Source organism: Roseateles sp., assembly GCF_047654805.1.
Taxonomy (GTDB): Bacteria; Pseudomonadota; Gammaproteobacteria; order Burkholderiales; family Burkholderiaceae_C; genus Pelomonas.
In genome coordinates this window covers 3,748,426-3,803,963 of record NZ_JASGIV010000001.1, presented here as the reverse complement: position 1 = coordinate 3,803,963, position 55,538 = coordinate 3,748,426, and the positions used below count along the sequence as shown (strand labels likewise).

General features: G+C 66.9%; 56 protein-coding genes (2 of these 56 only partly in view). 19 read left to right on the top strand and 37 right to left on the bottom strand.

Annotation, left to right across the window (positions count from 1 at the left end; translation table 11 throughout):
- On the top strand, positions 1–259 hold the final stretch of the coding sequence (locus tag QM732_RS17320; protein WP_415657345.1) for an ABC transporter permease. Its footprint begins 1,058 nt before the window's first position; only the last 259 of its 1,317 coding nucleotides appear in the window; its start codon lies off the left edge, out of view; the stop codon is at positions 257–259.
- Between the two features lie 68 nt (positions 260–327).
- Here QM732_RS17320 and QM732_RS17315 read toward each other — a convergent pair whose 3' ends face one another.
- The 14 genes from QM732_RS17315 to fliF form a co-directional block, all read right to left on the bottom strand.
- A complete protein-coding gene (locus QM732_RS17315) occupies positions 328–2,631 on the bottom strand; it encodes a TonB-dependent receptor plug domain-containing protein (protein WP_415657344.1) in 2,304 nt (767 codons plus the stop codon).
- Positions 2,632–3,050: 419 nt separating this feature from the next.
- Positions 3,051–3,815, bottom strand: coding sequence for a flagellar biosynthetic protein FliR (fliR, locus tag QM732_RS17310; RefSeq protein ID WP_415657343.1), 765 nt, complete (start codon positions 3,813–3,815; stop codon positions 3,051–3,053).
- 11 nt (positions 3,816–3,826) lie between these two features.
- On the bottom strand, positions 3,827–4,096 hold the full coding sequence (gene fliQ, locus QM732_RS17305) for a flagellar biosynthesis protein FliQ (protein ID WP_415657342.1): 270 nt from the start codon (positions 4,094–4,096) through the stop codon (positions 3,827–3,829).
- Positions 4,097–4,159: 63 nt separating this feature from the next.
- Entirely contained in the window at positions 4,160–4,909 is a 750-nt protein-coding gene (fliP, locus tag QM732_RS17300) for a flagellar type III secretion system pore protein FliP (RefSeq protein WP_415657341.1), read from the bottom strand.
- Positions 4,899–5,234, bottom strand: coding sequence for a FliO/MopB family protein (locus tag QM732_RS17295; RefSeq protein WP_415657340.1), 336 nt, complete (start codon positions 5,232–5,234; stop codon positions 4,899–4,901). Before QM732_RS17295 ends, fliP begins: the two co-directional genes overlap by 11 nt.
- Positions 5,235–5,351: 117 nt before the next feature.
- Positions 5,352–5,801 carry a flagellar motor switch protein FliN gene (gene fliN, locus QM732_RS17290; protein ID WP_415657339.1) on the bottom strand — a complete coding sequence of 150 codons (450 nt, stop codon included), beginning with the start codon at positions 5,799–5,801 and terminating at the stop codon, positions 5,352–5,354.
- Complete coding sequence (gene fliM, locus QM732_RS17285; protein ID WP_415657338.1) at positions 5,791–6,795, bottom strand: flagellar motor switch protein FliM; 1,005 nt, start codon at positions 6,793–6,795, stop codon at positions 5,791–5,793. The genes fliN and fliM overlap by 11 nt, the downstream gene beginning before the upstream one ends.
- A gap of 13 nt (positions 6,796–6,808) precedes the next feature.
- Positions 6,809–7,399: a flagellar basal body-associated protein FliL gene (gene fliL / locus QM732_RS17280; RefSeq protein WP_415657337.1), complete on the bottom strand. Its 591-nt coding sequence runs from the start codon at positions 7,397–7,399 to the stop codon at positions 6,809–6,811.
- A gap of 136 nt (positions 7,400–7,535) precedes the next feature.
- Positions 7,536–8,834, bottom strand: a complete 1,299-nt coding sequence (locus QM732_RS17275) for a flagellar hook-length control protein FliK (RefSeq protein ID WP_415657336.1) — start codon at positions 8,832–8,834, stop codon at positions 7,536–7,538.
- 10 nt (positions 8,835–8,844) lie between these two features.
- Positions 8,845–9,300 (bottom strand): flagellar export protein FliJ, encoded by a 456-nt coding sequence (gene fliJ, locus QM732_RS17270; protein ID WP_415657335.1) that lies wholly within the window; start codon positions 9,298–9,300, stop codon positions 8,845–8,847.
- Positions 9,301–9,371: 71 nt separating this feature from the next.
- Complete coding sequence (gene fliI, locus QM732_RS17265) at positions 9,372–10,799, bottom strand: flagellar protein export ATPase FliI (RefSeq protein WP_415657334.1); 1,428 nt, start codon at positions 10,797–10,799, stop codon at positions 9,372–9,374.
- Positions 10,796–11,362, bottom strand: coding sequence for a FliH/SctL family protein (locus tag QM732_RS17260; protein ID WP_415657333.1), 567 nt, complete (start codon positions 11,360–11,362; stop codon positions 10,796–10,798). The genes fliI and QM732_RS17260 overlap by 4 nt, the downstream gene beginning before the upstream one ends.
- Before the next feature lie 381 nt (positions 11,363–11,743).
- Positions 11,744–12,739: a flagellar motor switch protein FliG gene (gene fliG, locus QM732_RS17255; RefSeq protein ID WP_415657332.1), complete on the bottom strand. Its 996-nt coding sequence runs from the start codon at positions 12,737–12,739 to the stop codon at positions 11,744–11,746.
- 12 nt (positions 12,740–12,751) lie between these two features.
- Entirely contained in the window at positions 12,752–14,449 is a 1,698-nt protein-coding gene (gene fliF, locus QM732_RS17250; protein ID WP_415657331.1) for a flagellar basal-body MS-ring/collar protein FliF, read from the bottom strand.
- Between the two features lie 147 nt (positions 14,450–14,596).
- Here fliF and fliE point away from each other — a divergent pair, with 147 nt between their 5' ends.
- On the top strand, positions 14,597–14,923 hold the full coding sequence (fliE, locus tag QM732_RS17245; RefSeq protein ID WP_415657330.1) for a flagellar hook-basal body complex protein FliE: 327 nt from the start codon (positions 14,597–14,599) through the stop codon (positions 14,921–14,923).
- 114 nt (positions 14,924–15,037) lie between these two features.
- Here fliE and QM732_RS17240 read toward each other — a convergent pair whose 3' ends face one another.
- The 8 genes from QM732_RS17240 to QM732_RS17205 all read right to left on the bottom strand — a co-directional run bounded on the left by QM732_RS17240 (position 15,038) and on the right by QM732_RS17205 (position 21,737).
- Positions 15,038–15,532, bottom strand: a complete 495-nt coding sequence (locus QM732_RS17240; RefSeq protein WP_415657329.1) for a Tfp pilus assembly protein FimT/FimU — start codon at positions 15,530–15,532, stop codon at positions 15,038–15,040.
- Positions 15,529–16,260 (bottom strand): flagellar brake protein, encoded by a 732-nt coding sequence (locus QM732_RS17235; RefSeq protein ID WP_415657328.1) that lies wholly within the window; start codon positions 16,258–16,260, stop codon positions 15,529–15,531. Before QM732_RS17235 ends, QM732_RS17240 begins: the two co-directional genes overlap by 4 nt.
- 51 nt (positions 16,261–16,311) lie before the next feature.
- On the bottom strand, positions 16,312–16,611 hold the full coding sequence (locus QM732_RS17230; RefSeq protein ID WP_415657327.1) for a flagellar protein FliT: 300 nt from the start codon (positions 16,609–16,611) through the stop codon (positions 16,312–16,314).
- 30 nt (positions 16,612–16,641) lie between these two features.
- The gene (gene fliS, locus QM732_RS17225; RefSeq protein WP_415657326.1) at positions 16,642–17,082 is read right to left on the bottom strand and encodes a flagellar export chaperone FliS; all 441 of its coding nucleotides are present in this window, start codon (positions 17,080–17,082) and stop codon (positions 16,642–16,644) included.
- Between the two features lie 179 nt (positions 17,083–17,261).
- The gene (fliD, locus tag QM732_RS17220; protein ID WP_415657325.1) at positions 17,262–18,704 is read right to left on the bottom strand and encodes a flagellar filament capping protein FliD; all 1,443 of its coding nucleotides are present in this window, start codon (positions 18,702–18,704) and stop codon (positions 17,262–17,264) included.
- 119 nt (positions 18,705–18,823) lie between these two features.
- On the bottom strand, positions 18,824–19,690 hold the full coding sequence (locus tag QM732_RS17215) for a flagellin (RefSeq protein ID WP_415657324.1): 867 nt from the start codon (positions 19,688–19,690) through the stop codon (positions 18,824–18,826).
- A gap of 185 nt (positions 19,691–19,875) precedes the next feature.
- Positions 19,876–20,721, bottom strand: a complete 846-nt coding sequence (locus QM732_RS17210; RefSeq protein WP_415657323.1) for a flagellin domain-containing protein — start codon at positions 20,719–20,721, stop codon at positions 19,876–19,878.
- 173 nt (positions 20,722–20,894) lie between these two features.
- Positions 20,895–21,737: a flagellin gene (locus tag QM732_RS17205; protein ID WP_415657322.1), complete on the bottom strand. Its 843-nt coding sequence runs from the start codon at positions 21,735–21,737 to the stop codon at positions 20,895–20,897.
- A gap of 296 nt (positions 21,738–22,033) precedes the next feature.
- On the opposite strand from QM732_RS17205, the gene QM732_RS17200 reads away from it, so the two are divergent.
- On the top strand, positions 22,034–23,950 hold the full coding sequence (locus QM732_RS17200) for a tetratricopeptide repeat protein (RefSeq protein ID WP_415657321.1): 1,917 nt from the start codon (positions 22,034–22,036) through the stop codon (positions 23,948–23,950).
- A gap of 40 nt (positions 23,951–23,990) precedes the next feature.
- The gene (locus QM732_RS17195; RefSeq protein ID WP_415657320.1) at positions 23,991–26,600 is read left to right on the top strand and encodes a hypothetical protein; all 2,610 of its coding nucleotides are present in this window, start codon (positions 23,991–23,993) and stop codon (positions 26,598–26,600) included.
- A gap of 31 nt (positions 26,601–26,631) precedes the next feature.
- On the opposite strand, the gene QM732_RS17190 is transcribed toward QM732_RS17195, so the two are convergent.
- From QM732_RS17190 to QM732_RS17160, 7 genes are read right to left on the bottom strand one after another with little or no spacing between them, the layout of a single operon-like run.
- Positions 26,632–27,279 (bottom strand): NeuD/PglB/VioB family sugar acetyltransferase, encoded by a 648-nt coding sequence (locus QM732_RS17190; RefSeq protein WP_415657319.1) that lies wholly within the window; start codon positions 27,277–27,279, stop codon positions 26,632–26,634.
- A 5-nt stretch (positions 27,280–27,284) separates the two neighbouring features.
- Positions 27,285–28,034 (bottom strand): SDR family NAD(P)-dependent oxidoreductase, encoded by a 750-nt coding sequence (locus QM732_RS17185; RefSeq protein ID WP_415657318.1) that lies wholly within the window; start codon positions 28,032–28,034, stop codon positions 27,285–27,287.
- Between the two features lie 20 nt (positions 28,035–28,054).
- A complete protein-coding gene (locus QM732_RS17180) occupies positions 28,055–28,816 on the bottom strand; it encodes an SDR family NAD(P)-dependent oxidoreductase (protein ID WP_415657317.1) in 762 nt (253 codons plus the stop codon).
- Positions 28,817–28,818: 2 nt separating this feature from the next.
- Positions 28,819–29,040 carry a phosphopantetheine-binding protein gene (locus QM732_RS17175; protein ID WP_415657316.1) on the bottom strand — a complete coding sequence of 74 codons (222 nt, stop codon included), beginning with the start codon at positions 29,038–29,040 and terminating at the stop codon, positions 28,819–28,821.
- Between the two features lie 36 nt (positions 29,041–29,076).
- Complete coding sequence (locus QM732_RS17170) at positions 29,077–30,141, bottom strand: 3-oxoacyl-ACP synthase III family protein (protein WP_415657315.1); 1,065 nt, start codon at positions 30,139–30,141, stop codon at positions 29,077–29,079.
- Positions 30,138–30,368: a hypothetical protein gene (locus QM732_RS17165; protein WP_415657314.1), complete on the bottom strand. Its 231-nt coding sequence runs from the start codon at positions 30,366–30,368 to the stop codon at positions 30,138–30,140. The genes QM732_RS17170 and QM732_RS17165 overlap by 4 nt, the downstream gene beginning before the upstream one ends.
- A gap of 29 nt (positions 30,369–30,397) precedes the next feature.
- Positions 30,398–31,954, bottom strand: coding sequence for an amino acid adenylation domain-containing protein (locus tag QM732_RS17160; RefSeq protein WP_415657313.1), 1,557 nt, complete (start codon positions 31,952–31,954; stop codon positions 30,398–30,400).
- 72 nt (positions 31,955–32,026) lie between these two features.
- Between QM732_RS17160 and QM732_RS17155 the strand changes: the two genes are divergently transcribed.
- The gene (locus tag QM732_RS17155; protein WP_415657312.1) at positions 32,027–32,722 is read left to right on the top strand and encodes a formyltransferase family protein; all 696 of its coding nucleotides are present in this window, start codon (positions 32,027–32,029) and stop codon (positions 32,720–32,722) included.
- A gap of 94 nt (positions 32,723–32,816) precedes the next feature.
- Here QM732_RS17155 and QM732_RS17150 read toward each other — a convergent pair whose 3' ends face one another.
- The 7 genes from QM732_RS17150 to QM732_RS17120 form a co-directional block, all read right to left on the bottom strand.
- Complete coding sequence (locus tag QM732_RS17150) at positions 32,817–33,929, bottom strand: DegT/DnrJ/EryC1/StrS family aminotransferase (protein WP_415657311.1); 1,113 nt, start codon at positions 33,927–33,929, stop codon at positions 32,817–32,819.
- A gap of 23 nt (positions 33,930–33,952) precedes the next feature.
- Positions 33,953–34,780 carry a phytanoyl-CoA dioxygenase family protein gene (locus tag QM732_RS17145; RefSeq protein WP_415657310.1) on the bottom strand — a complete coding sequence of 276 codons (828 nt, stop codon included), beginning with the start codon at positions 34,778–34,780 and terminating at the stop codon, positions 33,953–33,955.
- Complete coding sequence (locus QM732_RS17140; RefSeq protein ID WP_415657309.1) at positions 34,777–35,574, bottom strand: class I SAM-dependent methyltransferase; 798 nt, start codon at positions 35,572–35,574, stop codon at positions 34,777–34,779. Before QM732_RS17140 ends, QM732_RS17145 begins: the two co-directional genes overlap by 4 nt.
- 10 nt (positions 35,575–35,584) lie before the next feature.
- A complete protein-coding gene (locus QM732_RS17135) occupies positions 35,585–36,409 on the bottom strand; it encodes a hypothetical protein (RefSeq protein WP_415657308.1) in 825 nt (274 codons plus the stop codon).
- Positions 36,410–36,420: 11 nt separating this feature from the next.
- The gene (locus QM732_RS17130; protein WP_415657307.1) at positions 36,421–37,950 is read right to left on the bottom strand and encodes a glycosyltransferase; all 1,530 of its coding nucleotides are present in this window, start codon (positions 37,948–37,950) and stop codon (positions 36,421–36,423) included.
- Between the two features lie 75 nt (positions 37,951–38,025).
- Positions 38,026–38,424, bottom strand: a complete 399-nt coding sequence (locus QM732_RS17125) for an adenylyltransferase/cytidyltransferase family protein (RefSeq protein WP_415657306.1) — start codon at positions 38,422–38,424, stop codon at positions 38,026–38,028.
- On the bottom strand, positions 38,421–39,875 hold the full coding sequence (locus tag QM732_RS17120; protein WP_415657305.1) for a CDP-glycerol glycerophosphotransferase family protein: 1,455 nt from the start codon (positions 39,873–39,875) through the stop codon (positions 38,421–38,423). Before QM732_RS17120 ends, QM732_RS17125 begins: the two co-directional genes overlap by 4 nt.
- A 313-nt stretch (positions 39,876–40,188) precedes the next feature.
- Between QM732_RS17120 and flhD the strand changes: the two genes are divergently transcribed.
- The 14 genes from flhD (at position 40,189) to QM732_RS17050 (ending at position 54,135) form a co-directional block, all read left to right on the top strand.
- Positions 40,189–40,509: a flagellar transcriptional regulator FlhD gene (gene flhD, locus QM732_RS17115; protein ID WP_293501748.1), complete on the top strand. Its 321-nt coding sequence runs from the start codon at positions 40,189–40,191 to the stop codon at positions 40,507–40,509.
- 48 nt (positions 40,510–40,557) lie between these two features.
- Entirely contained in the window at positions 40,558–41,094 is a 537-nt protein-coding gene (gene flhC / locus QM732_RS17110; RefSeq protein ID WP_331176404.1) for a flagellar transcriptional regulator FlhC, read from the top strand.
- 4 nt (positions 41,095–41,098) lie between these two features.
- Positions 41,099–42,154: a glycosyltransferase family 2 protein gene (locus QM732_RS17105; RefSeq protein WP_415657304.1), complete on the top strand. Its 1,056-nt coding sequence runs from the start codon at positions 41,099–41,101 to the stop codon at positions 42,152–42,154.
- Complete coding sequence (locus tag QM732_RS17100) at positions 42,151–42,912, top strand: class I SAM-dependent methyltransferase (RefSeq protein ID WP_415657303.1); 762 nt, start codon at positions 42,151–42,153, stop codon at positions 42,910–42,912. The genes QM732_RS17105 and QM732_RS17100 overlap by 4 nt, the downstream gene beginning before the upstream one ends.
- Before the next feature lie 89 nt (positions 42,913–43,001).
- Positions 43,002–43,859 carry a flagellar motor stator protein MotA gene (motA, locus tag QM732_RS17095; RefSeq protein ID WP_415657302.1) on the top strand — a complete coding sequence of 286 codons (858 nt, stop codon included), beginning with the start codon at positions 43,002–43,004 and terminating at the stop codon, positions 43,857–43,859.
- A 15-nt stretch (positions 43,860–43,874) separates the two neighbouring features.
- A complete protein-coding gene (gene motB / locus QM732_RS17090; RefSeq protein ID WP_415657301.1) occupies positions 43,875–44,873 on the top strand; it encodes a flagellar motor protein MotB in 999 nt (332 codons plus the stop codon).
- 56 nt (positions 44,874–44,929) lie between these two features.
- Positions 44,930–45,322, top strand: coding sequence for a chemotaxis response regulator CheY (cheY, locus tag QM732_RS17085; RefSeq protein ID WP_233371843.1), 393 nt, complete (start codon positions 44,930–44,932; stop codon positions 45,320–45,322).
- Between the two features lie 16 nt (positions 45,323–45,338).
- Positions 45,339–45,974: a protein phosphatase CheZ gene (locus QM732_RS17080; RefSeq protein WP_415657300.1), complete on the top strand. Its 636-nt coding sequence runs from the start codon at positions 45,339–45,341 to the stop codon at positions 45,972–45,974.
- A gap of 205 nt (positions 45,975–46,179) precedes the next feature.
- Positions 46,180–47,352, top strand: a complete 1,173-nt coding sequence (gene flhB / locus QM732_RS17075) for a flagellar biosynthesis protein FlhB (RefSeq protein WP_415657299.1) — start codon at positions 46,180–46,182, stop codon at positions 47,350–47,352.
- Positions 47,349–49,439: a flagellar biosynthesis protein FlhA gene (flhA, locus tag QM732_RS17070; RefSeq protein ID WP_415657298.1), complete on the top strand. Its 2,091-nt coding sequence runs from the start codon at positions 47,349–47,351 to the stop codon at positions 49,437–49,439. The genes flhB and flhA overlap by 4 nt, the downstream gene beginning before the upstream one ends.
- Positions 49,436–51,079: a flagellar biosynthesis protein FlhF gene (gene flhF / locus QM732_RS17065; protein WP_415657297.1), complete on the top strand. Its 1,644-nt coding sequence runs from the start codon at positions 49,436–49,438 to the stop codon at positions 51,077–51,079. Before flhA ends, flhF begins: the two co-directional genes overlap by 4 nt.
- A 148-nt stretch (positions 51,080–51,227) precedes the next feature.
- Positions 51,228–52,007 (top strand): MinD/ParA family ATP-binding protein, encoded by a 780-nt coding sequence (locus QM732_RS17060; RefSeq protein WP_415657296.1) that lies wholly within the window; start codon positions 51,228–51,230, stop codon positions 52,005–52,007.
- A 17-nt stretch (positions 52,008–52,024) separates the two neighbouring features.
- On the top strand, positions 52,025–52,738 hold the full coding sequence (locus QM732_RS17055) for an RNA polymerase sigma factor FliA (protein ID WP_415657295.1): 714 nt from the start codon (positions 52,025–52,027) through the stop codon (positions 52,736–52,738).
- A 50-nt stretch (positions 52,739–52,788) separates the two neighbouring features.
- Positions 52,789–54,135: a methyl-accepting chemotaxis protein gene (locus QM732_RS17050; protein WP_415657294.1), complete on the top strand. Its 1,347-nt coding sequence runs from the start codon at positions 52,789–52,791 to the stop codon at positions 54,133–54,135.
- A 19-nt stretch (positions 54,136–54,154) separates the two neighbouring features.
- On the opposite strand, the gene QM732_RS17045 is transcribed toward QM732_RS17050, so the two are convergent.
- Positions 54,155–55,538: the 3' portion of a diguanylate cyclase domain-containing protein gene (locus QM732_RS17045; protein WP_415657293.1), read on the bottom strand. It continues 497 nt past the right edge of the window; only the last 1,384 of its 1,881 coding nucleotides appear in the window; its start codon lies beyond the right edge, outside the window; its stop codon occupies positions 54,155–54,157.

Here is a 55,538-nt window from a genome sequence, read left to right as displayed (position 1 = left end):
GGTGATGCTGGAGACAACGCTGCTGGCCCTGATCGGGGGGGTCATCGGCGGCTCCGTGGCCTGGCTGCTCTTCAACGGGTTCGAGGCATCGACGATGGCGGCCGGCTCGGTCGGCAAGCTGAGCTTCAACCTGGCCGTGTCGCCAGGGCTGCTGTGGGAGGGCATCAAGTGGGCGCTGGCCATCGGGTTCGTCGGCGGGCTGTTCCCCGCGGTGCGGGCGGCGTCGCTACCGGTGACTACGGCGCTGCGGGAAGCCTGATGAAGGGCAGGGGCGAGGCCCGGGTGGTAAGCACTTTGCCGTTGCCAGAAGGTTCGACGGCGAAGTGCTCAGAGCTTCATTTCCAGTCTCAGCGACCACACCGTGTATGTCCGACCCCAGTTCTGCGAGGCTACGGTCTTCTCAGGCGCCATGGTGAAGGTGTCGTTGCTGTAGCTCTGCGACGCAAGATTGGTGGCTGATAGGCGCAGCACCGTGTTGGTGTCGAAATTCCAGCTTGCGTAGCCATCCAGAACCTGCTTCCTTGACGAGCGCGTGGCCGCCTCGCGCGTCGTCTGCAGTGTGTTCACCGGTGTGTAGTTCAGGCTGGCGCCGAGGCTCAGCGGCAGGCTCTTGAGGCGGTAGTCGCCACCCAGATTGGCGGTGAAGCGGGGTTGCTGGGCCAGCCGGTTGTGCGGGCCAGGAATGCCGTCGACCGATGACTTGTAGAGGCTAAGGTTGCTGCGCACATTGATCGGCAGTGCGCCGTCTACGAATTGGTCCAGACGGAACTTGGCTTCCAGCTCCAGGCCGCTGCTGAGCGCCGAACCAATGTTGCGCGGCCGCGAGACCCAGCGCGGTGCGTCTGACCATTCCAGCCCCGTTTCCTTCTCGGTCAGCCGCCGAACGAGATTGCTGATGCGGCGTACGAAGATGTTGGCGCTGAGCACGCCGCCTTTGCTGAGGTACTGCTCGTATGCAAGATCCAGCCCGGTCGCGAGCTCCGGTTGGAGTTGCGGATTGCCGGCGTAGTCCGAGTAGATGAACTCGTTCGTCTCCTGGCAGCGCTGGCTAGTGGGGCAGGGGTAGAGCGAGTTCACATAGGTTCGGGAGATCATGTCGTTGAGCTCGGGCGAGCGATAGCTGCGCGTCAGGCTCAGCCGGATCTGGTCGCGGCTCTTCTTTGGGTCGTCACTGAACTTGTAGAGCGCGTGGAACAATGGCGTCAGCACGCGCGAGGTGTTGCTCACGGCGTAGCTCTTGGCTGTGCTCTCTGTTGTGATCGCTTCCCAGCGCAACCCGGCATAGAAAGACCACTGCTTGCCGACGCTCCAGTCGTCTTGGGCGTAGAGGGCGAGCCGGCGGCTGCCGGCGTCGAGCTGGTCGCCGAAGTCGAGCAGGTAGTCGCAAGACGCACCGTCTTCCACGCAGTGCCGCTGTTGCCGCATGCGCCGGCCCTCTGTCTCCACTCCGGCAACGATGCTGTGCTCCTCCATTACGGGTTGAGAGAGCTTGCTGCGCAGGCTCCAGTTCCCATTGCGCGAATCGCCACCGTCCAGGCGGGATTGGACCAACTGCGTGTTCTTGAACTCCTGGGTCTCGGCGCTGAAGTTGCTGCTGAATCGGCCCAGCATTGCGCTGGATTCGAGCTTCCCCTCCTTGCCGACGCCCGTGTTCCACTGGCCGCTGAGGCCACCTCCGCTGTACCGGTTCTTGGAACGATTGCTCGATCGATCGAAGCGCGCCAGGGGGTCATTGGGTAGTGGCTCGGGCGTCTGCGTGCGCTCGAAATCTCCTTGTCCATCCCCATTGCCAATGCTCAGAAAGGGCGCAAACGCCAACAGCTCGCGGTTGGAAGGCTTCCATTGCAGGCGCCCGTTAAGGTTTAGCGAGCGGTTCCGGTTCTCGTTGCTGTTCCGGCTGTCGATCACGCTGTCTTGGCCGCTTTGCAGGTCATGGACCTTGCTGCGGCCGCGCCCTTCGTTGTTGAAGTTGGATTGCTGCGCGTTGACCGTGATGTTGTATGTTGTCGCTCCCTTGTCGTCGAGCTTGTCGTTGCGACTCCAGTTGAAGCTCGGCCGCACGTGGCCGTTCTCGGTGGACAACCCCAGGCGAAGTTCGTTGACCAGCCTGGGTGGCGCTTGGCGCAGCACGATGTTGATCGTGCCGGCGATGGCGCGCGCACCGAACTCCGCAGTCGGCGCGCGCAGAACCTCGATGCGCTCGACCTGCTCGGGTGGCAGAGTCTCCAGCGACATGCCAGGAGGCATGCGATCGCCGTTGACGAGGATCTGCGTATAGCCGCCGGCCAAGCCGCGCATGCGGATGTCGCCCCCTCGGCCGGCCACGCCACCTGTGGTTACCCCGGGCAGGCGCTTCATCAGCTCACTGATCGAGCTGTCCCCGTAACGCAGCAATTCCTCGCGCCCGATCACCATCTTGGCTGCGGTGGAGGCGCGTCGCGCCTCATCGTCGCTGGCGCCACCCGAAACGTCCACGCGATCAAGCTTCTGGGTCTTGGCGTCGACCTTCTCATCCGTCTTGGCTTCGGCGTTCTCGTTGGCCTTCTTGGTGAGGGGCTGCTCCTGGGCAAAAGTGGGCGGTACGAATGCGAGAGCAGCACAAAGAGCCGTCAGGGCGGGGAACGTGGTCATTGGCGAGCAAGGGGACGATCCGGAGCGGGGCGGATGGTAGCCGTCCGTGTGCAAGTAGAAGGCCAGCAAATGAGAAGTTAGGGAAGACCCGCTCGAATAGTGCAAGCCGGCAGCGAGGCTTTGAGCCCGCTGTTCAATCGGATTGCGCAGGCTTCGGGCTGAACTGAATCATTCGCGACCTGCGCACCGAGCTGCCGCTTCCGTCATCACTTGACATTCGACCAGCAGCGGGGGGCGCATGAGCGTCAGCAAAAGCGTCTGGGCAGGACCCCCGCGCGTACGTTTGATGAAACAGGGGAGATGGGCAGCCGGCCACGCCGGACGCCGACGGCTTCGCACCTAGAGCGGGAACCCAATTGCCGGCTGTGGATGACGGCAACCGCGCGAAGAAGATTCCCCGCGCGCCGTCAGGCTGGGAATCAGCTGAATGCTGCCAGCAGCCGCTCCAGCGCCACCATGAATGGTGTCTGCATCAGCGGAAGCGTGGCCACCATGCCGATCAAGCCCACGCTCACCGTCAGTGGAAAGCCGACGGAGAAGACGCTGATCTGTGGCGCGACGCGCGAGATGACACCAAGCACGAGGTTGACGAACAGCAGCATCGTGATCAGTGGCAGCGCGATCCACAGCCCGATGCTGAAGATCTCGGCGCCCCACTGCTGCGGCGAGGCCAGGCGCAGGAAGGCGAAGGGCTCACCGCCCACAGGGAAGGCGTGAAAACTCTGTATCAGAGCATTGATCAGCAGCAGGTGACCGTTGATCGCGATGAACAGGAACGCCACCATGCTGCCGAAGAAGCGGCCACTGGCCGTGCCTTGGGAGCCGGTGCTCGGGTCGAAGAAGCCGGCGAAGTTCAGCCCCATCTGCAGTCCGATGACCTCGCCCGCGAACTCCAGCGCGGCGAAGACGATGCGCACAGCGAAGCCCATGGACAGGCCGATCAGCAACTGCTGGGCAATCAGCAGCGTTAGCAGCGGCAGCGAGTCCAGTGGTGTCGGCGGGATATCCGGCAGCGATGGTTGGGCCGCGAGCGAGATGAACAGCGCCAGGCCCACGCGCAGGCGAAGCGGCACGTTGCGCTGGCTGAAGATGGGCATGCCGGCAAACAGCGCCAGCGTGCGGATGAAAGGCCAGAGCAGCGGGTTCAACCACGCCAGCAACTGGGCCTCGGTGATGCTGAACATGGGTGGCTGCGTCAGCCTACGACGGAAGGGATCGACTGCAGCGTGCGCTGGATGTACTCGACCAGCTCCGTCATCATCCACGGCCCGGCGACGAGCAGCGTCAGGATGGCTGCGATGACCTTTGGCACGAAGGACAGCGTCGCCTCGTTGATCTGCGTTGCCGCCTGGATGATGCTGATTGTGACGCCGACCAACAGGACGACGATGAGCACCGGCGCGGCCACCAGCATCAGGATGTACAGGCCTTGCTGGCCGAAGGTGAAGACTTGTTGGGCGTCCATGATTCTCAGTCGATGGGGTGCAGGGCTACTGGCGCGGCTTGGGCGGGGTATCCGGCGAGTTCGTCAGGTGACGAACGAGGCGGCGAGTGAGCCGAGCAGCAGGTTCCAGCCGTCCGCCAGCACGAACAGCATCAGCTTGAAGGGCAGGGCGACGAGGACGGGCGACAGCATCATCATGCCCAGGCTCATCAGCACGCTGCCGACGATCATGTCGATGACCAGGAAGGGGATGAACACCAGGAAGGCGATCTGGAATGCACTCTTGAGCTCGCTCGTCACGAAGGCTGGTACCAGCACCTTGAAGGGCACGTCTTCGGGCTTGACGCTGGCATCCAGCTTGGCCAGGCGAGAGAACAGGGCCACGTCGGCTTGGCGGGTCTGCTTGAGCATGAAGCCGCGCATCGGCACCTCGGCGCGCTTGAGCGCCTCGTCGAACTGGATCTGCCCTGCGCTGTAGGGTTGCCACGCGTCGGCGTAGACCTTGTCCAGCGTCGGGCTCATGACGAAGAAGGTCAGGAACAGCGACAGGCCCACGATGACCTGATTCGGCGGCGCAGCCTGCGTGCCCAGGGCCTGGCGCATCAGGCTCAGCACGATGACGATGCGCGTGAATGCCGTCATCATCAGGATGACCGCGGGCAGGAAACCCAGCGCCGTGAAGAACAGCAGCGTCTGGATGGGCACCGAGAAGCTCCCGCCAGCGCCTTGGCCGACCAGCAGCGGCAAGGTGGCTGGCGGCGTCTGGCCCTGGGCCAGCACGCTGCCAGCTGTCAGCAGGCCCAGGGCCCCGGCCAGCAGTAACTTAGGTCGCATCGCCACGCTCCTTGCCCAGCAGCTTGGCGAAGCTTGCTGGCGCGGGCGGCTCGGCCTGCGGCGGCATGACGTGCAGCGTGGTGATGTTGTGCGGCGTTGCGCCCAGCACCAGCCAGCGGCGGTCCTCGCCCTGGCCGACCTCCACGACCAGCAGGCGCTGGTTGGGCGCGGTGGGCAACTGGGTCACGACGCGCAGTACGCTGCCCGTGGCGGAACCACCCAGTGCGCGCCCGTAGGGCGTGCGCTTTAGCAGCCACAGCGCGACCGGGATCAGCGCGATGATGACGAGGAACCAGAGAAAGGGGAGCAGACCAGTGGCATTCATGCCTCGGCATTCTCCGGACGGAATGCTGGCGTCGAACTCCCTAAATGCCGAGACAAACCCGCAGTTGTCCAGGGACCGCCGATACGGCAGGCGCCGCGGGCCCGGCCGGTGGGGTCTTCATGCGGCCTTGCTGAGTCGGCGCATACGCTCAGAAGGCGTCACGATGTCGGTCAGCCGGATGCCGAACTTGTCGTTCACGACCACCACCTCGCCCTGGGCGATCAGATAGCCGTTGACCAGCACGTCCATGGGCTCGCCGGCCAGCGCATCGAGCTCCACGACCGAGCCCTGGGCAAGTTGCAGGATGTTCTTGATGGGGATGCGGGTGCGGCCCAGTTCCACAGTCAGCTGGACGGGGATGTCCAGGATCATGTTGATGTCGCCTGCCGGCCCTCCTGCCGTCGTCGGCGTGAAGTTGGCGAAGCTGGGCGTGGACACCTGCTCGGGCGCGACCTCGGCAACCACCTCAGTGGCCGCGGCGGGTGCGGACGAGGCCTCGGCCAGGGCTGCAGCCCATTCGGCCGCCATTGCGTCCTGTTCTTCTTGACTGGGGGAATCAGGGCTCATGTTTGGCTCCCAACCAGCTCTCCTGCGAGCCGGTCAGCATCTTGTCGATCTTGAGGGCGTAGCGACCGTTGGATGTGCCGTAATGGCACTGGAACACGGGCACGCCGTCCACCTTGGTCTGGATCATGGGGTCGAGATCCAGCTCGATGAAGTCGCCCGGCTTGAAGGCCAGCAACTGCTCGACGGTGGCCGGCGCCGTGCCCAGCTCGGCGACAAGCTCCACCTCGGCGGCCTGGATCTGCGTCTTCAGCAGGTTGATCCAGCGCCGGTCGGGCTCCGAGGAGTCACCCACCGTAGTCGAGTACAGCACGTCGCGGATGGGTTCCAGCGTCGAGTAGGGGATGCAGAAATAGATGGTGCCGCTTGTCTCGCCGATCTCCAGCGTGAACGAGGTCGACACGACGATCTCGCTGGGCGTGGCGATGTTGGCGAACTGGGGCTGCATCTCCGACCGCTGGTACTCCAGCTCCAGTGGGTAGACGCCTTTCCAGGCCTTGGCGTACTCGGTCGTGACGACCTCGACGATGCGGGTGATGACGCGCTGTTCGGTGGGGGAGAAGTCCCGGCCCTCGATACGGGCGTGGAACTTGCCGATGCCTCCGAACAGGGAATCGATGACGGCGAACACCAGCGTCGGGTCGCAGACGATCAGTCCGCTGCCGCGCAAAGGCTTCACCGAGACGATGTTGAAGTTGGTCGGGACGACGATCTCGCGAAGGAAGGCGCTGTACTTTTGCACCTTGATGCCGCCGATGGCGACCTCGGGACTCTTGCGGATGAAATTGAACAGGCCCACACGGATGTTGCGCGCGAACCGCTCGTTGATGATCTCCATCGTGGGCATGCGCCCACGGACGATGCGCTCCTGGCTCGCGAGGTTGTACTCGCGGATGCCGCCAACCTGCTCCTCCTCCTGCTCGAGCTTCTGGCTCTCGCCGGTGATGCCCTGGAGCAGTGCATCGACTTCGTCTTGGGAAAGGATCTGCTGATTCATGGCGGAACCAGGCCTACTGGACGATGAAGTTGGAGAACAGGACCTGTGTCACGGGGCTTTCCACCGCGGCCTTGCGCTTCTTCTTTTTCTTCTTAGGGGTGTCGTCGGCGGCCTCGTCCTCGTCGTCGAGCTCGATGCCCATGGGGCGCACCGATTCGCGCATGATTTCCTTGGCGAGCTGTTCCTTGCCCTCACGGGTCAGCAGCTCGCCGGCGGTCTTGTGCGACAGCACCATCAGCACGTTGCTGCGGATAGCGGGCATGTAGGCCTTGACCTGATCGGCGAACTTTGGATCCTCGACCTCCAGCGTCACGCCGACCTGGGCGAAGCGGTCCACGTCCTTGTCGGCCAGGTTGACCGTGAACGGGTCCAGCGGCACGAAGGTCGGTGGATGGTCGGGCTTGGCCTTGGCTTTGGCCTTGACGGGCGCCTCGACGGCCTCGCCGTCCTCGCCGTCCTCCGCCGAGGCCTTCTTCTTCAGCAGCATCAGGGCCGCGCCGCCGCCCAGCAGCACCAGCACGAGCACGGCAGCCAGGATGATGATCAGCTTCTTGCTGCCGCCCCCGGAGGGTGCGGCGGTTTCGGCAGCCGGCGCAGTCGCCATGAGAACTCCTTGAGACGTCCTTCGCCCAAGCCGGCCATCGCCGCCCATGAGCACCATTGCGCCCGATTATTGACGCTGACCCTGCCGGGCAAGCGTCGATTAGCTCGGGCCAGGCGTGGCTATTTCCGCTTCAGCCTCAGGCAAATGTGTCGAGCAGGCCCACGGCGCGGCGGGCAGGCTGCGCTGCCGCGCCACCGCCATCCACGCCGCCGGCACTCGCGCCGGCGCTATGGGAGCCGCGCCCGTCGTCGCTGCCGGCCTGGGATCCTCCCTCCCGCGTGTCCTGGGAGGACTGCTGGAAGACGCCACCGCCCGCCAGCGTCAGGCCCTGGCCCTGGAGCGCGGCGGCCAAGTCGGGCAGGCTTTGTTGCAGCGCCTGACGCGTCTCGGCCTGGGCGGCGTGGAAGGAGACCTGGGCCTGCGCGCCGTCGACGACGATCTGGACGGCCACCGGCCCCATGTCCGCCGGATTTAGCTGCAGTTCTGCCTGCTGCACGCCATTCACTGCCAGCAGACTGACACGAGCCCCAAGTTCCGGCGCGAAGGCACCGCTTTGCAGTGCGGCATGCACCCGGGCGCTGGCGGCGGCAGAAGGGGCGCCAGGCGCCGCGGCAGCCAGCGGCTGGACCTGCTGGTTCTGGGCCAGCACGGCAGCAAAGCTGTTGGGCTGGGCGTCGGGCGATGCCGCGGCTCGCGGGGCAGCGGCCGCAGGCGTGGCGGTGGGACCTGCGGCTTGCAGCGCGTCGCTGCGGGTGCTGCGCGCGGCTGCAGCCTTGTCGGCGGCGAGCTCGACGCCCTTGGCGCGGGATGCGTCGGCAGCGCGTGCGGCGGCTTCAGCGGGGCGGCGTTCGGATGGTGTCGCGGCAGCTGCGTCGCGGGAGGTTTCGTCGGCGACGGGTTCATCGACCGCGCGGCCCGTGCGTGCTCCCTTGACGGTATGCCTGCGATCGGCGTCGGCATCGGCATCGGCTGCAGCGGGCGAGGCCGTCGCGGCCGCCTGCGCCTGCACGGCCGGCTGTGCGGGCGCGGTCAGGCCGATGAGCTGGGTGAACTCGTTCAGCCCCGACGTCTGGTCGTCCTGGTCGGCGTCGTCCGCCGTGCCGGAGGGCTCGCTAGCGTCGTCGCTGACTTTGGTGTCTTTGGCTGGAGTTGCGGCCGTGTCGGGCGCGCGGCCCTGGGCTGGCGCGGCGGGCTTGGCGGACGACGCGTTGCCCTCCTTGCGGCGAACCTGCGCCGCGTTGGCGGCGGCGGACTCCCTGGCCGCGTCGGGAGCGCTGGGCACCGGGTCGGCGTGGGCAGGTTGCGGGTCGGGTTGGTCGTTCAGGAAATGGGCGAAGCTGGGGCCTCCGGCCGAACCCGAGCCCGGCTGGGCGGGCTGGGCGGCGGGGGGCATGGCGGCTGGCTTGGGCGTGACGTACTGGGCGCTGCCGAGCATTGAAACCTCCTCAGGCGTGGGCCGAGCGGCGCAGGTGGGCGCGGGCGGCGAACTCGTCGCTGGCGCGCTGCTCGCGACGCTGGGCGACCTTGTCTGCCTCGGCCTGGCGGCGGGCGATCAGCTGGCGCAGTGCCGCGACGCGCAGCTCCGCCTGGCGCAGGGCTTCGCGGGCGCGTTCCTGGCGCTGGTCGGCGTGCTGGGCAACATGGCCCTGGGTATCTACCGCCTGGTCCAAGCGTTGGCCGAAGCTGCGGTAGCAGCCGACGATGCTCATCGTCGTGCCCTGGGCGAAGCTTTGGGTCCAGCGTTGCTGGTAATCCTGCCGGTAGCCGGACAGCTCGCCGTGCTGAGCGCGAGCGGCCTGGGCCTGGGCGCTGGCGGCATGCAGGGCCTGGGCGGCGGCGTCGCGCTCGCCTTCCGCGCGTTCCAGCAGCAGGCCCAGGGTGTCATTGGCGGATGCACTCATTCAAAACTCCAGCGCGGCGACGGATCAGTGGTCCGGCACCAAGACAATATCGGCGGGCGCCGCCCCAAGGTTTAGGCGCCCTGGACCACGGCCTGCAATTGGCTGACGCTGGCGTGAAGAAGTGCCGGGCTGTGCATGTCCTGCTGCAGCAGCCGCGTCATGTCGGCATGCAGGCGAACGGCCAAGTCCAGCTCGGGGTCGCTGCCCGGGGCATAGGCGCCAAGCTGGATCAGGTCGCGGGCCTTGTTGTATTTCGCCAGAAGTTGGCGGAATCGACGGGCGGAATCGACCTGGTTTTGCGGTGCAACACTGGTCATCACCCGGGAAATCGAGCGTTCGATGTCGATGGCGGGGTAATGGCCGGCCTCGGCCAGTTCGCGGCTGAGCACGATGTGGCCGTCCAGGATGCCACGCGCAGCGTCGGCGATGGGGTCCTGCGGGTCGTCGCCCTCGGTCAGCACCGTGTAGAAGGCCGTGATGGAGCCCTCGCCTGGCAGACCGTTGCCGCTGCGCTCCACCAACTGGGGCAGCTTGGCGAAGCAACTGGGCGGGTAGCCCTTGGTGGCGGGCGGCTCGCCGATGGCGAGCGCGATTTCTCGCTGCGCCATCGCGTAGCGGGTCAGCGAGTCCATCAGCAACAGCACGTGGCGCCCCTGGTCGCGGAAGTATTCAGCGATGGCCGTGGCGTAGTGGGCGCCCTGCATGCGCATCAGCGGCGGTGCGTCGGCGGGGGCGGCGACGACGACGCTGCGGCGCAGGCCCTGCTCGCCGAGGATGTCCTCGATGAACTCCTTGACCTCACGCCCGCGCTCGCCGATCAGGCCGACGACGATGACGTCGGCCTGGGTGTAGCGGGCCATCATGCCCAGCAGCACCGACTTGCCGACGCCGGTGCCGGCGAATAGCCCCAGGCGCTGGCCGCGGCCCACGGTCAGCATCGCGTTGATCGCACGCACGCCGGTGTCCAGCGGCGTGCGCACCGGGTCGCGGTCCATCGCGTTGATGGGGCGCCGCACCATGGGTTCGTTGTGGATGTTGCTGAGCTCGCCACCACGATCCAGAGGATGTCCGTGGGGGTCGACGACGCGGCCGAGCAGGCCGTCACCCATAGGCAGGTGCAGGCCACGGTCCTCGCCACGGCGCCAGGGATGCAGCGGTTGGCCCAGCTGTGGAGCCAGTGGCGGCAGGTGGCGGGGCACGACGGTGGCGCCGCTGGACAGGCCTTGCACTTCGTCGGTGGGCATCAGGTAGGCGCGGTCGCCAGAGAAGCCGACGACCTCGGCGTTCACCGGAGCGGCGCCGCGGCGGGGGCTGTTGCCGCTGCTGGGCATCTGGATGCGGCATACCGAGCCCAGCGGCACCTTGATGCCGGTTGCCTCCAGCACGAGGCCGGCCACGCGCACCAGCTTGCCCTGGGATTCCAGCGGCGCGGCGTTGCCGGCCAGGGTCTCCAGGTCGGCCAGGTAGCGCTGCCAGCGGTCTACGCGCGGCGTGCTCATTCGGCGTCCTGCCGCCGGTCTTCCCAGATCGACTGCTGGCCGATGGCCGAGACGGCCTGCAGCCAGCGAGCCTCGATCGTCGCGTCCACGCTGGCGATGTCGGCGTCGACCTTGACGCCCCCGCGCGCAACCTCGGTGTCCGGGATGAGCTGGGCCTCCCGGGCCTGCAGCTCTTGGCCGGCGCCGCCCTGCACCAGGGGAAAGTCGTCCGGGTGGACGCGCACGCGCACGTGGCGTGCCGAAAGCTGCAGGGCCTCCACTGCGTCGTGGGCGACGCGGGCGATCAGCTCGGGGCGCTGCGCCAGCTCGCTGCGCACGACCTGGCGGGCTAGTTCGACGGCGATGCGGGAGATGGCCTCGGCCATCTCGTCCTCCAGTGAGCGCATTTCGCCGTCGAAGCCCTGCACCAGCACGCCGATCTGCCGGCTCATCTGCTGTGCAAAGCTCTGCTTGAAGGCATCCAGCGCGGCCATGCCGTCGCGATAGCCGTCCTGGTAGCCGCCCTGGCGTGCGGCGTGCAGTTGCTCCTGTACGCTGGGCTCGGGCGGCGGAGGCGGCTCCACGGGAGCCGCCGAGGCGGGGGCGGGCGGTTGGGCGCCCGGGCGCATGGGCGCGAAGGGCGAGGGCGCGGTGTCGCCCAGATTGTCCAGGTTCCAGGCCTTGGCCCCCTGGACTTCCTCGCCAGGAATGAAGCGGGCATAGCTGCCTCGGCGCTCGCCTTCGCGGCGTTCGGGGGGGGGGCACTTGCCGGGGCGGTTGTCTGGTGACCATATGGCTCAAGATTCTGCGCGCGCGTTAGCGCCGCGCATCGCCGCTCCCTCGGGGAGCAAGGCCGCACACATGGCAGCCAGCGTGCCGTATGTGCCGGCCCAAGGACTGCGGCGGGAGGCGCAGCGCGATCTGCAAGGCAGACCAGCGAGCCGGTCGGATGAGGGGCTTCATGCCTAGACGAACTGGTCGTCGCCGCCACCGGCCAGCACGATCTGGCCCTCGTCGACGAGGCGGCGCACGATCTTGAGCATTTCCTTCTGCTCGGCCTCGACCTCGGAAAGCCGCACCGGGCCGCGGCTTTCCAGGTCCTCACGCAGCGCCTCGGCGGCGCGAGTGGACATGTTGCGGAAGATCTTCTCGCGCAGGTCGGCGCTGGCGCCCTTGAGGGCGACGATGAGGCTCTCGCTCTGCACTTCCTTGAGCATGGCCTGGATGCCCCGGTCGTCGATCTTGTTCACGTCGTCGAACGTGAACATGTTGTCCATGATCTTCTGCGCCAGGTCAGAGTCGGCCTCGCGGATGTAGTCCAGCACAGAGGCTTCGACGCTGGAGCCCATCATGTTGATGATCTCGGCAGCCGTCTTGGCACCCCCCAGCGAGCTCTTCTTCATGCGCTCGCCACCGGCCAGGATCTGGCTCATGACCTCGTTGAGGTCCTTCAGCGCGGTGGGCTGGATGCCGTCCAGCGTCGCAATGCGGATCAGCACCTCGTTGCGGCCGCGTTCGGGGAAGAGCTTGAGCACCGAGCTGGTCTGGTCGAAGTCCAGGTGGGCCAGGATGGCCGCGATGATCTGCGGGTGCTCGTTGCGCAGCAGCTCGGCAACTGAGCTGGCGTCCATCCACTTCAGGCTTTCGATGGAGGACACGTCGCCGCCCTGCAGGATGCGCTCCAGCAGCAGGTTGGCCTTGTCCTCGCCCAGCGCCTTGCGCAGCACGGCGCGCACGTATTCATCGGTGTCGGTGACGAGGGTGCTGTGGGCGTCGGCCACCTGGTCGAACTTGTCCAGCACTTCCTCGACCTGGGCGCGCTTGATGACCTTGAGCTTGGCAATGGTCTCGCCCAGCGCCTGCACTTCCTTGGGTGTCAGGTGCTTGAAGACCTCGCTGGCTTCCTCTTCGCCCAGCGACATCAGCAGGATTGCAGCGCTTTCGGTGCCCTTATCGTCCATGGTGCGTCATTGTCACGCCGCTTGGCCGTCCATCCAATCGCGCACGATGCTGGCAACCGCGATCGGATTCTCGCGAGCCATGGCACGGGCACGGTCGAGCTTTTCATTGTGCAGCGGAGCTTCCAGCCTCGGCATGCCGTCGGCGCCAGGCAGCACTTCTGCGTCATCGACAACTTCGTCCACCGTCTCTGGCTTCTCCTCGGCCGGCGGCGGAGCGGCGGCGGCCTTGATGGCGGGGCGGATCATGCCGAAGACGGCGATCAGCGCGATGATCACGAAGGCCAGCGGCACGATGGCGCTGCGGGCGATGTCCAGCACCCACGGTTGCTTCCAGAACGGTGTATCGACGGGCTCGGTCTTGTCGACGATGAAGGGGGCGCTGATGACCTTGACGGAGTCGCCCCGCTCGGCGTTGAAGCCCATGGCCTCCTTGACCAGGTCGGTCAGGCGCGTGACCTCCTCGGCCGGCACCGGCTGCTGGGTGGTCTTGCCCTTGGCATCGGTCACCGCGCGGTGGTTGACGACGATTGCCGCGTTCAGGCGCTTGACGTTGCCGACGGCCCCACGCGTGACGCGCACGGTCTTGTCCAGCTCGTAGTTGGTGACCTGTTCGCGTCGGCTGCTGTTGTTGCCGGCACCACCCTGAGCGGCCTGCAATGGCGCGCTGGCGCCGTTGATAGGCGCCGTGGCGGGCACGGGCGGCTGGTTGGTGGCCGCGCCGGGCACGCCGGTGGGCATGGCGGCGTTGGCATTGTTGGATTCGCTGGTGCTGCTGCCACGCACCGCGGACTGGGTGTTGGGACCCTGGTTGGGGCGGTATTCCTCGGCGGTGGCTTCCGTTTGCGAGAAGTCCACGTCGGCGGTGACGGTGGAGCGCAGGTTGTCGCGGCCCACAACCGGTTCCAGCAGATCGAAGATGCGCTTGTTGTAGCTGGCCTCGATCTGCTGCTTGTACTGCAGTTGCTGGCCGTCCAGGCCTGTGGCGGGGTCGGCGCCGGTCTGGGAGAGAAGCGCACCGGTCTGGTCCAGCACACTGACGGCCTTGGGGTTGAGCTCGGGCACGCTGCTGGAGACGAGGTGGACGATGCCGGCGATCTGTGCGCGGTCCAGCGTGCGGCCGCCCCTCAGGGTCAGCATCACGGACGCGCTGGGTTTTTGCTGTTCGCGGAAGAAGCCGTTTTGCTGCGGCATGGCCAGGTGCACGCGGGCGTCGGCCACGTCGGACATGGCGGTGATGGTGCGTGTTAGCTCGCCCTCCAGTGCCCGCTGGAAGTTCAGGCGCTCGTTGAACTGGGTCTGACCGATGGAGGACTTGTCGAGCAGCTCGAAGCCCACCGCATTGCCGGTGCCGCCCTTGGGCAGGCCTTGGGCGGCAAGCTTCATGCGCAGCTCGTAGACCTGGCCAGCGGGGACCAGGATGGTGCCGCCGGCCTCGTGCTTGTAGGGCACCTGCATCGCGGACAGCTGGCCGATGACGGCGCCGCCGTCCTTGTCGGCAAGGCCGGTGAAAAGGGGGCGGTAGTCGCCCTGAGCCGACCACAGGGTGATGGCCAGCACGGCACCCGCCAGCGCCAGCAGGCCGGCACCCATGGTCAGCTTGCTGCGCAACGGCAAGCCGTTCAGGCGCTGCACGAAGTTGGGCGGCGTGTCGTCGGCCGGGGCGATCATCACCGGGGCGGCTGCTGCGGGGGCGCTCAGGGCGTTGTCCATCGGAAGGCGAGACGGCAGGGAAGGCCGGGAATCGGCCGATGGCGCAAATTATTCGTGGCCGCCCCCTCAAGAAAGCGCCGAAGTGGCCGACGCGGGCAGCGCATCTCCGCGCTTCGCACCCGTGACTTGCTGCCACAGTGCTGCCCCATGGAGATGAAGCTGCGCCCCTTCGACTTTGCCCAGGCCGCCGCCCGCGCGGGTCTGGCGGTCAACGGCACGCCCCTGGCGTCCAAGCCGGCTGCCACTGGCGGCGCCAGCTTTGGCGATGCGATGACGCAGGCGCTCAAGAGCGTCAGCGCCCAGCAGCAGGAGGCGGCCCGGTTGCAGCGCGAGGTGCAGCTGGACAACCCGACTGTCAGCCTTGAAGAGACCATGGTCGCAATGCAAAAGGCCCAGATCGGCTTCCAGGCGACGCTGCAGGTGCGCAACCGGCTGGTGGCCGCCTACTCCGACATCATGAACATGCAGGTCTGAGTCCGCTCCGCGTCCAGGTCCTGGGGATCCGGGGCAGGCGCGACCAGTGCTTGTGGCTGGTTGTACCCAGGCGCAGCCCGGGCAGCGGCGGAGGCCGGGGCCTGCGGGAGCAGCTCAGCAGGCTTCGTTCCGGCGCGCGTCGTTGCCGCAGATCTGCGGCCGGCCCAGAGGGTTCAGGTCGATGCGCAATTGCTGGTTGCGGTCGTTGGAGATGCCGATGCGCGTCCAACCCAGCGCCCGGCCCATGCCGGCCTGGAAAGTGACGCCCTGGCCCGCCTGCAACAGCATGCCCTTGTGCTCGCGGTAGGTGATGCTGCCCAGCTCGCAGCGTGGCAGGCCGGTTGCGCAGTCGCAGGGCGCGGTGCGGCTGGCGCCCCAACACCATTGGGGGCCGCTGCCGAAGCTGACGTGGATATCGCGCCCTTCGTCGACGCTCAGCGTGCGGGCGCGCCGCAAGTCAAGCTCCAGCAGTTCAGCCACGTGGCGCAGGCGCTGGCGGGCCAGATAGCTGGTGTAGCTGGGCACCGCGGCCGACAAGATGATGGCTAGCACGGCCAGAACGAAGACCACTTCGATTAACGTGAAGCCTCGGCCGTCGCGGCATCTCATGGGTCGAGCTTGAGCAGGCGGCGACGCTTCTGCGTCTGGTCCACGTAGACCTGCAGCGAGCGCCCGGCATTGGCATCCAGCTCGACGAAGGAGCAGCCCAGCTGCAGCGTGCCGCTGGCGTCGCCGCTGATGGGGCTGGCGTGGTGGGGCAGCAGCGTGATGCGCAGCGCACTGATGCGATCCAGCTCCAGGACCAGGCCCTCGGCGATCCGACCAGGCTCCAGGACGGGAAAGTCGGGCGGCAGGGCCAGGGCCAGGCCACCGATGCTGATGTCGAGCACCCGCAGCGCGCGGCCGTGCTCGGCGCCGCCCGGCACGATGACACGCGGATAGGCGCTGCCTGCGGGCTGCACTCGGAAGGACTGGCGGCGCTGGAAGCGGTAGAGCCGTGTCGGCAGCGTGCCGCGCAGCACGGTGCCCTGCTCGCCGCTGACCAGGACGGGGGCCTCGACCTCGAACTGCAGCTTGATGGTGCCGAGATAGGCGACGGCGGTGATCTCGCCTTGCGCCACCAGCGACTCGCTGATGCCCTCGGGATCGGTGCCTATCTCCAGGCCTATGAGGTCGGCGTCGGCATCGAGGGCGACGATGCGGCTGGGCAGGCTCTGGCCCGGCGGACCGGCGAGCAGCAGGCCGGCGCCCTCGCGCTGCAGCTGTTGCAGATAGGCCGTGATCTCGGCCGTGGAGGTGACGCGCAGTTCCTCCGGGGTGGCTTCAGGGGCGGTCATGCCCGCGATGGTAGTCGCCCCGGCGCGGGTGCCGTGCCGGGGCGGGGCTGGTCAGTGGACCAGTCGGCTCTTGCCCTGCATTGCCTGGCCAAGGTCTTCGAGCCAGGGCTCGGCGAGGTGGCGGATCTCGGCGTCATTGAGCAGGATGCGCTGCATGATGCGCGTCTTCAGCTGGGACTCGCCGCTGGCAAGCTGGCTGTGGTTGGCGGCGGCCTTGAGCTGGGAGATCAGCAGCACGCAGGCGCCTTCGAGCTTGACGACTTCGTCCCAGTTGCCGGTGCGGGCAGCCGTCAGCATGTCGGCGCTGGCCTTCTCGATGGCTTCGTAGTAATTCAAAAGGTCGGCATTCATGGCGAGCGGGAGAATGGGAGACCGGCGGGCTCAGGCCGCGTGCGGGGAGGCGACCGGCGCCGCAGCCGGCGAGGCGGCAATGCCCTGCCAGGCTTCTCGCACGGGGGCGAGCAGTTGCCGGCATTCCTCGATGGCGGCGACGTCGCTGCGCAGGTTGGCCTGAGTCAGCCGGACGCAGATGTAGGCGTAGAGGTCGCGCAGGTCGGTGGCCACCTGGCCGCCCTTCGGGTCCAGCGCGGCGCGCAGACCTTCGTCGAAGATGCGTACGGCACGCTGCAGGCTGCGGGTCTTGAGCTCGACGTCGCGGTTGCGGATGGCCTGGATGGCCAGGCCCATGGCGTCGTTGGCGCCGTCGAACAGGAGGGCGACCAGGCGGTGCGGGTTGGCGCCCAGCACGTCGGTCTCCAGACCAACCTTGGAGTAGGTGTTGGCGCCGCGGGCGGCGAACGGGGAGGAGGTTTGGCCGTACATGGGGAGCGGATGGCGTCGTGTTGACTATCTTTTCGGCGTCCGCGACGCGGACTTGAGCCCTGTGAAGCCTCGAATTGGTCCGTTTTGCCCCGTCGCGTGTGCTGGATTACCGGCCAAAAGACAAAGCGGCGGTTCCCGGGAGGGAAACCGCCGCTGCAGCAGCCGGGCCGGCGGCCTTGTCAGCTGCTCTTGTTCATCTGCGCCAACTGCTGGGTCAGATAGGTGCTCAGGCCGCTGTACTTGCTCATCGTCGTGTCCAGCGCGGAGTACTGGGCGCGAATCCGCTTCTCCATGGCGTCGTTACGGTCGTTGAGCTCGTCGATGCGCTTGCTGTTGCGGTCGATCTGGCTCTGGATGCCGGTGCTGCGGTTGGAGATGCTGCCATCGGTGCCCAGCACTCCGTCGATGAAGCCACGCAGCTTGGTGGCGAAACCGTTGTTGGCGTCGCTGTTCTTGTCGACGCCCATGAAGAAGGCCTTGAGCTCAGCCATCTTGCTGTTGAGCGCGGTGTCCAGCTTGGTGCCGCCGGCGGCCAGGTTGCCGTCCTTGCCTGGATCCAGCCCCAGGTCGGCCATGCGCGTCAGGCTGCCGCCCAGCGTGGTGTTCCCGCCGACGATGCTGCGCAACTGCGAGGCCAGCGAGTTGGCGGTGGAGTCGCCCTGCAGCGTCCCGGCCGTCTTGGTGGCAGAGTCGTACTTCGTCTGCGTGCGCAGCATCGTGTTGATGGCGTTGTAGGCAGCCGTGAAGTCGGTGATGGCCTTGCGGATGGCGTCGGTGTCGGAGGCGATGCTCAGGTTCACCGGCGGGGTGACCTTGAGCAGCAGGATGTTGAGCCCGTCGATGGTGCTGTTCAGCGCGTTGGTCTCGGAGCTGACGGGCAGTCCGTTGACCAGGGCGCGGGCGTTGACGGCGCGCAGCGCCAGCGTCATGCCGTTGGGCAGGTTCACGGGGTCATAGGCCAGCTTGGCCAGGCCGCCCGTGTCCTCGGGGCCGGGCTCGGCCTGGATGCGAAAACCGTTGGTCTCGCCGCTGTTCTTGGATGTGATCGTCAGGCGCGCGCCGGTGGCGTCCTGGATGATGGAAGCCGTCACGCCGCCGTTGGCGGCGTTGATCTTGTCGCGGATGTCGGTGAGCTTGTCGCCGCTGTTGACGGTGATGTTCACCGCCGAGCTGCCGGACTTTGCGGTGAAACCCGTGGGGTTGTTGTTGGCGTCGGTGGCCCAGGTGCCCAGCTGGATGGTCAGTTTGCCCTGGCCGATGGTGGCGCTGGTGCTGGCCACGCTGCTGGCCATGGCGATGGACTGCGCCGAGGCCAGTTGTGTCACTTCCACGCTCAGGCTGCCGGTGGCCGGCGTGCCGGAGGCGGCGACGGTCACGGCGGAGGTGTCGGAGGACGTGGTCTTCACGCTGCTCCAAGTGCTCGGATTCGTCAGCTTGGCGGAGGCGTCGCGCAGTGTCGACAGCGCGCTCTTCACCTGCCCGTAGACTGAGAGCTGGGTCTGCAGGCCGGTGCTCTTCTTCGTGATGTCATTGATCGGCTGCTGCTGCAACGACATCAGCTTGCTGATCAGTGAATCGACGTCGATTCCGCTACCAAGTCCGGTTGATGAGATGGTTGCCATGGCTGCCAAGTGTAAAAAGGCCGATAGTCCAGAGGGACATCGGCCGGATTTTCGGGAACTTTAGGGTTCCGTGTGTGAATTTATTGGCGGTGGCGCAGCCGGAGCTGCCCGGTCCGGCCTTAACCCTTCAGCAGGGAGAGCACCTGCTGTGGCAACTGGTTGGCCTGGGCGACCATGGCGGTGCCCGCCTGCTGCAGGATCTGGGCGCGGCTGAGATTGGCCGTTTCCGCTGCGAAGTCGGCGTCCATGATGCGGCTGCGCGCGGCGCTTTGGTTTTCCACGGCCACCTGCAGGTTCGAGATGACGGCGTCGAAGCGGTTCTGGGCCGCGCCCAGCACGGCGCGCTGGCTGGTGATGGTGGTGAGCGCCGCGTCGATGTTGTTGATCACCGAGCCGATGGCGCTGAAGTTGACTGTGCCGCCGATCGAGGCCCGGTTGAGACCGGTGTTGTTGGTTCCCGAGACGATCGTGATGGAGCTGTTCGCTGCCATGTTGCTCGTGCCGATGTCGATCTGGTCGTTGACGGTCGTGTTGGCGCCGACCTGGAAGGTCTGTGTTCCGGAGGCTCCCGCAAGGATGGCCTTGCCGTTGAAGGTGGTGCCGCCGAGCACGCGCTGGATTTCCTTGGCCAGTTCGCCGAATTCCTGGTCGAGGGAGTCCTTGTCAGCGCTGGTGTTGGTGGCGTTGCGGGCCTGCACGGCCAGCTCACGCATGCGTTGCAGCGAGTCGGTGACCTTGGACAGGGCGCCATCGGCCACCTGCGCCAGCGAGATGCCGTCATTGGCATTGCGGATGGCGACCTGTGAGCCGCGCACCTGGGTGTTCATGCGGTCGGCGATGGCCAGGCCGGCGGCGTCATCCTTGGCGGAGTTGACGCGCAGGCCGGAGGACAGGCGCTGCATGGAGATCGCCAGCGACGACTGCGACGCGTTCAGGTTGCGCTGGGCATTCAGCGACTGAAGATTTGTGTTGATGGTCTGCGGCATCACTCACTCCTAGAGTCAGGTCGGCGAGCCGGCGTTGCGGATTGCCAGACTCTGTATGGAGCGAATTCTGCGAGGGCCTCCAGCCGTCTAAAGCCTGATCAAGGGGTGAAACCACGCCCAATCAAGAACGCCACGCCGCCAGCCTGATGGCTGCGGCGTGGCGCGGGTGGTGCTGCTGCCTAGGGTTAGCTGCGCAGCAGCGACAGCACCTGCTGTGGCAGCTGGTTGGCCTGGGCGATCATGGCGGTGCCGGCCTGCTGCAGGATCTGGGCGCGGCTGAGGTTGGCCGTTTCAGAGGCGAAGTCGGCATCGGTGATGCGGCTGCGCGCGGCGCTCTGGTTCTCGACGGCGGTCTGCAGGTTGGAGATGACGGCGTCGAAGCGGTTCTGGGTGGCACCCAGGATGGCGCGCTGGTTGTTGATGGTGTTGATGGCCGTGTCGAGGTTGTCGATGACGGAGCCGATGGCGGAGAAGCTGGTGGTGCCGTCGATCGCCACGCCGGAAGTGACGGCGGTGATGTCGGTGGCCGTCTTCATGTTCGTCATGCCGACGTCGATGGTGTCGTCGCCCGTGGTGTTGGCGCCGACCTGGAAGGTCTGCGTCTTGGCGTCGGCGCCCAGGATGTGCTTGCCGTTGAAGGTGGTGCCGCCCAGCACGCGCTGGATTTCCTTGGCCAGTTCGCCGAACTCCTTGTTCAGGGAGTCCTTGTCGGCGCTGGTGTTGGTGGCGTTGCGGGCCTGGACGGCCAGTTCGCGCATGCGCTGCAGCGAGTCGGTGACCTTGGCGAGCGCGCCGTCGGCGGTCTGGGCCAGCGAGATGCCGTCGTTGGCGTTGCGGATGGCGACGTTGGAGCCGCGGATCTGCGCGTTCATGCGCTCGGCGATGCCGAGGCCGGCTGCGTCGTCCTTGGCGGAGTTCACGCGCAGGCCGGAGGACAGGCGCTGCATGGAGATCGCCAGCGAGGACTGCGAGGCGGAGGTGTTGCGCTGGGCGTTCAGCGACTGGAGATTGGTGTTGATGATCTGGGGCATGACGGGTTCCTTTCCTTGACGATGAGCGTCTTGACCTACGTGGTTCCCGATGGCATCGCGAACCCGTTGAGAGGCTTATCGTCCGGGGGCAGGCCCGGCTTGAGGAATTTCTTCACGCCCGATCAGGAAGAGCACCCCGCGGGTGGCCGCGGGGTGCTGCTGAGCTGGCGGATTTACCGCAGCAGCGACAGTACCTGTGAGGGCAACTGGTTGGCCTGGGCGATCATCGCGGTGCCGGCCTGCTGCAGGATCTGGGCGCGGCTGAGGTTGGCCGTTTCCTGGGCGAAGTCGGCATCGGTGATGCGGCTCTTGGCGGCGCTCTGGTTCTCGACGGCGATCTGCAGGTTGGAGATGACGGCGTCGAAGCGGTTCTGGGTGGCGCCCAGGATGGCGCGCTGGTTGTTGATGGTGTTGATGGCCGTGTCGAGGTTGTCGATGACGGAGCCGATGGCGGAGAAGCTGGTGGTGCCGTCGATCGCCACGCCGGAAGTGACGGCGGTGATGTCGGTGGCCGTCTTCATGTTCGTCATGCCGACGTCGATGGTGTCGTCGCCCGTGGTGTTGGCGCCGACCTGGAAGGTCTGCGTCTTGGCGTCGGCGCCCAGGATGTGCTTGCCGTTGAAGGTGGTGCCGCCCAGCACGCGCTGGATTTCCTTGGCCAGTTCGCCGAACTCCTTGTTCAGGGAGTCCTTGTCGGCGCTGGTGTTGGTGGCGTTGCGGGCCTGGACGGCCAGTTCGCGCATGCGCTGCAGCGAGTCGGTGACCTTGGCGAGCGCGCCGTCGGCGGTCTGGGCCAGCGAGATGCCGTCGTTGGCGTTGCGGATGGCGACGTTGGAGCCGCGGATCTGCGCGTTCAGTCGTTCCGAGATGCCGAGACCGGCCGCGTCGTCCTTGGCGGAGTTCACGCGCAGGCCGGAGGACAGGCGCTGCATGGAGACGGCCAGCGACGACTGCGACGTGGAGGTGTTGCGCTGGGCGTTCAGCGACAGCAGGTTGGTATTGATGATCTGGGGCATGGTGTGCCTTCCTTTAGCAATCTAGAGAGTCCCGGCAACAGCGCCGAAGGGAACTGGACCGAATCACGAATCCGTTTCCGGACTCGTTGGATGGGCTATCGGATTGCGGCAGAAGTTTCTTGAGGGTCTTTTGTCAAGACCTGTGATTTATTGAACAACGCACCTCGAACCGGTCAGTTCCGGCGATTGGCGGGAAAGGATGGAAGTCCCGCTCCGGCTCCTGCCAATTCAAGGGATGACCCGAGCGCACGGGCCCTAAAGTCTGGCGCACCCTTGCCGATAGAGTGCCGCTGCCCATGCCCCACGCCGACCAGACCTCGTTGAAGCTGCTCCAGCGCGCCCGTCCCCTGCTGGTGGCGAGGCAGTGGGGCGAAGCCATCCCTTTGCTCGAGCGGGTGCTCAAGCTGCGGCCGCGCGATGCCACGCTGTGGCTGACGCTGGCGCAGGCCTGCCAGGCGGCGGACCGGCCGGACGAGGGCTTGCGCGCCGCCGAGCGGGCGCAACAATATGCCGGCGCTGACGACTCCCTGGCGCGGGACGCTACCGAGGAGGCAGTGAAGGCGGCCCTGGATACGCACGACTCACCTCGCGCGCTGGCGTTGGGGGCCAAGCTGCCCGAGTCGTTGCGGGACCAGAGTCCACAACTGCTTCGGTTGATGGGGACGGCCCTCAACAACCTGAACCGCTCGCAGGAGGCGGTGGCTCCGCTGCTGCGCGCGATAGCGCTGCGTCTGGACGACGGACAGGCGCACATGCAGCTGGGGTTCGCCTTCTATGCACTGAAGCTGCACGCGGAAGCCGCCGAGTGCTTTCGAACCGTCCATACCCTCTATCCCGAGAGCATCGGCGCACTGGCCTACCTGAACCACCTGGAGCAGATGGCCTGCCGCTGGAGTGACTACGACGTCCGCTGCCAAGGGCTGCTGGATTCGCTGTCGGGGCCTCCCCGGGCGACCCACTACGTGCCGCCGTTCGCTCTGGTGATGCTGCCGCACACGCAGGCGCAGATGCTCGCGGCAGCCCGGCTGGCGGCGCTTAGCCAGAGCCGCAACATCGAGCCCTGGCCGGTGCCCGCGGTCAGGCCCAGGGAGGGCCGGCGCCTGCACGTGGCCTATCTGTCCAACGATTTCCATGGCCATGCCACGGCGTCGCTCATCACTCAGGTGCTCGAACACCACGACCGCGAGCGTTTCGAAGTCAGCCTGCTGTCCCATGGTGGCGACGACGGCTCCGCGTTGCGCCAGCGCTTGATGCGTGCCGGCGACCGGTTCGAGGAGATGGGCCGTTTGAGCCTGCCCGACATGGCCCGCCGCGTGCGCGAGCTGGGCGTAGACATCCTGGTCGATCTGAAGGGCCACACGGCCGGCAGCCGTCTGGCCATGCTGGCCTACCGGCCCGCGCCCGTGCAGGTAGCCTGGCTGGGCTTTCCCGGCACCTGCGGTGCACCGCAAGTGGACTACGTCATCGGCGACCCCATCGTCACGCCGCTTGCCGACGCGCCCGGGTACAGCGAGAAGATCGCACAGATGCCGCACTGCTACCAGCCGAACGACGCCTCGCGCGGCCGTGCGGCTCCGCCGGCGCGGTGGGAGCTGGGCCTGGCTGACGACGCGCTGGTGCTGCTCAGCGCCAACCAGGTCGGCAAGCTGAATCCATCGCTGTTCGACGCCTGGGCGGAGATCCTGCGTCGCGTGCCCGGTGCCGTGCTATGGCAGCTGACTGGGGGCGATGCCCCCGATGCGGAGCTGCGTCGCGAGGTGCAGGCCCGTGGCGTGGCGCCCGAGCGCCTCGTCTGCATGCCATACGCGCAGATGTCCGAGCATCTGCGCCGCCTGGGCTCCGCCGACCTCGCGCTGGACAGCTGGCCCTGCAACGGCCACACCACCACCAGCGATGCGCTGTGGGCCGGCGTGCCTGTCGTGGCGTTGCGCGGCGACACCTTCGCCGGCCGCGTCAGCGAGAGCCTGCTGCGCGCCGTCGACCTGGCTGAGCTGGTGTGTGACACGCCTCAGGCCTATGTCGAGCTCGTGTGCTCGCTGGCGGCCGACCGGGCCCGCCTGGCGGCGCTGCGCGTCCGGCTCGCGCAGGCGCGCGACACCTCGCCGTTGTACGACGCCCCGCGCTTCGCACGCGACCTGGAGGCGCTGTACGAGCGTATGTGGGCATGCCGGCAGGCGGGCCAGGCGCCGCAGGCCCTGCCCGCAGCCGGCTGATCTACCGACCGATGAGAAGTCCGAAAGAAGGAGCCTGTCCGTGAACGCTGCGATGTCGGCTGACGTGAGGGCGCATGCCCTGGAGCTGGCGGCCACTATCCGCGAGGCGCTGGTCCACCTGGTGGACAGGGAGTCGAGCAGCATCCGCAGCATCCTGCCGGAGGCGTTGGTCTCCGTGGAGGCCGCTGTTTCCGGCCATGCGGGGGTGAGAGTTGCGTGCGACGCGCTGCGCGCTCTGTTGGCGGGGGGGCGCCCCGCACCGCAGCCCACGCTGGCGGCGCTGGACGGCCTTGACCAGGCCCTGGCTGCCGCCTTGCAACCCTTCTCCGGCGTGAAGTCGGCAAGCTGGGGGCCGGGCCAGAGGTTGCCGCAGGAAGATGGCGCCCTGGCTCCGGGCGGCGCCTCTGAACTGCTACATGGCACGCCCCCGGAGTCGCGCGGGGACGAGGCTCCACCGCCCTTTGCGCACCGGGAGGCCTATGCAGACTATTTCTCGCGCCTGGCTCAATCCCGGCCGTCGCCGGCGGTGCTGCGCCGCTTGCTGCCGCACCTGGATGCCGCGCTCGATGGCGCAGAGCGTCTGGCGCTGTGGCAGGCCTTGTGGTCCTGCGTGTCGGTGCTGCCGGAAGGTGAGGTCGAACGCGTGGCGGCCTGCCTGGACGGCCGCTACGCGGACGCGCTGCGCCCGCTGCGGCAGGAGTGGTCCGCCCCCGAGTTGATCGAGCATCTGTGCGGTCAAGGCGACTTCGATGTCCAGACGACCCTGACGCCTGTCCTGCTGAACCACCACGGCCTGGATCCACTCGCGGCCCCGGCCGGCCATGGAGCGGGCCTGTTGCTGCAGGCTGCGCGTGCGGAGCTGGCCCAGGCCCCCCGGCAACTCGAGCCTTCACGGGCGGCGCGGCTGGAGCGGGCGCTGGCGCAGGCGCAAGCCATCGATCCGTCAGTCATGCCGCAGGCTCTGGCCCTGCGCTTCGAGCTGGCGCTGGCCGCCGATGCAGAAGAGGTCGCCACCGGGATCCTGGCCCGGCTGCTGCAGGCCGGCGAAGGCCACCGGCTGCGCGCGGACCGGGTGCGTGCCTGGCTGGACGGCAGCGCCTTCGGCGCGGCCGATGTGCAGCGCTGTCCGCCGCTACAGCTGGCTCCCGGGCTGCAGGCCGGCTGGCTGCAGCCGGCCCGCTGGGGCGGCGTGGCAGTCCTGCAGGTGCTGCAGCAGGCCATGAGCCGCGAAATCCCGCGCCAGCGTCTGCAGGCCTTGGCAGCGCATGTCGCGGCGCTAGGCGAGCCAGTGGTGCCACCGGCATCGCCGGCACCCCAGGCCTTGCAGCTCCTGACCATTCTCGACAAGGCCTACGCGTTGATCGAAGGTGGCGGCGACGCGGTGCCGTTGTTGCGTGAGCTGTTGCATCGTCAGGCCTTTGCACCCTCAGCGCTCGCCTGGATCTGGCGCGCCAGCGCGAGCTGGCATGCGGCTCGTGGCGACGCCGAATCCGAATTGCTGGCGTTGACGCAGGCGCGCCGGTATATGTCTGACGACGCCTTGCGAACTCGCCTGAGCCGGTGTTTGCCGCCGAAGGCGCCGCAGCCGGGGTGCGACTGGCGCGAGGAGGAGGCCGGCTGGCAGGCCTTGGCCCAGCGAGGCAAGGCAGCAGAGCAGCGCACTGCCGTGCTGCAGTTGGCAACGCTCTACACGGACGGACAGCTGGAGCCAGGCTCACCCTATCGCCGCCAGCAAGCGGACCTTGCTCAGCCGCTCTGGCGCGGCCTGCTGGCCGATGCCCGCTATGCCCCCCTGGCGCAAGCGGCCCTGGCCGAGCCGCTGCAGACCCTGCTGCGCCCAGCCTGGCAGCAGGGGCATGGGGAGGACTATCTCTGGTTCGAACGGCCCGGCGCGCGCGGCGTGTTCATCGTCTTCTCCTGCATGGCCACGTACTTCGGCTTCACCGAAGTCGCTGCCCTGCAAGGCGCCTTGAAGGACCGCCACTTGATGTTCGTGCGCTGCCCAGACAAGAACTGGTACAGCGACGCCAGCTTCGAGCGCGTGCAGGCCTTGCTGAGAGAGCGCGTAGCCGCGCACTTCGCAGCTGCTGACGTGTGCTGCTGGTACGGCAGCATGGGTGGGCACGCTGCGCTCAAGTTCGCGCTGAGCTTCGGCTGGCAGGCCGTCGTCTTCAATCCGCAGACCGATTTGGACCTCTGGGCCGCTTTCCGGCCCAAGGAGCGTGCCGAACTGTGGGGAGCCGATCGTCACGCCAGCCTGGATGCCTGGCCGGTGGAGGCCTGGGAGCAGGTGCCGCTGTACTACGCCTGTGGTGCATGGAGTGCGGACCGCGAGGCGCTCTCGATGGTGCTGCGCCGCCTGCGGCAATGCCGTCGGCTGGATGTCGTGATCGAGAAGTTCGACGACCTCAATCACGCCGGGCTGATGAACCGCATCTGCACCGGAGCGCCCACGCTCACGCTGGAGCGCATCTGCCAACGCCTGCGCGCGTTGCCGCTTCTGCCGCCGGCCGAAGGTCCAGGCCTGGTCGGCGCTGACGCGCAGCAGTTCTGGGAGAAGCTGGACGAGGCGCGGGCCGCCAAGGTGGAGATTCAGGTGCGCGACGGGCGGCTGCGGTGGCGGCCCTCGCAGGACTGCTCGACGCGCTGAGCGGGGCCGGGGCGGTCGCGGGCCGGCTCGCTCAATCGAGCACGCCGATCTGCACCGCTGGGTTGCCGAACACCTTGGTGCGGGTCTTCACGCGCTTTAGCACCACACTGCCCGCGCCGACATAGGACCAGTCTTCCACCCGCGCCCTGGGCAGCACGGTGGCGCTGGCACCCAGGAAGACGCCTTCGCCCAGCGCTGCATGCCCGTTGATCTGGCAGCCGCCGGAGATCTGGCTGTAGCTGCCGATGCGGACGTCGTGCGCGCCGGAACTTAGCGTGCCGAACACCACGTGCCGACCCAGCTCGATGTCGCAGGACAGCTGTGTCATGGGGCAGATGATGGCGCCCGAGCCGATGCGCACGTTGTGGCCGACCAGCGCAGTCGGGTGGATCAGCGAGGTGAACTCCGCGCCGCGCTCCTCGAGCATGGCCGTGTACCTGCGCTTGCCTTGCGGTTCCCCGACCGCGCACAGGAAAACGTCGCCAGGCTCGGGGCGATAGTCCTCGGGGGCCGCCAGGATTGGGGAACCATAGTCGAAGCCGTCGAGGATGTCCCTGCGGCTGTCCAGGAAGCCCTTGATGCGCCAGGGCGCGCCGGCCTGTATCGCCTGCCGGGCCCAGACGTGGACCTCGCGTCCGAAATTGCCGGCATTGACGATGACGAGGTTGGAGGTCGCCATGGCGTTCAGCCGCTGATGTTGACCGTGCGACCACCGTCGACCACCAACTGCTGGCCGGTGATCCAGCGCGCCTGGTCGGAGAGCAGGAACTCCACCGCCGAGGCGATGTCGGCCTGCTCGCCTACGCCAAGCGGGTAGTCCCGCCGCATGCGCTCGACCACGTCGGGGTCGCTGAACATGTGCTCGGTCATGGCGGTTCGTACCGCGCCCGGTAGCACCGCATTCACTCGCACGGCAGGCGCCAACTCGACGGCCAGCGCCCGCATGTAGCCGTCCAGTGCACTCTTGCTGGCACAGTAGATGCCGAAGCCCTTGGCCCCGAACTGGCTGGCTGTGCTGGAGACGAATACCACGCCACTCAGAGCCTTTTCATTGACTTTCTTGCGCACCAGCAGCCGAGTGATCTCCACCGCCGACAGGAAGTTGACGTTCATGGTGCGCTCGATGGCCGCCCGATCGAGCAGGCGCAGCGGGCCGACCTGCAGCACGCCAGCACAATGCACGAAGCGCGCCACCTGCAGGCCTTGCCCTGCAAGCGCCTGCAGCAGGCTTGCCTCGATGGCGTCGACATCCGCCAGGTCGTTCAGCCACAGCCGGTGCCGCTCGGGTTGGGCGCACAGGGCGCGGGTCTCCTCCAAGCGCGCCTGATCGCGCCCATGCAGCAGCACGGGGCCAAGGCGGGACAGGCGGATTGCCGTCTCGCGGCCCAGGCCCGAGGAAGCGCCGGTCACCAGCGTGCAGAGTTCTTGGGTCATTGTCTTGGAGCCCTGCTTGATCAGGCTGCCGTGTATCCGCCGTCGCACACCAGGGTGCTCCCTGTGATCCAGCGGCTGGCGTCGGCCAGCAGGAAGGCGATGGCGTTGGCCACGTCGTCCGGCTCACCCAGGCCCAGTGGATGGGCGCGCTCGATCTGCTCGCGCTGCGCTGCGTCCCATGAGGAGGCTACCTTGTCGTACATCTGGGTCTTCACGAAGCCTGGGGCGACGCAGTTGATGCGGATGCCACGCGGTGCGAATTCCAGCGCCGCGGACTTGGCCAGACCGGTCAGCGCGGCCTTGGACATCGAATAGGCGGTGGCGCCCACTGACCCCACCAGCGCCATGACGGAAGCAATCAGCACCACCGAGCCTCCGGCCTCCGCGCAGACCTTGCGGTTCTGGAAGCCGCGCACCAGGGCGAGCGCCGCCTCGGTGTTGACGGCCAGCACGTCGCGGTAGTTCTTCGGCGACAGCAGTCGGGTAGGCGACACCGACGAGATCCCCGCTGCATGCACCAGGCCCGACAGCGAGCCCTCTTGGTCTGCGCAGGCGACCATCGCCGCCGGGATCTCCTCGACCTCGCGCAAGTCCAGGACATGCGAAGCATGCCCTGCGCCGGGCAGTCGTTCCAGCAGCGCCGCCAGGCCGTCTTCGTCGCGATCGAAGGCCAGCACTCGTGCGCCCATGGCAGCCACGCGCAGGCTGGTGGCCAGGCCGATGCCGGATGCCGCCCCGGTCACCAGGACGCGGCGTTGCGACAGGTCGAAAGGATGGGACATGCCTATTTGGTCTTCCTGCGCTGGACTTCCTCGAACAGCTGGCCGGCCGTGACGAAGGCCGAGATGTCCTTGGCCGTCATGTTCACGCCGTAGTCGGAGTCGAGCGAGGCGATGACGGAAATGACGGTCAGTGAATCCCAGTTCTCGTAAGCGTCAAGCGGCTGCGCCGGATCGATGGTGTCCACTTCGAGCAGCTCCGCCAGATCCTCATAAAACTTGTCCATAGGTCGATCCTCTTCACTTCTGGTTGTTTCGTCTGCTCAGTACTCAAGCATCTCGCAAAATTGCAGCTCACCCAGGCGCATCAGCATGGAGCCCCAGGTCAGGCCCACGCCGAAGCCTGCAAGGCAGACCTGGAAGCTGCGCGCGACCAATTCGTTCTTCAGGTTCTCGACGATGGCCATCGGAATGGTCACGCCACTGCTGTTGCCGTACTTCTCGACCACGTTCATGGGCACCTTGTCGTGCGGGATGCCGATCTTGTCGGCCAGCTTCTGCAGCATGAAGCGGTTGGGCTGGTGGAAAAGGAACCAGTCCACGGCGTCGGCGTCGATGCCGGCCTGCTCCAGCAGGCTCGTCACCATGGGCGGAACTTCGACCTGGACAAAGTTGAACACGGCTGAGCCGTCCATGCGCAGGTGGTCCTGGGCACGCAGGTTGTTGTCGCCGACGTCCTCCAGCACCGCGGTCTGTTCCGAATGCGGCAGCCGCATGCCGCCAGCTGGGATCATCAGCGCCTCGCGGCGCGTGCCGTCCATCTTGATGTTGGCGTGGATGGCGCCGGCCGAGTCCCCGCGCTCGACGACGGTGATGGAGGCAGCGTCGCCGATCAGCGGGTAGCTGTTGCGGTCCTTGGGCGAGGTCTTGCGGCTGACGACATCGGCGTTCACCAGCACCACCTTGCGGATGGCGGGCTGCTCCAGCAGTAGAAAGGCCTGCATCAGGCCGACGACGAAGCCTGCACAGCCCTGGTTGATGTCCAGGCAGAACAAGTCGTCCTTGAGCTGGAGCCGCCCCTGGATGACGTTGCTGGTGGGCGGCATGGGGTGGTCCGGTGTCTGCGTCACCAGGATCAGCGCATCGAAGTCGTCGCGGCCGAGCGCACCCTTGTCGAACAGGTGCTGCAGGCCTGCCACCGCGAGATCCGACACGCACACGCCGTCCGCGACCAGGCGGTGCTTGTCGTACCCCATGACCTCCATCAGCTTGCGCGAGCGCGCCTCGGGGAAGTTGAACTGCTTCATGTCTTCCACGAAGGACTGCTCGTGCCGAGGCACGACCGTCAGCAGTCCCGAGATGCGTTTGCCCTTGAATGTCAGCTTCATCGAGGCACTCCGTACTTCGTCAGGAGCGCCGTGATGGCCTCGGCGTTCCTGAAGTTCTCGGGGACGATGTCGAGGCCGTCAATGGAAATCCCGTAAATCTTGTCCAGGCCGGCGACCAGGGCCACCATGTCGAACGAATCAAGCAGGCCGTCTTCCAGGAAGTCGGTGGACTGCGTGAAGTCGGATTCGGGACGGATGCTTTGCAGGACTTCGTTCAGCGTGCTCATGTCGGTGCGCTCGTGAGGGTGGACGTGGCTCAGGCGCCGTGGCGGGCGTGGCCGGCCGACAGTGCCAGGCGGTCGATCTTGCCGTTCGGATTGCGCGGCATGTGTTCGACGCGTTCGATCAGGGTGGGCAGCATGTACTTCGGCACGCGCAGGCCCAGCTCGCGGCGGATCTCGGCAGCGCCGATGTCCTGCTCAGACTCGAAATACAGCACGATGTCCTTGTTGGGGGCGTCGTAGACCACGCAGGCATGGCGGATGCCAGGCACTTGCAGCGCGGCGTGCTCGATCTCGCCCAGCTCGATGCGGTAGCCCTGGTGCTTGATCTGGTAGTCCTTGCGGCCGACGAACATGATCTCGCCGCGCTCGTTGCGGTACACCAGGTCCCCCGTGCGGTAGACCAGCTCCGGATAGTGCGAATGCAGCGGGTTCTGCACGAAGGCCTGCGCCGTGCGCTCGGGGTTGTTCCAGTAGCCCAGCGCCAGCGAGGAGCCGCGGACGCACAGCTCCCCATGTTCGTTGACCTGGGCGGGGCGGTTGTCCTCGTTGACGATCAGCACGTCGGTGTTGCGGCAGGGGAAGCCGATGGGCAGCTTCTCGTCGTCGGCCATGTCCCGGTCGACGATGAAGTAAGTGCAGTCCACCGTGATCTCGATCGGGCCGTACAGGTTGACGAACATCGCCTGCGGCAACTGGCGGCGCCAGTGGTTGAGCGGTTTGGTCGGGAAGACCTCGCCGGCGAACAGCACCTTGCGCAGCGCCGGCTGCGGGATCTTCTCCAGCAGGCCCTGGTTGGCGATGTTGACCATGACGGTCGGCACCCAGAAGATGAAGCTGACCGATTCCTGGGCCAGGTAGGAAAGCAGCTTGGCCGGGAAGGCGGCAAGCTGTTCCTGCAGCAGCACCAGCGTCGCGCCCTTGGCCAGGCTGAGCCAGAGCTCCAGCGTATAGATGTCGAAGTACAACGGCGAGAGGCTACCGATGGTTTCCTCGCCACCCAGCCCCAAGCGATCGAAGGCCCAGTCCATGAAGTCGATGGTGGACCTGTGATTCAACGCGACGCCCTTGGGAACACCGGTCGACCCTGAGGTGTGGATGATGCAAAGCGGGTCGGTGTCGATCACCTGCGCCAGGCGGGCGTCCAATGCGGCCTGGTCCCAGCGCGGTGCATCGCCCGCGACGGTATCGACCAGCAGCAGGCGCTCGGCCGGTACGCCAGCGTTGGCCAGCAGCGGCGCCAGCTGAGCATGGGTGACGACCAGCTCGGCACCCAGGTTGCCGAGTATGGCCTTGAGCCGCTCCGGCGGCGACTTGACGTCCAGGTTGGCATAGCAGTTGCCGCTGTAGACGATGCCGAGGTCGGCGAACACGGTCTGGGCACACTTGGGCAGGAACACCGCCACAGGCCTGTTCAGCGCCTGGGTGCGGGCCAGGATGGCAGCGGCGAAATTCTTGGCGTGCCGTTCCAGCTGGCTGAAGGTGTAGCGCGAGTCGCCATCCACCAGCGCCACCTTGTCGGGATTCGAGAGCCGGGCACCGGTCTCGAAGTACTCAAGCACATTGCTTTGCATGTCCTGTCGGGCTTTCAATCAGAGAATCGACGCCTGCGGGCCGCGCCGGCCCTCCTCGTATCGCAGCATCGCCAATCTCCTCCATCCATCATGTTCTTCATCGGTTCTGGCGCCCTGTGTTACCAGGCGGTCGACTTTGCGCTGCATGCCGGCCATCGGGTCGACGGTGTGTACTGCCCGCCCGGCGACGCCACCGGCAAGCGCCTCGAAAGACGGGGCGTGAAGGTGACTGCCGGCGAGCGGCCCGGCGAGGACCTGCCTGCATTGCTGGTACAGACGGCGGATGGCGTCGTGTTTTCGATCAACAACGCCCATTTGCTCCCGGATGAGCTGCTGCGCTGCGGCCCTCGCTTCTTCAACATCCACAACGGGCTGGTGCAGCGCTACCGCGGCATCGCCGAAGTCTGCATCTTCGCCGCCCTTTGCCGTGGCGAGGCTCGTTATGGGGCCACGCTGCATGAATTGCTGCCGGGACAGAAGGTCGACACAGGCCCGGTGGTTGCGCAGCTGGATTTCGACATCGGCGCGGACGCCGGATTCGCCGACGTGATGCACCAGTCCCTGGCGACCTGCCAGCGGCTGTTTGAGCAGCAACTGGCCGGTATCCTGGCCGGCGGCGTGCGGCCCGTGGCCGTGACGATGGAGGGCAGCGCGTTCAGCTACCGCAGCCTGTCCGGGCTCATCGCGGCCTGCGACGACCCGCTCAGGCTCGCCCGCGCGTCGCGGCTGGGCCCGTACGCCGGGTTCTTCAAGCGGCTGAGCGCAGCGCTGGCCGAACCGCGCTGAACGCGCGGCCGCAGTGTCGCCTGCCGGCGGCGCCACCTGCGGGGTTCTGCGCGTCGATTGCTCTGCCATGCCGTCCGATGCCGCGTGGTGGGGCTCAGCCCTTGATGAGATCGATTACCCGGTCCTGATCGGCCTGCGTCAGTGCCGGGTAGATAGGCAGGCACAGCACCTGTCGCGCAGCCTCGTGGGCCACCGGCAACAGGTCCGGGCGCGCCGAAGGCAGGCTGCGGTACATCGAGAATTCCGAGATCAGCGGATAGAAGTAGCGTCGTACCAGGATGCCGGCGTCGCGCAGGCGCTGGTACAGGGCGTCGCGGGCGACCGGGAAGCCTGGCCCAACCATCACTGGGAAGTAGGAATGGTTGCGGGTCACTCCGGCAGGCTCCTGCAGCATGGACAGGCCGGGCACGTCGGCCAGATGCTCCCGGTAGCGCCGCTCCACCTCGGCGCGGCGCTCGATTGCGCGGCCGACGTGCTGCAACTGCAGCAGGCCCAGTGCGGCGTTGAACTCGCTCATCTTGCCGTTGATGCCAGTGGCCACCACGGTGGTCTCGTTGACGAAGCCGAAGTTCTTCAGGTGGTCGATGCGCTGCTTGCTGCGCGCATCGGGGCTGATGATGGCACCGCCCTCGAAGGTGTTGAACACCTTGGTGGCGTGGAAGCTCAGCACCGAAAGGTCGCCGTGCGTCAGCACGCTACCGCCGTCCTGGCGGCGGATGCCGAAGGCATGGGCGGCGTCGTAGATGACCTTGAGGTTGTAGTCGTCGGCGATGCGTTGGATCGCGTCCACGTCGCAGGGGGTGCCATAGCAGTGCACCGGCATGATGGCGGTCGTCTGGGGCGTGATCAGCGCTTCGATCTTGGCCGGATCGATGTTCAGCGTCACCGGGTCGATGTCGGCGAACACCGGCTTGATGCCGTTCCACATCAGCGAGTGTGCAGTCGCCACGAAGGAGTAGGGCGTCGTGATCACCTCGCCAGCGATGCGCAGCGACTGCAGCGCCGTCACCAGGGCGAGCGTGCCATTCGTGAACAGCGAGACGTGGGGCACACCAAGGTACTCCGCAAGCGCCTGCTCGAACTGACGATGGAAGCTGCCGCCGTTGGTGAGCGCACGGCTGTCCCAGATCTGCTGCAGATAGGGCAGGAACGTCTCCAGCGGCGGCAGATCGGGCTGGGTGACGTAGATCGGCGGGGAGGCGGGCATCGGGGTTCCTTGGTGGTTTGCCCTCAGTCCGCGGACTGGGCCTGCAGTGCTTCAAGCTGTTTGTAGAGCGCACGCAGCCGCTGCGTGCGCGAGTTCTCGAACAGGAAGTCGGGGTCGTAGCTGATCGACCAGTCGTTCACCTCGCGTCCTCCGCAGATGGGGTACTGGCTGGCGGGATCGTCCGCGTGATTGATGTGGAGGTCGTAGTAGACGCGCTCCGCCTGGGTCTCGTTAGGGCCTGAGCGATGCCACAGCGCCGAGTCCATGACGATCACGTCCCCCGGAAGGACCGACGGTGTCGGGCGCAGCAGCTCCGCGGGCGCCACGTCATGCAGGCCGCCGGCATCGCCGAGGAAGCCGAACTTGTGCGTGCCGGGGAAGAAGGTCAGGCCGCCGTTGGTCTGGTTGCATTCGGTCAGCGGCACGAAGAACGAATAGCGCTGGAACGACCCATGGTGATAGCCAATGTCCTGATGCAGGAAGACGGGCGCGACGTCGGTAGCGTCCTTCTTCACTATGCGGATGTTGTACAGCCCCACGTCGCCGCCGAAGAACCGGGTGGCCAATGCCAGGAAGGCAGGCTCCTTCAGGATGCCTGCCAGCGGGTGCTGAAGATCGAACTTGACCTCGGTCAGGTGGAACGGCGTGCGGTCGAAGTCCTTGCTGGCCTTGTAGCGGTCGTATTCCCCCTTGTATCGGGCGCAGACCTCGGCTGGCAACGCGTTGCGGACGATGAAGAAGCCCAGCTCCTTCAGGACGTCGAAGTCGACCGACGGGCCAATGTGTCGTTGTGCCTGCAGCAGCGCGTTGAGGCGCTCCACGGGCATCCTGATGCGTGGCAGGGCGCTCATGCGGCAGAGAACCGTTGGGACCGCAGGATGAATAGCGGCCGGTTCAGGAACTCGCCCAGCGAGTCGTCCCGCGCAATGTTGCGGTCGCTGGGAGCCTGGTAGCTGACGCGCCCGTCGGCACCCTTTTCGGCGATGCCGATCTGCTCGATCTGCCAGTGCCCGTTGGTGCCTGCGCGGATGAAGTCGATCATCTCGGACTTGGTGCCGTGCGGGAACAGGCCGCGCTTCGGGTCACCCTTCCAGTTGAAGCCCAACTGAAAAATGAGTGTTCCCACCTGAGTGCTCATCCGGTTGAGCTGGTCCAGGAACTCGCGCTTTGCCTCGGCCATGCCGAGCTCGCCAGGGCCATAGACGCCGCCCAGGTGGTGCAAGACATTGAGCAGCAGGCCCACGTCATAGCGCTGCGGATCGTCGCCGAACTGGTAGTACTCGTTGAAGAACGAGAACTGGTCCTGGCAACGGGACTTGGCGATGGCGGTTTCGACGAATTCGCCGCAGGTCGTCTGGCCCTCGTAGCCCGCGACCTGACGTGCGCCGGCGTCGAGCAGGCTAAAGAGGAAGTAGCCGTGATTGCAGCCGATGTCCAGGCAGCGCTTGCCGCTGAAGTCCACATGGCGCGTGAAGAAGGCGAAGCGCTCGCGCTCGTAGTAACGGTACTGGCTCTCGTCGGGCGTACCGGCCAGCGGCGCGTTGAAGCGTTCCGGCAGGGCGCGATAGCCGCTGTGATCGCCTTCCCGGGCGTGACGAGCCAGGATGGCCTTCAACTGCAGCGCGTCTTCTTGGCTGATGGACATTCGATTTCCTTCAAGAACGGGTGGCGGCAAGCCAGCCCTGGGCGACCCGGTTGGGATGCCCGTGAAAAATGCGGTCGAACACGGCAAGCGCCTCGTTGAGGGAGAACAGGCCTTCGACGACATGTTTCCAGAACGGTGCGTCACCACGGCTGATGACCAGGTTGACCCGCACAGGGATGGACTCGTAGCCCAGCGCAGCCACGGCGGCCGCCCGGTGGCTGCCGGCCGTGACCAGCCACCGCCAGGCGTGGGTTTCGTCGACGAGTGCGGTGACGCGGATATCGCCGTCCGGCTCGTCGGAGCGGATGTACCCGTTCTCCTTGATGAGCCGGAGCACACGCAGAATGCGTTCGGCCTCGATGCGGATCTTTCTTTCGCTGACGGGGCCACAGGGAAGCCAGCCCTCCGAGATCCCGACGTCCCAGCCGACCGAGCGGTTCTCGACAAGCGCCGCTTCCTCGTGGACCTGGCGATAGGAGGCGACCGTGCGGGCCCGCCAGGGCAGTACCGCCGCCCAGGGCGGCTGGGCGGCCAGGGCGGAGTCTGGCGAGACGTCCAGCCATTGGGCCGCGTTGCAGGCCTGCACGGTCTGATAGTAGGTCCGCAGCACGGCGCTCATGGCGTCGAGGGTGTCGGTCCGGTCCAGCCCGTGCGCCAGGGCGCTGCGAGCGGCGTCGACGAACGGCGTCGCCTGCGCCAGGGACAGGGCGAGCGTGCGGCCATGCTCGAACCGCCCTTCCAGCAGGGCCTGGCTGAACACCTCGCTGTAGCGCAGCGACAGCGGATGGTTGGTGCTGTGCCGCAGGTCGAGCAGGCGCTGTGCGGTGTCGGTCATGTGATGCCGTATCAGGACGCTTCCGCGACCTGATCCGCCCGGGATTCATCCAGCAGCCTCTGCCGGACCTGATCGTCGAGCTTGGAGCCGTTGATCTTGGCCAGCATGGCGGCCGCAGCCTCTGCGTTGCCCAGTCGCTCCTGCAGGCGCAGGATCGCCACCCAGGTCTTGACGCGGCGCTTTTCCTTCTCGGCGTCGGGCAGCGGCATCCAGGCGCTGAACTCGTTCACGCGCCGCACGGCACCGACCATCGTGTCCAGATAGGCGCAGGCCCCGAACGTGCCGAGGTAGGAGATGAGGAACTGATCGCCGAACGCGCTCAGCGAGCGCTCCGGCGGCAGCTTGTTGAATGTCTTGCGGAACACCAGCGAAAGCCCCCAGACCAGCATTTCCACGGACATCAGTTGTTGCCGCGAGAGGCGGAAGTCACGCCCGCCGGCTGACCACAGCCGCACCGCCGCACCGGCCTCGTGGAACAGGTAGTAGTTGTGCGCGGTGCAGGAGAGGTCCGGGTTCGCGATCAAAAGCGAGACCTGGCGCTGCAGCTTGCGCGGCTCTATCCAGTAGTCGTCGCCCTCGCAGCAGGCGATGAACTCGCCCCGGGAGGCTGCCAGTGCAAAGTCAAACGGCCGCCGGCTTTCCTGGGACAGCTGGTTCTGTGTTTGCAGGATGGGGCGGATGATGTTCGGGTAGCGCTGCTGCCAGGCTCGGATGATGTCGGCCGTGCCGTCGGTGGAAGCGTCGTCGTGGATCACGATCTCGAAGGGGTAGTCGCAGTCCTGGGCCAGGAAGCTGCGAATCGCCGTTTCGATGTAGCGCTCGTGGTTGTAGGTGTGGCACATGATGGTGACCACAGGCGTGGCAGCCTTGTCGCCCCAGCGGCGCAGCAGCTCGGCCTCCGTCTGCACGGGAGGCACGGCCAGCAGCCTGGCGTCGGCGCCCAGGCCCTCGGCCACCCATCGGTCCGCCTCCGCGTAGCGGCCCAGGTGGTGCAGGCAAACGGACGCCAGGCCATAGGCGTTGCGGGGGAAGCCGTTTGGCAGGGCCTCGCGCAGCCGCTCCAGTCCACGCAGCGCCGCCGCCCAGCGCTTCACGCGGAAGGTTACGCGCACTGCTTCAGCCAGTTGTTCGGTCGGCCCGTGAGCCACCAGGAACTCAGCCCGCAGCCGCTCCTGCAACGTGGCGATGTCGTCATCCAGGCCGAACCCCTGGACTAGCCATTGCGCTGCACGCGCGGTGTAGTCCTCCGCGGCACCGGCCGGCGCGTCGAGCAGGCCGGTCAGCGCCAGACGCAGCGCCTCGACGCGCTGGGCCTGCGTGGCGCCGGGGGCCGCTGCGGTGAGCAGCGCGTGCGCGAGGTCGACGCCGCCGATCGCCACCGCGCCGACCAGTGCGGGCGCAGCCAGCCAGCGTGCCGGGCCGATGGCCTGCAGCGCGTCGGCCTGCAACGCCCTAGGCCCGCCCTGGATCAGCTGCTTGTGCAGTTGGCGCAGCAGGCCTGGCAGGTCGGGGTCGATGGGGGCAAACAGGGTGTGATCCATGAAAAAACCGGCTCGCGCGGTGGTCTCTCAGCCAAGCCGCAATGTACTAACAGGGGGTTCCGAGGCCTGGCATGGCTAGGCCCGGATGTATTGCTTCAGCTCTGAACTCGACACGCCTTCGGTGCGAGGCAGGTACACCACCTCGCACAAGGCCTTGAGCTCGTCGAATTTTCCCAGCCAGTCGTCCCCCATCACAAAGGCTTGCACTTGATGGCGGCGGATGTCGTCAGCCTTCTGCTCCCAGCAGGTCTCGGGGATGGCAAGGTCCACGTAGCGGCAGGCGCGCACCAGCTCGATGCGATCGGCGAAGGGCACGGCCGACTGCTTGCCCTTCAGCGCGTTGAACTCGTCGGTGGAGACGGCCACGATCAACCGGTCCCATCGCTCCTTGATGCGGCGGAACAGGTTGACATGGCCAATGTGGAATAGGTCGTAGGTGCCGTATGTGATGGCCGTGGTCAGGGCAGAGCTCATCGACGGGCCTCCAGCGCAGTGTCCAACTCCTGGGCTATCAGCGCGAGCAGGCGCTGGCCTGCATCACCGTCCGTGTGGTCGTGCAGCGCGTCCCTCAGCGCGTGGCGAGCCTGGGCGCCGCCAGCGCCTTCCTTCTGCGTCTTGACGAGCTTCAGCAGCTCGCCCACGGTGCCTGCCACGGTGCCGGGCGGTGTCGCGAGCTTGGCGTCGAAGAGCTGGCGCGACTTTGTCGTGTAGGCCACGTGGTCCGGGCGGAACAGGAGCACGGGGCGGTCCAGCAGCAGGTAGTCGAACATGATGGACGAGTAGTCCGTGATCAACGTCGTGGCCAGGCGCAGCAGTGGGTAGGCGTCACTGCGCGAGCGCACGAAGCTGACCAGCGGAAGCACCTCCGCCAGCTTGGGCACCAGCGGCTGCTCAACCGGGTGCAGGTTGACTATGAGCAGATCGCCCGCCGCACTGATGCCGGCGGCCAGCTCGGGAAGGCCGGCATCCATCATCCAGCCATGGTTGCCATCGCGGAAGGTCGGGGCGTAGAGATAGACCCGCTTGCCGCGCTGGCGATACCCCGCCGCGCGCTGGTAGACGTCCATGTCCACATTGAGCAGATCGTGTGCAGTGGGTTCGCGCAGCAGCACGTCATTGCGCGGGTAGCCGATGGGAGCGTACTGCCGGAATCCGAACCAGCGGCGGAACTCGGCCTCCTGCGTTGCCGAGGTGCCGATCAGCTGGCTGAAGTCACCGCAGGTGCGCAGCACTCTGGCGAAGTGGGGTGACATGCTCGCCAGCCCGGCGAGGTTGCGCAAGCCGATTTCCTTGATCGATACGCCGTGCCACAGCTGCATCTGGCGAGCGCCGGCCAGCAGCGCGGCAGCGTAAGGGTTGCTATTCAGCAGGTGGTCGTCGATGACGGCCACGGCGGCGGCCAGTGCAGTGTGCAGGTGTGCGGCCGTCCATTCGGCCGGGTTGGCCGGGAAGCAGCAGCCGCCGGTCTGCGCCACCAACTCGGCTTGCCTGGCGTCCATGGGCAGGAACCAGCATTCGGCCCTCAGCGCCTCGGCCTGGGCCAACGCGGCCAGCCAGGCGTACTTCACGTTGTTGCCGAAATAGGTACCGCCCACGAAGACGACGATGCGCTCCTTGGGGTGCATGCGCGACACCTCTGCCAGGTCGCGGCTGCTGCGTTCCAGGTTGAGCGCGGCCTGCAACTCCTCGAGCTGCTTGGCCTGCGCCTGGCCGCGCTGGTCCAGCACGTGGACGTCCTCGTTGCGCAACTGGACGATGTTGTCCACCAACTCGCCGATGGACGCGATCAGTTCGGCATTGCTGGCTTCCAGCGCTGCGACGCGCGCGTCCAGCCCCGAAGCCTCGACCGGTGCCAGCGCGGCGGCGATCTGCTGAGCCAGGGCATCGGCGTGGGGGATTGCCGTGGGGGCAGGGCCTTGCGACATGGGCAACTAACTCCTTCTCAAGAGGGGTCCTCTCGGTGTGCGGCCGAACTCAGGGGCGTGCCGGCAGCGCGCCGGGTGACAAACGATCGCGAGAATAGGGCTAGCCAAAAACGGCGAAACCGGGTCGTAGCCCGGTTTTGCATGCCTGTTTCTCGGCCGCTTCTCTTATTGTGCGGCCCCGCAGCAGCACTGTAGGAATTTGCCTGACAACCTCGGGACGCAACCCTGACGCGAAACGTGGAATTGGGACGATGTTGCGCTGCATCTCGGCTCTTCAGAATTCGTTCCACGCTGAACCAGCAAGGAGCCGACGATGAACACCGAGCAAATCCTCAACGAGATCCGCGAAGCCAACCTGTCATATCTGATGCTGGCCCAGAGCCTGATCCGTGCGGACCGCGAGCAGGCGCTCTACCGCCTGGGCATCAGCGAGGACACGGCCACGCTGATCGGCACGCTGAGTCCGGCGCAGATCATGAAGGTCGCCTCCGGCAACACGTTGCTGTGCGCCTTCCGCATGAGCGACGACCTGGTGTGGGGCCTGCTGACCAACCACAGCAAGCCCGGCGCGAACGAGAGCGTGTCCCGTCTGCATGCCTCCATCCTGATGGCCGGCCGCCACGAACACGCCTGACCCTGCGATCCTTCGCTGCCAAAAAGTTCACAGATTCCGGAGCACACCATGCGCGTCAAGAGCATCCTCACCGAAGCCAAGCAGATCGAGCGTGCCGTTCAGCTGATCCACCTCGGTGCCCGCCTGCAGGTGCTGGAATCCGAAACCGACCTGTCCTACGAGCGTTTGCTGCGCCTCTATAAGGAAGTGAGCGGCAAGTCGCCGTCCAAGGGGCAACTGCCGTTCTCGACCGACTGGTTCATGACCTGGCAGCCCAATATTCACGCCAGTCTCTTCCTGAACATCCACGAGTATCTGAACAAGGCTGCGGAGATGGACGAGATTGACACCGTCATCAAGGCCTACCAGCTCTATCAGGAGCAGACGACGGCCCAGGGCCTTGAGGCCATGTTGTCGGTCACGCGCGCCTGGCGCCTCGTGAAGTTCGTCGACAACGGCATGCTCACGCTGACCCGTTGTTCCAAGTGCAACGGGCAATTCGTGACCCACCCGCACGAGATCTCCCGCCACTTCGTCTGCGGCCTGTGCAATCCTCCGGCGCGCGCCGGCAAGGGCAAGGCCGCTGGCGGCATCCAGATGCACTGAGCGCGTGAGCGTCACCCGCTACCGCACCGCCCTCGTCGTCATCGCCCGCGACGAGGCGCCGCGCATCGCGCGCCTGCTGGACAGCGCGCGCGCCTGGGTGGACGAGATGCTGGTGCTGGACACCGGCTCGCGCGACGAAACCGCCCGGATCGCCCGCGCGCATGGCGCCCGCGTCGAGCACTTCGCCTGGTGCGACGACTTCTCCGCTGCCCGAAACCATGCGCTGGCGCTGGCCCCTGCCGACTGGCACCTGGTGCTGGACGCGGACGAATGGCTCATGACCGGCGGCGAGACCTTGCAGGCCCTGCGCGCAACGCCTCCCGATTTCGTTGGCGCGGTGCAGCTGCGCGACCGCTTCGACCCGTCGCCGGGCCAGCAGGCCGAGGCCATCACCTGGTTGAGTCGCGTGCTGCCGGGCTCCGTGCGCTATGCGGGCCTTGTGCACGAGCAGCCCCAGCACAACCTGTCCGTGCGCCGGCTGCCGCTGGTGGTGGGGCATGACGGCTACGTCGCCGAGCGCCTGGCTCACAAGCGCGGGCGCAACCGCCAGTTGCTGGAGCAGGCGCTGGCGCAGTCGCCTGAGGACGCCTATCTTTGCTACCAGCTCGGCAAGGACTGCGCCGTCTACGACGAGCACTCGGCCGCGGAAGCCGCTTTCGAGCGTGCCAGCGGCTTGCCGGGCGCGGCTGCCGCGCCGTGGTGGCTGGACCTGGTGGCGCGCCGCCTGTTCGTCCTCAAATGCCTGGGGCGGCATGCTGACGCCGTGGATTTCGCGCAGACGCAGATGGAGGCCGGTTCCGAGTCGCCCGACTTCTTCTTCGCGCTGGGTGACCTGCTGCTGGATCTGGCCGCTACGCGGCCCGAGCAGGCCGGCGAACTTCTGCCCATGGCCGAGGCCGCCTGGCGACGCTGCCTTGAGCTGGGTGAGCGCCCCGATCAGGTGGGCGCCGTGGCCGGCCGCGGCAGCTTTCTCGCCGCGCACAACCTGGCGGTGGTACTTGAAGGCACCGACCGTGCGACCGAAGCCGCTGCGCTGCGCGCCGCCCATCCCTGGCCGTGAGCGTCGCCACCACCTGGCCGCTGTCGGCCCTGCTCGTCTGGCTGGCGGCCTGGCTCGCCCACCTTTCGCTGCGCGGGCTGGGCTCGGATGTGGCACTCGCCGCCGGGGCGGCGGTGGGTGTGGCGCTGGCTCTCTTGTACCGCCAGCGCTGGCGTCGGCTGATCGCGGCCCTGGGCTTCCCGGTATCGGTGCTGCTCCTGGGCTGGCGGCCCGGGGGCGGAGGCTGGATCTGGAGCGGTGGATGGCTGCTGGCGCTGGCCCTGCTGTGGTGGTTGTATCCGCGTCGTGCCTGGAGCGAAGCCCCCGTCTTCCCGACGCCGCGCGGCGCACTGACGGCACTTCCCGGACATGCACCGCTGCCGTCCGGCGCGCGCGTGCTGGACGCTGGTTGTGGCGCTGGCGATGGCCTGCGTGAACTCCTAGGCGTTTATCCGAGGGCCAGCGTGGAGGGCGTTGAATGGAGCCGGCCGCTGGCCCTGCTGGCTCGCTGGCGCGCCGCTGGCGCCCGGGTGCGGCGGGGTGACCTGTGGGCGGACGACTGGGCCCCCTTTGCCATGGTCTATGTGTTCCAGCGGCCAGAATCCATGCAGCGCGTCTGGGACAAGGCCTGTGCGGAGCTGGCGCCCGAGGCCTGGCTGGTCAGCCTGGACTTCGCGGTACCGGAGCAGCTGCCGGTGGCGAGCTGGCAACTGCCGGGTGGCCAGAACGTGTGGCTTTACCGCCCTGGGCGGAATGCCGCGTCAAAGACCGCCAATTGACGCGTTCAAGGCAGGGCCGGCGCGGCATACTTTCTCAAGCCCCCCGGCATCGGGCCGATATGGCCTGAACACCTCCAAAGCTTCCACGCATGTTCGTCATCATCGGCTGGGCCATTTCCATGGCCTGCATCTTCGGCGTGTTCATCGCTCACGGCGGGAACATCGGCGTCATCCTGCACGCGCTGCCCTTCGAGATGATCACCATCTTCGGCGCAGCCATGGGCGCCTTCCTGGCCAACAACCAGATGAAGGTCGTCAAGGCCACGGCAGCCGGCCTGGGCCGCTGTTTCAAGGGCAGCAAGTACAGCAAGGCGCGCTACATGGAACTGCTGGCGCTGATGTACGACATCTTGCAGAAGGCCCGCAAGGAGGGCCTGATGTCCATCGAGAAGGATGTCGAGGACCCCCATTCCAGTCCGCTGTTCCAGAAGTACCCGACGGTAGGCAACGACCACCACGTGACGGAATTCATCACCGATTACCTGCGCATGATGGTGTCGGGCAACCTCAATGCGCACGAGATTGAGTCGCTGATGGACAGCGAGATCGAGACTCACCACCAGGAAGAGCACGCCGCCGTGGCGGCGCTGCAACGCATCGCCGGCGGCCTGCCGGCCTTCGGCATCGTGGCAGCCGTGCTGGGCGTCGTGAACACCATGGGCTCGGTGGGCCAGCCGCCTGCCGTGCTGGGCGGCATGATCGGTTCGGCACTGGTCGGTACCTTCCTAGGCATCTTGCTGGCCTACGGCTTTGCCGAGCCGCTGGCGGGCTTGCTCGAGCAAAAGGTCGAGGACGCCGGCAAGGAGTTCCAGTGCATCAAGACGACACTCTTGGCCAGCATGCAGGGCTATGCACCGCAGGTGGCCATCGAGTTCGGCCGCAAGGTGCTGTTCTCCGGCGATCGCCCCAGCTTCACCGAGCTGGAAGGCCACGTCAAGAAGAAGTGACGACGAAGGTCTGACATGGCGGGGGATGCCAAGAAGCTACAGCCCATCATCATCAAGAAGGTGAAGAAGGGCGGCCACGCGGCGCACGGCGGCGCGTGGAAGATCGCCTACGCCGACTTCGTCACGGCCATGATGGCCTTCTTCCTGCTGATGTGGCTGCTCGGCTCGACGACCGAGGGCGACAAGAAGGGTATCGCCGAGTTCTTCCAGTCGCCGTTGCGCGTCGCCATGCTGGGCGGTTCGGGCTCGGGCGATTCGTCCAGTGTGGTGCGCGGCGGCGGCAAGGATCTGACGCGCGAGACCGGCCAGGTCAAGGAGGGCGACAGCCTGGCCCGGCGCTCGACCTACACGCTGCGCGCGCTGAAGGAAGAGCAGCGCAAGGCCGAGCGTGCGCGGCTTGAGCAGCTCAAGGCCAAGGTCGAGCAGGTGCTGGCCGAGAACCCCAAGCTGGCGGCACTGGGCGGCCAGATCCGGCTGGACATGACCAAGGAAGGCCTGCGCATCCAGATCGTCGACGAGGGCAACCGTCCCATGTTCGACAGCGGCAGCGCCGTCGTGAAGCCTTACATGCGCGAGTTGCTGCGCGAACTGGGCAGCGTGCTGACCGAGGTGCCCAACCGTCTGACGGTGGAGGGCCATACCGATGCTCAGCCGTTCTCCAGCGGCGACAAGGGCTACAGCAACTGGGAGCTGTCGGCGGATCGCGCGAACGCCTCGCGCCGCGAGCTGGTCGCTGGCGGCCTGTCGGAAGCACGCATGCTTCGCGTACAGGGCCTGGCCGCCAGCAAGCTGCTGGACCCCAAGGACCCCAATGGTGCACTGAACCGGCGCATCAGCATCATCGTCATGAACCGCGATGCCGAGGATGCCGTGCTGAAGAACGTTGCCGACGAGCCGGAGGCCGATGGGGTGCCCGCGGAGGTGGGCGACGCGCCAGCGCCCGGGGCCAGCGTCACGGAAGTGCCTCGCAGCGGCAAAATGCCGCAAACTCAAATGCCGGCGCCGGCTCGCTAGAAACTAGACTGCGGGCTGACCCCTGAAATCCCCGCCTGCCCCGAGAGAGGATCGCCATGAGCGCTGACATGAAATTCCTGGTCGTTGACGACTTCTCCACCATGCGCCGCATAGTGCGCGGCCTGCTCAAGGAGATCGGCTACAACAACTGCGAGGAAGCCGAGGACGGCGTCGAGGCGCTGAGCATGCTCAAGGGCGCCAAGTTCGACTTCGTCGTCAGCGACATCAACATGCCCAACATGACGGGCTTTGAGCTGCTGAAGGCCATCAAGGAAGACCCCAACCTCAAGCACCTGCCGGTGCTGATGGTGACCGCCGAGGCCCGCAAGGAGGACATCGTGCTGGCCGCTCAGTCGGGTGCCGCGGGCTACATCGTCAAGCCTTTCACCAAGGCCACGCTGGAAGAAAAAGTCCTGAAGATCATGCAGAAGCTGGCCGCGGCGGCCTGATTACAGGGGGACTCTCATGTCGATGGAACAGTTGGACCAACTGGCCAAGGCTTCTGAGCCGCTGCTGGTCTCGCCCGAGGTCTTCCAGCAGCTTGGAACCATCACCCGCACGCTGCACGACACCATGCAGCGCCTGGGCGTCATGCCCAAGCTGCAGGTGGCCACCGACGGTCTGCCCGATGCACGCAGTCGCCTGAACTACATCGCGACGAAGACGGCGGCAGCTGCCGAGAAGGTGCTGAACTCGGTCGACCAGGCCAAGATCGAGCACGCAGGCATCAGCAAGGCCGCTAACGACATGGCCGCCGCCATCGTGGCCGATCCAGTGCGTGCCGTCGCAAGCGGTGCGGTGCTGAACTTCGTCAAGGACGTCGAGAACCGCACTGCCAGCATCGATGCCCACCTGACGGACATCATGCTGGCCCAGGACTTCCATGACCTGACCGGCCAGGTCGTTGCCAAGGTCGTCACGCTGGCCAACGACCTCGAGGACAGCCTCGTCAAGCTGCTAGTGCAGGTCGTGCCGCCGGAGCAGCGCGAGAAGGTCGACCCTAACATCTTGCAGGGTCCGGTCGTGAATCCGGAGGGCCGCACCGACGTGGTCTCCAACCAGGGCGAGGTCGACGACCTGCTCGCCAGCCTGGGCTTCTGAGTCCGGGTCGGGTGAAATCCCTGCGGCTTGATCGCCGGGCATAAGCCCTATCACCTCCTGTCGACAAGGCCGGCCTTTGCGCCGGCCTTTGCTTTTTGGGTGATGGCGCTGGCATGGGGGAGATAAGCCGGGCAAGCACCCTGCTTTTCCCGCTCAAGTTTGCGAGGCGGCCTCGAACAATTCGGTCCAGCGCTGTAGAACCGCCATGGCCGACCAAGACGCACAAGACCGCAACCTGCCAGCATCGGCCAAGAAGATCGAGAGATCCCGGGCCGAGGGCCAGATGCCGCGCTCGCGCGACCTGCCTCACTTCGTGATGATGGTTGCCGGCGGCGCCGTGCTGATCGTGGGCGGGCCGCCCATCGTGGAAAAGCTGCGCCAGACGCTGGCCACTGCGCTACGTTTCGACGCCAGCCTGCTGGCGCGGCCTGGTTTCATGGGTGAACGGCTCATCGACATGGTGCTGGCTTTCGCCCTGGTCATGGGCCCAGTCGCTGCCGTGCTGGTGCTGGCGGGTGTCGCCAGCAACCTCGCCAGCGGCTGGAACTGGACGATGAAGCCGCTGGCTCCGAAGTTCTCCCACCTGAATCCGCTGGGCGGCCTCAAGCGCCTATTCACTGGCCAGGGCCTGGGCACGGCGCTGAAGGCCGTGCTGCTGGCGTTGGTGCTGGGCATCGTCGGTGCGATGGTGCTGAAGAACCGCCTGGCGGCCTACGTGGGCATCATGTCCGTGCCGCTGCCGTCGGCGCTGGCTTACGCGGGCCAGCAACTGATGGGCGGACTCGCGCTTCTGGCTGTCGCGCTTGCGGTGTTCGCCGCCATCGATGTGCCGTTGCAGCGCCAGCTCTGGCTGCGCCGCCTGCGCATGACGCGCGAGGAGGTCAAGCAGGAGCTCAAGGAGGTCGAAGGCAACCTCGAGGTCAAGGCCAAGGTGCGCGCCAAGATGCGCGAGATGGCCCGCCGCCGCATGCTGGCCGCCGTGCCGCAGGCTGACCTGGTGGTAATGAATCCGACCCACTATGCAGTCGCGCTCAAGTACGACGAGGGCAAGATGGGCGCGCCCAAGGTCGTGGCCAAGGGCGCTGACCTGCTGGCGATGAAGATCCGCGACCTGGCCAAGGAGAGCAAGGTCCCTGTACTGCAGCAGCCGGTGCTGGCCCGCGCGCTCTACGCCCATGCCAAGCTCGACGAGGAGATCCCTGCCGCGCTGTTCGGCGCCGTGGCCCAGGTGCTGGCCTACGTCTACCAACTGCGCGCGGCGATGAGCTCGCGCACGGCAGCGCGACCCGACGTGCCCAAGCCGCACGTGCCGCCCGAACTCGATCCGCACAACAAGCCGGGCTGGGCGCCCGAGCCTGACCAGGATTTCGCTGAATGAACCCCTTGATCCAGAAGCTGCAGGGCCTGTTGGGCCCGCGCGCCGGCATCATTGCCGCGCTGGGGGCGCCCATCGCGGTGCTGATGGTGCTGTCCATGATGGTGCTGCCGCTTCCGCCTTTCGCGCTGGATCTGCTGTTCACCTTCAATATCGCGATGGCGGTGATGGTGATGATGGTGGCAGCGCACATGATCAAGCCGCTGGACTTCGCGGCCTTCCCGACCGTGCTGCTGCTGACCACGCTGATGCGCCTGTCGCTGAACGTGGCGTCCACGCGCGTGGTGCTGCTGGAGGGGCACACTGGCACCGGCGCCGCCGGCAAGGTCATTGAGGCTTTCGGCCACTTTCTGATCGGCGGCAACTTCGCGGTGGGCCTGATCGTGTTCGCCATCCTCGTCGTCATCAACTTCATCGTGGTGACCAAGGGCGCGGAGCGGATCGCCGAGGTCGGGGCGCGCTTCACGCTGGATGCCATGCCCGGCAAGCAGATGGCGGTGGACGCCGACCTGAACGCCGGCCTCATCAACGAGGCCGAGGCCAAGCGCCGCCGCGCCGAGCTCTCGGACGAGGCCGACTTCTTCGGCTCCATGGACGGTGCCAGCAAGTTTGTGCGCGGCGACGCCATCGCCGGCATGCTGATCCTGGCCATCAACATCGTCGGTGGTTTCATCATCGGCGTGGCCCAGCACGGCCTTACCGCCGGCCAGGCGGCCGACAGCTACATCCTCCTGGCAGTGGGCGATGCACTGGTGGCCCAGATCCCGGCGCTGCTGATCTCGGTGGCCGCGGCGATGGTGGTGTCGCGCGTGGGCACGGACAAGGACATCGGCAGCCAGATCGGCAACCAGGTCTTCGGCTCGGCCAAGAGCATCGCGATCACGGCGGCCGTCATTGGCGCGCTGGGGCTGATTCCCGGCATGCCCCACGTCGTCTTCCTGCTGATCGCGGGTGGCATGGGCTACCTGGCCTACTGGCTGCGATCCAGGGAGCAAGCCCAGGAGGCGGCCAAGGCGGTCAAGCCGATCATGCCCAGCACCGAGGGTTCCGGCGAGGCCAGTTGGGAAGACCTGGTGCCGGTCGACACGCTGGGCCTGGAGGTCGGCTACCGCCTGATCACTCTGGTAGACAAGACCAAGGAGGGCGACCTGCTCTCCCGTATCAAGGGCGTGCGCCGCAAGTTCGCGCAGGAGGTGGGCTTCCTGCCGCCGCCGGTGCACATCCGTGACAACCTGGAGCTGCGCCCCAGCCAGTACCGCATCTCGCTGCGCGGCGCCGTGGTCGGCGAAGCAGAGGCCTTCCCGGGCATGTGGCTGGCCATCAACCCCGGCCACGCGACGCAGAAGCTCATCGGCACCGCGACCACCGACCCCGCCTTCGGCCTGCCGGCGGTGTGGATCGAGGAACGCCAGAAGGAGATGGCCCAAATGAGCGGGTTTACGGTGGTTGATTGCTCGACCGTCGTGGCCACCCACCTTTCACACTTGATGCAAGTGCACGCGGCCAAGCTCCTGGGTCGCGTGGAGACGCAATCGCTGGTGGAACACCTCACCAAGCAGGCGCCGCAATTGATCGAAGACGTAATTCCCAAGATGGTCAGCATCGCCACCCTGCAACGCGTCCTCCAGCTTCTGCTGGAGGAGGGCGTGCACGTCCGCGACATGCGATCCATCGTCGAATGCCTGGCCGAGAACGCCGCGACAGTCACCGACCCGCAGGAACTGGCGCGCCGCATCCGCACCCACATCGCACCGGCCATCGTGCAGCAGATCTACGGTTCCACCAAGGAGCTGGACGTCATCGCGCTGGAACCCGAGCTGGAGCGCCTCGTCATGCAGGCGCTCAATTCGCCGCATGGAGCAGCGCTGGACCCTGGCGTGGCCGACACGCTGGCCCGCAGCGCCGCCGAGACGGCCCAGAAGCAGGAAGACCGCGGCCTGCCCGCCACGCTGCTGGTTCCCGACCTGATCCGGGCGCCAATGGCTCGTCTGCTCAAGCGCGCGGCGCCCCGACTCAAGGTACTCGGCCACAGCGAGATCCCTGAAACCCACACCATCCGCATCGGCTCCATCATCGGAGGCACAGCATGAACGTTCGCAAATTCACGGCCCGAACCTCCCGCGAGGCGCTCGCCCTGGTCAAGCAGGCCTTCGGCCCCGACGCGGTGGTGCTGTCCAACAAGAACGTGCCCGAGGGCGTCGAGGTTTTGGCCATGGCACCGGAAGGCATGGGCCAGATCGAGCAGTTGGCCGCCACCGCCCCCCGCTCGGTGGAGCGGATGCAGGCTGCGCCGCAACAGCCCCAGCCTTCCGCCAGGGCCAGCTTCGCCGAGCGCACGCTGCGCCAGGAGCCCAGCTTTGGCGCGCCCGAGGTGGCGGGCGACGTCCAGCAACTGGCGATGAGCACGCTGAACTTCCAGGACTACGTCCGCGAGCGCGTGCTGCGCCGCCGCCAAGCCGAGATGACCGGTCAACCCGACCCCGTCCGGCAGGTTGCGCCGCCGCCGACGCAAGCACCGGCGCCGACCCTTGACGCCGTTCGCCTGCAGCGCGAGCGCCGTGCCGCCGAGGCAATGGCTGCCCTGGCGCCAAGGCGTGCGAGCGCGCCCGTGCAGCCCGTCCCGCACGAGCCCCGTGCGGTGCGTCCCTCGCCGCCCGTGTTGCGCGACGAGATCCGCCTGCCCTCCGTTGGCACGCAGCGTGCTGTGCCGCAGCTCAGCGACGTGTCGGCGATGGAGCCGTTGCCGCTGCCCGGCCAACCGAGCGCCAGCCAGCGCAGCCAGATGGACATGGCTGACGAGCTGCGCCAGATGCGCGGCCTCATCGAGGAGCGTTTCTCCTCGTTGGCCTTTATGGAGAAACTGCAGCGCCAGCCCGTGCAGGCGCGCCTGACGCAGAAGCTGCTGGAGCTGGGTTTCTCGCCCGCGCTGGTGCGCAAGCTGGCCGAGAGCTGCCCTTCCGACTTCAAGCCCGGCGAGTTCGCCGACGAGACCGCCTGGGCTGCCCATGTGCTGTCGCGCAACTTGCAGACCGACGAGGCCGCGCCCGCCATCGAGGACCGCGGCGGCGTCTATGCGCTGATCGGCTCCACCGGCGTCGGCAAGACCACAACGACGGCCAAGCTGGCCGCCCATTTCGCCACCAAGCACGGCGCTGGCCAACTGGGCCTTATCACGCTGGATGCCTACCGTATCGGCGCCCACGAGCAACTGCGTGCCTACGGCCGCATCCTCGGCGTGCCAGTGCACACCGCCCACGACCGGGCCTCGCTGGATGACCTGCTGGACCTGCTGTCCAGCAAGAAGCTCATCCTGATCGACACCGCCGGCATGGCCCAGCGCGACAGCCGCACGCAGGAGCTGCTGGAAATGCTTGCCCATCCCAGCATCAAGAAGCTGCTGGTCATCAATGCAGCCCAGCAGGGCGAGACCATCGAGGACGTCGTCAATGCCTGGAAGGGTGCCGCCTGCGAAGGCGTGGTGCTCAGCAAGATCGACGAAGCCGTCAAGCTGGCACCTGCGCTTGACACCATGATCCGGCACAGGCTCAAGGTGCTGGGCGTGGCCAACGGCCAGCGCGTGCCTGAAGACTGGCACCGTCTGCCTGCCGCCGCCCTCGTGCAGCGCGCGCTGAAGAGCGCAGCTTCGGGCGCCTGGCGCATGGACAACGCCGACGTGAACCTGATCTTCGCCGGTGCCCCTCTGACCGATGGCATGAGGGCCGTCCACTGATGCCGGCGGCCATGTGTGTGCCGAAGCGCGGGCAGGGCACCGGGCCGCTTCCAAGTCGGCCCGTCGTGGCGATGTGCTTGCGGCTCCATGCCGCAGGCGTCGTCGTCGCAGGGGACCAGTACGAGCATTCCCTGGATGAGGGGCAACCATGATGCAAGACCAGGCTCACGGGCTGCGCCGCCTTTTTGCCGCCTCCAAGACCCGTTTCGTCCCTGTCGTCAGCAATCCGCGCGTGGTGGGCGCCGGAGCCTTGCTCGAAGGTCTGTGCGCCGCCTTTGCGGAGCTCGGCCTGCATACCCTGGTGGTGGATGCCGGCGTGCATTCGCCGCAGCCCTCGGAGCTGGCGCAGGTGGACCTGTCCAACTGCATCGAGCGCCTGTCGCCCAAGGTGTCCTACCTCGCCGCGCGCGGCCTGCCTCTGCGCCATATCAACGCCCAGGGCTCGGCGGCCGCCTTCCTGGAAGCTGTGGTTGAGGCTGCGCCGGGAGCCGACGTTATCCTGCTGCATGCCAGCGCGGCCGAGCTGGCCCGCGTCGTCGCGTTGCGCGAGGTACGCCCGCTGCTGCTGGCCGACACCGACCCGGCGAGCGTCACCGAGGCCTATGCCGGAATGAAATGGCTCACCCAACGAGCCGGCCTGATGGTCTACAGTCTGCTGATGGCCTGCCATCCCCAGCTGCGCGTGGCCACTCGCATCGCGCAACAGCTCCATTCCTGCGCCGACGGCTTCCTCGGCGCGGTGCTGCGCGACTGGGCCTGCCTGGACCCCCGGGCCTCGCAACGCGCGCCGCTAGCACCCGAGCTGCGCCACCTGGCTCGCGAGCTCCTGCTCGCGGCACCTCCCGGGGCGGCCGTCGATGCCGCCTCCGACGCGACCCCGCTGCGTCCGGCGCGCAAGGTGTCTACCCCGTTCATCGCTGCACATTGATTCCGCCGGAGTCCGTCATGTACACGCCAAAAGGCCGCCTCGACAACAGCACGCTGATCAAGCAGTACAGCCCGCTGGTCCGACGCCTGGCGCACCAGATGATTGCCAAGCTGCCGGCCAACGTGGAGGTGGACGACCTGATCCAGGTCGGGCTGATCGGGCTGACTGACGCGCTGTCGCGCTTCGACGCCGAGCAGGGTGTGCAGTTCGAGACCTTCGCCACCCAGCGAATCCGCGGTGCGATGCTGGACGAACTGCGCGGTGGCGACTGGATGAGCCGCGGCACGCGCCGCCAGCAGCGCGAGATCGAGGTCGCCGTGCACAAGGTCGAGCAGCGCCTGGGCCGTGCGCCCAGCGAGACCGAGATCGCCGCTGAGATGGGCCTGCCCCTGGCTGAGTATCAGGAGCTTCTGGGCAAGGTGCGTGGCACGCAGCTGGTGTACCTGGAAGACATGTCGGGAGACGATGGCGATGACGACTATCTCGATCGCCACGTGGCCGACGAGGCGAGTAATCCGGTGGCCCAGTTGCAGGACCATCGCATGCGCCAGGCGCTGGTGGAAGCCATCAAGAACCTGCCGGAGCGTGAGCAGTTCGTGATGAGCATGTACTACGAGCACGACATGAACCTCAAGGAGATCGCAGCCGTGCTCAAGGTCACGGAGTCGCGCGTCTGCCAGTTGCACAGTCAGTCGATTGCAAGGTTGCGCGTTAAGCTGCGTGACTGGTAACACCGGGGCCATATCTTGCCGAGCCCTGGCTGACAAGCAGGGGACAACGCATGTTCAGGTGGCCCAAGAGTGGAGGCACGACCTCCGCAGTCTCTCGCGAAGAGCCCGCGCGCCGTGAGGATGGTGCCGCGCTGAACGTCGTCAAGCGGCTCGCACGGTCCATCTCCACGGTCGGCAAGGACGCCGCTGAGGTGCGGGGTGCCCTGGAGGACACCCAGCGCATCGTTCAGGTTCAAGGTCAGGCCATGCAGGCCCTGGCCCAGCAGCTCCATCAGATTGGCCAGGCACAGGCGGCCATCGCAGCGGCCACCGCGCAGAGCGCTGCCGCCGTGCAGCGTGCACGCGGGGCGCTGGGTGTCGTCGGCGGCGAGGTCACAGGCATGGCGTCCACATTGGCCCAGGTGTCCGACGCGGCCGCCGAGATCACGAAGATTTCCCTGCAGACCCGGCTGGTGGCCTTCAACGCCGCCGTCGAGGCCAAGCATGCGGGCGACGCTGGCCGCGGCTTTGCCGTCGTGGCCGAAGCAGTCAAGGCGCTGGCTGGCCAGGTGGAGGCGTCGTCCAAGGCCATCGTCAGTGCCATCGCCACATTGCAGGAGCGCATTGACCGCTTCAGCGCCGAGCTGACGCAGGACGGAGAGAAGCCCAGCGCCATCCACTCCGCCTTCCACGAAGTCGAGGAGGACGTGCAGCGCATCGCTGCATCGGCGGCCCAGAGTGGCCAGCAGATGGGGCTGCTCAACGAGCGTGCCCACGAGCTGGAGCGGGAGGTGTCCGAGGCCTCGCATGGGCTCAAGGTCGCCTTCGATGGCAGTGACCGGTTTCTGCGCATGGCGGAGGACCTGGTCGAGCAGATCGCCGAGAGCGGCGTCGAGGTCGATGACATGCCGTTCATCCGCGCCGCCGAGCAGGCCGCGGCCGAGATCGCTGGACTGCTGGAGGCGGCCGTGCGCGATGGCCGTATCTCGCAGGCCGATCTCTTCGACGAGAGTTACCGTCCCATTGAAGGCACTGCCCCGCAGCAGCACACGACACGCTTCTGCCCGCTGACGGACAAGCTTTTCCCGGCCGTGCAGGAGAAGGTGCTGGCCTTCAGCGACAGGGTGGTGTTCTGCATCGCGGCAGACCGCAATGGTTACATCGCCACGCACAACCGCAAGTACTGCCAGCCGCAGCGCTCAGGCGACACTGTCTGGAACACGGCAAACAGCCGCTACCGTCGCATCTTCAACGACCGCACTGGTCTGGCCTCGGCACGCAACCAACGCCCCTTCTTGCTGCAGACTTACCGCCGCGACATGGGGGGCGGGCGCTTCGTCGTGCTGAAGGAGGCGACAGCACCCATCGTCGTGGCGGGACGCCACTGGGGCGGGCTGCGCCTGGCGTTCAACTTCTGAGCACGGCGCGCGCCGCGACTCACTCGGCCACGCAGGCCCTGTTCTTGCCCGTGTGCTTGGCCTCGTAGAGGGCCACGTCGGCACGGTCCAGCGCGGCCTCCAGCGTCTCGCCGGGGCGGTAGAGCGTGACGCCGGCCGAGAAGGTCACGAAGACGTCCTTGCCCTCGTGCTTGAACAAGGCGCTGGACAATGAGCGCTGCAGGCGCACCAGCACCTGTTGGGCCTCGTCCAGCGGCGTGTTGGGCAGCATCAGCACGAACTCCTCACCACCGTATCGCGCCACCATGTCGCCGGGGCGCAGGGAGGCCTGGGTGCGTTCGGCCAGTGACTTCAACGCGATATCGCCAGCGTGGTGGCCCAGGCCGTCGTTGAGCTTCTTGAAATTGTCTATGTCCAGCAGTGCGAGCGCCATGCGAGTTGACTCGCGCTCGGCCTTGGCCTGTTCGATGCCGAAGGCCTGAATGAGGCCGCGTCGGTTGGCGACCTGTGTCAGTTGATCGGTGTGGACCTCGTTGGACAGCCGGCGCAGCTCGCCTTCGAGCTCGTCCACGCGCTGTGTCAGCGCGGCTGCGCGGTCATGCTCCAACGTCAGCCGTGCCTGTGTCTGCGCCACCAGACCCTTCACGCTGCGGGTCTCCTCGACCATCTCTCGCACCGTGCCGGCCAGGCTTTCTAGCGAGTCGGCGTGTTCGATGGCCTCGGCGTAGCGGCCCACGCTGCTTTGGAAGCGATCCGTGTGCTGGCCCAGCTCGCCCAACTCGGACAGCATGCGCTGAATCAGGCCCTTCAACGCGTCGCGTGCTTTCGACCGCTCCTCGCGCAGCGTGCGCTGGCGCTCGCGGGTACCGGCCAGCAGCTCCGAGACGGTACGCACGCCACGGCCGGACAAACCCTGGGCCAGCGTGTTGTTCATCGCTTCGACCTGGCCGCGGGCCCAGGAATCGTCCTCCGCCAGGTCCACGAGGCTGGCACCCAGCTCGCGGCACAGGCTTCCGAGCTCGTCGAAGAGATGGCGGCGGTGGTCCAGCAGATGGCGGGCGCGCAGGCACAGTGCGGCCATCTGTGTGACTCGCTCGGGGCTGGCGCCCTGGTCCTGGAGCTCGGCCTGGGCGGCCTCCAGCTCGCGCATCAGGGCGTCTGCCGGTGTCGCCTCGGTCTGCGGCGAGCGCAACGCATGGCGTACCGTGCCGGTCAGCTCGCCGCTGACGGCGGTCCAGTGCACGCGGTTGTCGGCCGACGGCAGGCTTTCACGCAGGCTGCCGCTACTCAGATCGCCAAGGCGGGATGCTTCACCCAGGCGCGATGCCTCGCCAAAGCCGGTGCTGTCCCGGAAGCCGGTTTCGGCAAAGGCGCTGTCAGCGAACAACTGGCTGGGCGTGCCGCCCTCCTCGGTCTCGACGTCG

Coding starts and splice junctions, on each gene's coding strand:
- fliJ (WP_415657335.1), bottom strand. CDS start 9,300: ATGAGTGCATCCGCCAATGACACCCTGGGCCTGCTGCTGGAACGCGCG.
- fliP (WP_415657341.1), bottom strand. CDS start 4,909: ATGCGACCTAAGTTACTGCTGGCCGGGGCCCTGGGCCTGCTGACAGCT.
- QM732_RS17240 (WP_415657329.1), bottom strand. CDS start 15,532: ATGAGATGCCGCGACGGCCGAGGCTTCACGTTAATCGAAGTGGTCTTC.
- cheY (WP_233371843.1), top strand. CDS start 44,930: ATGAGCGCTGACATGAAATTCCTGGTCGTTGACGACTTCTCCACCATG.
- fliR (WP_415657343.1), bottom strand. CDS start 3,815: ATGTTCAGCATCACCGAGGCCCAGTTGCTGGCGTGGTTGAACCCGCTG.
- flhD (WP_293501748.1), top strand. CDS start 40,189: ATGAACACCGAGCAAATCCTCAACGAGATCCGCGAAGCCAACCTGTCA.
- QM732_RS17170 (WP_415657315.1), bottom strand. CDS start 30,141: ATGAAGCTGACATTCAAGGGCAAACGCATCTCGGGACTGCTGACGGTC.
- fliS (WP_415657326.1), bottom strand. CDS start 17,082: ATGTACGGCCAAACCTCCTCCCCGTTCGCCGCCCGCGGCGCCAACACC.
- flhC (WP_331176404.1), top strand. CDS start 40,558: ATGCGCGTCAAGAGCATCCTCACCGAAGCCAAGCAGATCGAGCGTGCC.
- QM732_RS17135 (WP_415657308.1), bottom strand. CDS start 36,409: ATGACCGACACCGCACAGCGCCTGCTCGACCTGCGGCACAGCACCAAC.
- QM732_RS17155 (WP_415657312.1), top strand. CDS start 32,027: ATGTTCTTCATCGGTTCTGGCGCCCTGTGTTACCAGGCGGTCGACTTT.
- QM732_RS17200 (WP_415657321.1), top strand. CDS start 22,034: ATGCCCCACGCCGACCAGACCTCGTTGAAGCTGCTCCAGCGCGCCCGT.
- fliN (WP_415657339.1), bottom strand. CDS start 5,801: ATGAGCCCTGATTCCCCCAGTCAAGAAGAACAGGACGCAATGGCGGCC.
- QM732_RS17175 (WP_415657316.1), bottom strand. CDS start 29,040: ATGGACAAGTTTTATGAGGATCTGGCGGAGCTGCTCGAAGTGGACACC.
- QM732_RS17150 (WP_415657311.1), bottom strand. CDS start 33,929: ATGCCCGCCTCCCCGCCGATCTACGTCACCCAGCCCGATCTGCCGCCG.
- fliD (WP_415657325.1), bottom strand. CDS start 18,704: ATGGCAACCATCTCATCAACCGGACTTGGTAGCGGAATCGACGTCGAT.
- QM732_RS17295 (WP_415657340.1), bottom strand. CDS start 5,234: ATGAATGCCACTGGTCTGCTCCCCTTTCTCTGGTTCCTCGTCATCATC.
- QM732_RS17235 (WP_415657328.1), bottom strand. CDS start 16,260: ATGACCGCCCCTGAAGCCACCCCGGAGGAACTGCGCGTCACCTCCACG.
- fliI (WP_415657334.1), bottom strand. CDS start 10,799: ATGAGCACGCCGCGCGTAGACCGCTGGCAGCGCTACCTGGCCGACCTG.
- QM732_RS17120 (WP_415657305.1), bottom strand. CDS start 39,875: ATGTCGCAAGGCCCTGCCCCCACGGCAATCCCCCACGCCGATGCCCTG.
- fliG (WP_415657332.1), bottom strand. CDS start 12,739: ATGGACGATAAGGGCACCGAAAGCGCTGCAATCCTGCTGATGTCGCTG.
- QM732_RS17190 (WP_415657319.1), bottom strand. CDS start 27,279: ATGGCGACCTCCAACCTCGTCATCGTCAATGCCGGCAATTTCGGACGC.
- QM732_RS17180 (WP_415657317.1), bottom strand. CDS start 28,816: ATGTCCCATCCTTTCGACCTGTCGCAACGCCGCGTCCTGGTGACCGGG.
- QM732_RS17215 (WP_415657324.1), bottom strand. CDS start 19,690: ATGCCGCAGACCATCAACACAAATCTTCAGTCGCTGAATGCCCAGCGC.
- QM732_RS17315 (WP_415657344.1), bottom strand. CDS start 2,631: ATGACCACGTTCCCCGCCCTGACGGCTCTTTGTGCTGCTCTCGCATTC.
- QM732_RS17055 (WP_415657295.1), top strand. CDS start 52,025: ATGTACACGCCAAAAGGCCGCCTCGACAACAGCACGCTGATCAAGCAG.
- QM732_RS17080 (WP_415657300.1), top strand. CDS start 45,339: ATGTCGATGGAACAGTTGGACCAACTGGCCAAGGCTTCTGAGCCGCTG.
- QM732_RS17125 (WP_415657306.1), bottom strand. CDS start 38,424: ATGAGCTCTGCCCTGACCACGGCCATCACATACGGCACCTACGACCTA.
- motA (WP_415657302.1), top strand. CDS start 43,002: ATGTTCGTCATCATCGGCTGGGCCATTTCCATGGCCTGCATCTTCGGC.
- QM732_RS17145 (WP_415657310.1), bottom strand. CDS start 34,780: ATGAGCGCCCTGCCACGCATCAGGATGCCCGTGGAGCGCCTCAACGCG.
- fliL (WP_415657337.1), bottom strand. CDS start 7,399: ATGGCGACTGCGCCGGCTGCCGAAACCGCCGCACCCTCCGGGGGCGGC.
- QM732_RS17140 (WP_415657309.1), bottom strand. CDS start 35,574: ATGTCCATCAGCCAAGAAGACGCGCTGCAGTTGAAGGCCATCCTGGCT.
- flhF (WP_415657297.1), top strand. CDS start 49,436: ATGAACGTTCGCAAATTCACGGCCCGAACCTCCCGCGAGGCGCTCGCC.
- motB (WP_415657301.1), top strand. CDS start 43,875: ATGGCGGGGGATGCCAAGAAGCTACAGCCCATCATCATCAAGAAGGTG.
- QM732_RS17060 (WP_415657296.1), top strand. CDS start 51,228: ATGATGCAAGACCAGGCTCACGGGCTGCGCCGCCTTTTTGCCGCCTCC.
- QM732_RS17275 (WP_415657336.1), bottom strand. CDS start 8,834: ATGCTCGGCAGCGCCCAGTACGTCACGCCCAAGCCAGCCGCCATGCCC.
- flhA (WP_415657298.1), top strand. CDS start 47,349: ATGAACCCCTTGATCCAGAAGCTGCAGGGCCTGTTGGGCCCGCGCGCC.
- QM732_RS17210 (WP_415657323.1), bottom strand. CDS start 20,721: ATGCCCCAGATCATCAACACCAATCTCCAGTCGCTGAACGCCCAGCGC.
- fliM (WP_415657338.1), bottom strand. CDS start 6,795: ATGAATCAGCAGATCCTTTCCCAAGACGAAGTCGATGCACTGCTCCAG.
- flhB (WP_415657299.1), top strand. CDS start 46,180: ATGGCCGACCAAGACGCACAAGACCGCAACCTGCCAGCATCGGCCAAG.
- QM732_RS17050 (WP_415657294.1), top strand. CDS start 52,789: ATGTTCAGGTGGCCCAAGAGTGGAGGCACGACCTCCGCAGTCTCTCGC.
- fliF (WP_415657331.1), bottom strand. CDS start 14,449: ATGGACAACGCCCTGAGCGCCCCCGCAGCAGCCGCCCCGGTGATGATC.
- QM732_RS17185 (WP_415657318.1), bottom strand. CDS start 28,034: ATGACCCAAGAACTCTGCACGCTGGTGACCGGCGCTTCCTCGGGCCTG.
- QM732_RS17165 (WP_415657314.1), bottom strand. CDS start 30,368: ATGAGCACGCTGAACGAAGTCCTGCAAAGCATCCGTCCCGAATCCGAC.
- fliQ (WP_415657342.1), bottom strand. CDS start 4,096: ATGGACGCCCAACAAGTCTTCACCTTCGGCCAGCAAGGCCTGTACATC.
- QM732_RS17230 (WP_415657327.1), bottom strand. CDS start 16,611: ATGAATGCCGACCTTTTGAATTACTACGAAGCCATCGAGAAGGCCAGC.
- fliE (WP_415657330.1), top strand. CDS start 14,597: ATGGAGATGAAGCTGCGCCCCTTCGACTTTGCCCAGGCCGCCGCCCGC.
- QM732_RS17130 (WP_415657307.1), bottom strand. CDS start 37,950: ATGGATCACACCCTGTTTGCCCCCATCGACCCCGACCTGCCAGGCCTG.
- QM732_RS17205 (WP_415657322.1), bottom strand. CDS start 21,737: ATGCCCCAGATCATCAATACCAACCTGCTGTCGCTGAACGCCCAGCGC.